This window comes from Candidatus Chloroploca mongolica, from assembly GCF_004762035.2.
GTDB classification, from domain to species: domain Bacteria; phylum Chloroflexota; class Chloroflexia; order Chloroflexales; family Chloroflexaceae; genus Chloroploca; species Chloroploca mongolica.
Genome location: NZ_SIJK02000038.1, coordinates 1 through 46,842, shown reverse-complemented (window position 1 = coordinate 46,842; position 46,842 = coordinate 1). Strand labels below are relative to the sequence as shown.

General features: G+C 58.0%; 43 protein-coding genes. 17 read left to right on the top strand and 26 right to left on the bottom strand.

Annotated elements, in window-relative coordinates; all coding sequences use genetic code 11:
- Positions 1-513: 513 nt before the first annotated feature.
- Both EYB53_RS18290 and EYB53_RS25340 read right to left on the bottom strand, forming a co-directional pair.
- Entirely contained in the window at positions 514-744 is a 231-nt protein-coding gene (locus EYB53_RS18290; RefSeq protein ID WP_135479839.1) for a hypothetical protein, read from the bottom strand.
- A gap of 96 nt (positions 745-840) precedes the next feature.
- Positions 841-972 (bottom strand): YbaY family lipoprotein, encoded by a 132-nt coding sequence (locus tag EYB53_RS25340; RefSeq protein WP_216863682.1) that lies wholly within the window; start codon positions 970-972, stop codon positions 841-843.
- Between the two features lie 349 nt (positions 973-1,321).
- Here EYB53_RS25340 and EYB53_RS18285 point away from each other — a divergent pair, with 349 nt between their 5' ends.
- Positions 1,322-4,051: a CHASE4 domain-containing protein gene (locus tag EYB53_RS18285; protein WP_135479838.1), complete on the top strand. Its 2,730-nt coding sequence runs from the start codon at positions 1,322-1,324 to the stop codon at positions 4,049-4,051.
- A gap of 21 nt (positions 4,052-4,072) precedes the next feature.
- On the opposite strand, the gene EYB53_RS18280 is transcribed toward EYB53_RS18285, so the two are convergent.
- From EYB53_RS18280 to EYB53_RS18255, 6 genes are all read right to left on the bottom strand, one after another.
- Positions 4,073-4,606: an N-acetyltransferase gene (locus EYB53_RS18280; RefSeq protein WP_135479837.1), complete on the bottom strand. Its 534-nt coding sequence runs from the start codon at positions 4,604-4,606 to the stop codon at positions 4,073-4,075.
- Between the two features lie 15 nt (positions 4,607-4,621).
- The gene (gene argH / locus EYB53_RS18275) at positions 4,622-6,001 is read right to left on the bottom strand and encodes an argininosuccinate lyase (protein ID WP_135479836.1); all 1,380 of its coding nucleotides are present in this window, start codon (positions 5,999-6,001) and stop codon (positions 4,622-4,624) included.
- A 10-nt stretch (positions 6,002-6,011) separates the two neighbouring features.
- Entirely contained in the window at positions 6,012-6,740 is a 729-nt protein-coding gene (locus EYB53_RS18270) for a hypothetical protein (protein WP_135479835.1), read from the bottom strand.
- The gene (gene argJ / locus EYB53_RS18265) at positions 6,737-7,957 is read right to left on the bottom strand and encodes a bifunctional glutamate N-acetyltransferase/amino-acid acetyltransferase ArgJ (protein WP_135479834.1); all 1,221 of its coding nucleotides are present in this window, start codon (positions 7,955-7,957) and stop codon (positions 6,737-6,739) included. The genes EYB53_RS18270 and argJ overlap by 4 nt, the downstream gene beginning before the upstream one ends.
- Positions 7,958-7,974: 17 nt before the next feature.
- Positions 7,975-8,688, bottom strand: a complete 714-nt coding sequence (locus EYB53_RS18260) for a histidine phosphatase family protein (protein WP_135479833.1) — start codon at positions 8,686-8,688, stop codon at positions 7,975-7,977.
- Between the two features lie 69 nt (positions 8,689-8,757).
- The gene (locus EYB53_RS18255) at positions 8,758-9,960 is read right to left on the bottom strand and encodes an argininosuccinate synthase (RefSeq protein ID WP_135479832.1); all 1,203 of its coding nucleotides are present in this window, start codon (positions 9,958-9,960) and stop codon (positions 8,758-8,760) included.
- 607 nt (positions 9,961-10,567) lie between these two features.
- Between EYB53_RS18255 and EYB53_RS18250 the strand changes: the two genes are divergently transcribed.
- Genes EYB53_RS18250 through EYB53_RS18240 form a run of 3 tightly spaced genes read left to right on the top strand, consistent with a single transcriptional unit; the run spans position 10,568 to position 16,177 of the window.
- A complete protein-coding gene (locus EYB53_RS18250; protein WP_135479831.1) occupies positions 10,568-12,715 on the top strand; it encodes a hypothetical protein in 2,148 nt (715 codons plus the stop codon).
- A 7-nt stretch (positions 12,716-12,722) separates the two neighbouring features.
- Positions 12,723-13,559, top strand: a complete 837-nt coding sequence (locus tag EYB53_RS18245) for a class I SAM-dependent methyltransferase (protein WP_135479830.1) — start codon at positions 12,723-12,725, stop codon at positions 13,557-13,559.
- A 20-nt stretch (positions 13,560-13,579) separates the two neighbouring features.
- Positions 13,580-16,177, top strand: coding sequence for a DUF8728 domain-containing protein (locus EYB53_RS18240; RefSeq protein ID WP_167857469.1), 2,598 nt, complete (start codon positions 13,580-13,582; stop codon positions 16,175-16,177).
- A 122-nt stretch (positions 16,178-16,299) separates the two neighbouring features.
- Here EYB53_RS18240 and EYB53_RS18235 read toward each other — a convergent pair whose 3' ends face one another.
- Positions 16,300-17,139, bottom strand: a complete 840-nt coding sequence (locus EYB53_RS18235; protein WP_256439724.1) for an Rpn family recombination-promoting nuclease/putative transposase — start codon at positions 17,137-17,139, stop codon at positions 16,300-16,302.
- A 640-nt stretch (positions 17,140-17,779) separates the two neighbouring features.
- Here EYB53_RS18235 and EYB53_RS26655 point away from each other — a divergent pair.
- The 9 genes from EYB53_RS26655 (at position 17,780) to EYB53_RS18190 (ending at position 27,479) form a co-directional block, all read left to right on the top strand.
- Positions 17,780-18,004, top strand: coding sequence for a response regulator transcription factor (locus EYB53_RS26655; RefSeq protein WP_135479827.1), 225 nt, complete (start codon positions 17,780-17,782; stop codon positions 18,002-18,004).
- 340 nt (positions 18,005-18,344) lie between these two features.
- Positions 18,345-19,802 carry a vWA domain-containing protein gene (locus tag EYB53_RS18225; RefSeq protein WP_135479826.1) on the top strand — a complete coding sequence of 486 codons (1,458 nt, stop codon included), beginning with the start codon at positions 18,345-18,347 and terminating at the stop codon, positions 19,800-19,802.
- 539 nt (positions 19,803-20,341) lie between these two features.
- Positions 20,342-21,532 (top strand): glycosyltransferase family 4 protein, encoded by a 1,191-nt coding sequence (locus EYB53_RS18220; protein ID WP_254151128.1) that lies wholly within the window; start codon positions 20,342-20,344, stop codon positions 21,530-21,532.
- A 61-nt stretch (positions 21,533-21,593) separates the two neighbouring features.
- Positions 21,594-22,373, top strand: a complete 780-nt coding sequence (locus tag EYB53_RS18215; RefSeq protein WP_135479824.1) for a 3-keto-alpha-glucoside-1,2-lyase-like domain-containing protein — start codon at positions 21,594-21,596, stop codon at positions 22,371-22,373.
- A 52-nt stretch (positions 22,374-22,425) separates the two neighbouring features.
- A complete protein-coding gene (locus EYB53_RS18210; RefSeq protein ID WP_135479823.1) occupies positions 22,426-24,744 on the top strand; it encodes a sialidase family protein in 2,319 nt (772 codons plus the stop codon).
- A gap of 159 nt (positions 24,745-24,903) precedes the next feature.
- The gene (locus EYB53_RS18205) at positions 24,904-25,665 is read left to right on the top strand and encodes a ParA family protein (protein ID WP_135479822.1); all 762 of its coding nucleotides are present in this window, start codon (positions 24,904-24,906) and stop codon (positions 25,663-25,665) included.
- Positions 25,658-26,764, top strand: a complete 1,107-nt coding sequence (locus EYB53_RS18200) for an alpha/beta fold hydrolase (protein ID WP_167857466.1) — start codon at positions 25,658-25,660, stop codon at positions 26,762-26,764. Before EYB53_RS18205 ends, EYB53_RS18200 begins: the two co-directional genes overlap by 8 nt.
- Before the next feature lie 141 nt (positions 26,765-26,905).
- Positions 26,906-27,193, top strand: a complete 288-nt coding sequence (locus EYB53_RS18195) for a type II toxin-antitoxin system Phd/YefM family antitoxin (RefSeq protein ID WP_135479820.1) — start codon at positions 26,906-26,908, stop codon at positions 27,191-27,193.
- Positions 27,180-27,479, top strand: coding sequence for a Txe/YoeB family addiction module toxin (locus EYB53_RS18190; protein WP_135479819.1), 300 nt, complete (start codon positions 27,180-27,182; stop codon positions 27,477-27,479). Before EYB53_RS18195 ends, EYB53_RS18190 begins: the two co-directional genes overlap by 14 nt.
- A 36-nt stretch (positions 27,480-27,515) precedes the next feature.
- Here the strand turns inward: EYB53_RS18190 and EYB53_RS18185 are convergent, their stop codons facing one another.
- Positions 27,516-30,278, bottom strand: coding sequence for a tetratricopeptide repeat protein (locus EYB53_RS18185; RefSeq protein ID WP_135479818.1), 2,763 nt, complete (start codon positions 30,276-30,278; stop codon positions 27,516-27,518).
- Between the two features lie 88 nt (positions 30,279-30,366).
- On the opposite strand from EYB53_RS18185, the gene EYB53_RS18180 reads away from it, so the two are divergent.
- Positions 30,367-31,032, top strand: a complete 666-nt coding sequence (locus tag EYB53_RS18180) for a GNAT family N-acetyltransferase (RefSeq protein WP_135479817.1) — start codon at positions 30,367-30,369, stop codon at positions 31,030-31,032.
- A 19-nt stretch (positions 31,033-31,051) separates the two neighbouring features.
- On the opposite strand, the gene EYB53_RS18175 is transcribed toward EYB53_RS18180, so the two are convergent.
- The 3 genes from EYB53_RS18175 to EYB53_RS18165 are packed head-to-tail and all read right to left on the bottom strand — an operon-like array spanning position 31,052 to position 33,633.
- Entirely contained in the window at positions 31,052-32,206 is a 1,155-nt protein-coding gene (locus EYB53_RS18175) for a hypothetical protein (RefSeq protein ID WP_135479816.1), read from the bottom strand.
- 58 nt (positions 32,207-32,264) lie between these two features.
- Entirely contained in the window at positions 32,265-33,074 is an 810-nt protein-coding gene (locus tag EYB53_RS18170; RefSeq protein ID WP_254151127.1) for an ABC transporter permease, read from the bottom strand.
- A complete protein-coding gene (locus tag EYB53_RS18165; protein ID WP_135479815.1) occupies positions 33,055-33,633 on the bottom strand; it encodes an ABC transporter permease in 579 nt (192 codons plus the stop codon). The genes EYB53_RS18170 and EYB53_RS18165 overlap by 20 nt, the downstream gene beginning before the upstream one ends.
- Before the next feature lie 84 nt (positions 33,634-33,717).
- On the opposite strand from EYB53_RS18165, the gene EYB53_RS18160 reads away from it, so the two are divergent.
- Positions 33,718-33,975 carry a hypothetical protein gene (locus EYB53_RS18160; RefSeq protein WP_135479814.1) on the top strand — a complete coding sequence of 86 codons (258 nt, stop codon included), beginning with the start codon at positions 33,718-33,720 and terminating at the stop codon, positions 33,973-33,975.
- Positions 33,976-34,415: 440 nt separating this feature from the next.
- On the opposite strand, the gene EYB53_RS18155 is transcribed toward EYB53_RS18160, so the two are convergent.
- From EYB53_RS18155 to EYB53_RS18110, 12 genes are all read right to left on the bottom strand, one after another.
- On the bottom strand, positions 34,416-34,781 hold the full coding sequence (locus EYB53_RS18155) for a hypothetical protein (protein ID WP_135479813.1): 366 nt from the start codon (positions 34,779-34,781) through the stop codon (positions 34,416-34,418).
- Between the two features lie 28 nt (positions 34,782-34,809).
- Positions 34,810-35,190, bottom strand: coding sequence for a hypothetical protein (locus EYB53_RS18150; protein ID WP_135479812.1), 381 nt, complete (start codon positions 35,188-35,190; stop codon positions 34,810-34,812).
- A gap of 78 nt (positions 35,191-35,268) precedes the next feature.
- Positions 35,269-35,778: an HlyD family secretion protein gene (locus EYB53_RS18145; RefSeq protein WP_135479811.1), complete on the bottom strand. Its 510-nt coding sequence runs from the start codon at positions 35,776-35,778 to the stop codon at positions 35,269-35,271.
- Entirely contained in the window at positions 35,775-36,347 is a 573-nt protein-coding gene (locus EYB53_RS18140) for a hypothetical protein (protein ID WP_135479810.1), read from the bottom strand. The genes EYB53_RS18145 and EYB53_RS18140 overlap by 4 nt, the downstream gene beginning before the upstream one ends.
- Positions 36,337-38,829, bottom strand: coding sequence for a DUF3987 domain-containing protein (locus EYB53_RS18135; RefSeq protein WP_135479809.1), 2,493 nt, complete (start codon positions 38,827-38,829; stop codon positions 36,337-36,339). The genes EYB53_RS18140 and EYB53_RS18135 overlap by 11 nt, the downstream gene beginning before the upstream one ends.
- A 13-nt stretch (positions 38,830-38,842) precedes the next feature.
- Positions 38,843-38,968 (bottom strand): hypothetical protein, encoded by a 126-nt coding sequence (locus tag EYB53_RS26085; RefSeq protein WP_256439723.1) that lies wholly within the window; start codon positions 38,966-38,968, stop codon positions 38,843-38,845.
- Complete coding sequence (locus EYB53_RS18130) at positions 38,965-39,744, bottom strand: radical SAM protein (protein ID WP_135479808.1); 780 nt, start codon at positions 39,742-39,744, stop codon at positions 38,965-38,967. The genes EYB53_RS26085 and EYB53_RS18130 overlap by 4 nt, the downstream gene beginning before the upstream one ends.
- Positions 39,744-39,920, bottom strand: coding sequence for a hypothetical protein (locus tag EYB53_RS18125; RefSeq protein ID WP_167857465.1), 177 nt, complete (start codon positions 39,918-39,920; stop codon positions 39,744-39,746). Before EYB53_RS18125 ends, EYB53_RS18130 begins: the two co-directional genes overlap by 1 nt.
- A gap of 219 nt (positions 39,921-40,139) precedes the next feature.
- On the bottom strand, positions 40,140-40,268 hold the full coding sequence (locus tag EYB53_RS26080; RefSeq protein ID WP_256439722.1) for a hypothetical protein: 129 nt from the start codon (positions 40,266-40,268) through the stop codon (positions 40,140-40,142).
- A 58-nt stretch (positions 40,269-40,326) separates the two neighbouring features.
- Complete coding sequence (locus EYB53_RS18120) at positions 40,327-41,628, bottom strand: type IV secretory system conjugative DNA transfer family protein (protein WP_135479807.1); 1,302 nt, start codon at positions 41,626-41,628, stop codon at positions 40,327-40,329.
- Positions 41,629-41,640: 12 nt separating this feature from the next.
- The gene (locus EYB53_RS18115; protein ID WP_167857464.1) at positions 41,641-42,216 is read right to left on the bottom strand and encodes a hypothetical protein; all 576 of its coding nucleotides are present in this window, start codon (positions 42,214-42,216) and stop codon (positions 41,641-41,643) included.
- A gap of 186 nt (positions 42,217-42,402) precedes the next feature.
- Positions 42,403-42,627 carry a helix-turn-helix domain-containing protein gene (locus EYB53_RS18110; RefSeq protein WP_205712682.1) on the bottom strand — a complete coding sequence of 75 codons (225 nt, stop codon included), beginning with the start codon at positions 42,625-42,627 and terminating at the stop codon, positions 42,403-42,405.
- Between the two features lie 146 nt (positions 42,628-42,773).
- Between EYB53_RS18110 and EYB53_RS18105 the strand changes: the two genes are divergently transcribed.
- Positions 42,774-44,666, top strand: a complete 1,893-nt coding sequence (locus tag EYB53_RS18105) for a recombinase family protein (protein ID WP_135479804.1) — start codon at positions 42,774-42,776, stop codon at positions 44,664-44,666.
- 13 nt (positions 44,667-44,679) lie between these two features.
- On the opposite strand, the gene EYB53_RS18100 is transcribed toward EYB53_RS18105, so the two are convergent.
- Positions 44,680-45,675, bottom strand: a complete 996-nt coding sequence (locus EYB53_RS18100) for an ABC transporter ATP-binding protein (protein WP_135479803.1) — start codon at positions 45,673-45,675, stop codon at positions 44,680-44,682.
- Positions 45,676-45,879: 204 nt separating this feature from the next.
- On the opposite strand from EYB53_RS18100, the gene EYB53_RS18095 reads away from it, so the two are divergent.
- Entirely contained in the window at positions 45,880-46,503 is a 624-nt protein-coding gene (locus tag EYB53_RS18095; protein ID WP_135479802.1) for a WD40/YVTN/BNR-like repeat-containing protein, read from the top strand.
- The last annotated feature ends 339 nt before the right edge of the window (positions 46,504-46,842 follow it).

Sequence of the window (46,842 nt, the reverse complement as noted above, 5' to 3'; positions counted from 1 at the left end):
GGCCCGGTCGGCGGGTTGGCGAAGAGGAGGGACTTGACAAACATTACCGTATCTCGCTCCGTTCGGGGTGACAGGGCAGGCTACGCACCGGCACGGTTTCTCTCCACACCACTGGCCCGTGGGCCACTTGGTACTCAGGGTGATATGTGAAGGTTACTCTCATGGAGACGCATGCGAATTCTTGTTGTCGTATGAGAGTGTTACATGTTTGGCTTCTGCACGATTGCTACGCTCTGGTAATGCCAATCGTGTATGTTATTTACAGAAGCTGAATAACTGCTGTGTCTAAGGAGGTAATATGAAGGTCAACTATGGTCAAAAAAGACCTTCAAAACAGAGGAAATGCACGCCCTAAAACGGTTGAGGCTTTGCTTAGTACGATAAACTCTTTGTTTCGAAAGACTCTATCTCAAGATGAGCTTTCGCTTATTTTACGTGAGTTGCATTCTCAGCAAATCATTCTTATCTCTGAAACTCAAGTTACGTACCCTTGAAGGCCAGCTTTGCTGGCCTTCAACTCACCAACTCATACCCTTGCCTGCGGTGGGTTACGATCAGGTTGGCTTCGGGATCGGCGCGACGTAGGGCGCGGCGCATCAGCAGTGCGCGCAGCGCTCTCAGTTCCGTTGAGCGCCCAAGCAGCGGTGTTGGCGGCACCGGCAGATTGTTGGGCACCGGCTTCAGCGCAAGTTCAGCGAGTGGGGCACGCTGCACAAGCGCCGGATCATCGAGGGCCGCCCGCATGGTCGCCGCGATGCGCTGGCTACAAGAAGGGTCACAACTGGTGGCGTTTCCATCACGTCTGCGGGTCGGTCGGGGATAATGCGGGCAATCTGCAAGTTACCACAGCGTTGGGGGCAACGCAACGCGTTCGTTGTAGGTGATGATACCGCTGACCGAACTGCTGTCCTGAGCGGCAACACGCCCGGGCAATACGACGAGCACAACAGCAACGACAACGATCCAAAGCATATGCAACGGCTTCATAAGATTCCCCAAAAACTTATACTAGGTGCCGTTTATTCTGTAGATGAATGAGGCCGTCTGTTACCTACGTTTCCCGCTCGGTTGTCACTCTGAGTACTAAATGGCCCGCAGGCCAGTGGCGCCGCGAACAACAGGGTGATCTCCCGTCAGACCTCACAGGTCTTCAAGGCATGTGAGGTCCGCCGTTGGTTGAGCTTGTCGAAGCCAATACCGAGAGCAGAAAACTTAGGTTACACACTACTGAGTTCCATCTTGCGTGTGTTTAGTAAGATCAGCGCTGTATAATGGGTACAGAAGTGCCCTGGGATGGTGTTGAGTACGAAATGTCTACCTTATGAATCTTGTGTCCCTACGCCTCCGCATTTTGCTGGCGACCTTCCTGCTGTTCGGGATGTTGCTGGGCGCGTTGCTCTGGCTGGTAGGCTTGATTATTGGGCAGGGTTTTGCTGAAGTCGAGGAACGTACGGTCGCGATGCGCGTTGATCAGGTCACCAATGCACTTAATAACGATCTCGCTGATCTGACCCGCCTTACCCGTGATTATGCGGTCTGGGACGACTCGTTTGCGTTTGTCCGTGAACCTAATCCCACCTTTATTGAAAATAATTTTGTTGATGCAACGTTTCTGAATAATAAAATTGGCTATGTTGCATTTGTGAATATTGATGGCGAGATTGTTTATGAACATGCTTTTGATTTAGAATTGGGTGAACAGGTTGATCCGCCTGCTGCGTTGCGTCGGTTTGATGGCCCCAATGCACCGTTGTTGCAGCACGACGAGTTCGCAGAGGGTCTTGCTGGCCTGCTGATCCTTGATGAGCGCCTCTGGTTGCTCGCGGCTCACCCGATTCTTACCAGTCTCGGTGAGGGGCCGCCCGCCGGGACGTTGCTGATGGCGCGGGATCTCAATCGCCTTGAGCTTGCGCGCCTGGCTGAGTTGACGCGCCTGCCTTTTACGCTTACCCACTTTGATGATCCTGCGATCCACAATGAGTTTGCCCCGTTGATGGCTGGACTTGCTGCTGGCGAGGCAGTCGCGATCTATCCACGCGATGCTCAAACGATCATTGGGGCCACCCAGTTTGATGATCTCTATGGCGGATCGGGTGTGCTGCTGACGGTCGAGTTGCCTCGCGAAGTGTACCAACTTGGTCAGCAGGCTTCACGCCAGTATATGGTGATGCTGGTCGGGGTCGGGATGCTTTTTGGCTTGCTCATCTTTGCGTTGCTCGAGCGTACGGTCTTGAGGCGCATGATTGCGTTGCGTGACCAGGTTGGAGCCGTTCAACCTGATCAGCCCGAGGCGCGGGTTGCCGTGAAGGGGCGTGATGAAATTGCCCAGCTTGCTACGTCTATCAATGCGATGCTTGAACGCTTGCGGCAGGCCCAACAGCGCATCAGCGAGAGCGCCCAGCGCTATCGCCAGTTGACCGAGTTGTCGCCGGATGCCATCATTGTCCACGATGGTCAGACGGTGCGCTATGCCAATCCAGCCGCAAGCCAACTCCTGGGCCAGCGTTCGCCTCAGCCAATCGTCGGGCAGCCGGTTGATCCTGTGCTTGGCGAGCTTGTGCCCCAGCCTGATGGCACACCCGTTTTGCGTGATCGTATGCTGCTGCGTTCTGATGGTTCCGTGATCGAGACCGAGGTGGTGGTCTTGCCATTTCGTGATGGTGATACGGTTGCGACCCAGGCGATTGTCCGCAATATTACCCAGCGCAAACAGATTGAGCATGCTCTCCGCGATGCTAGAGATGCCGCTGATGCGGCGAATCGCGCCAAGAGCCAGTTCCTTGCCACGATGAGCCACGAGTTGCGTACGCCGCTTACTGCGATTATCGGCTATGCCGAACTCTTGATCCGCTCGTTTAAAGATACGGCCCCGGCAGAAGTGATGCATGATCTGGGCCGCATCAAGAGTGCCGGCAAACAGCTTCAGGCTCTGATCGATGATGTGCTTGATCTCTCGAAGATCGAGGCTGGACGCATGCAGGTCGAGATAAAACCGTTGAATGTGTCTGAATTGATCGAGGCAGTGCTTGATACCGCAGGCCCTCTTGCCAAACAGAACCAGAATGCCCTCGGTATGGTTCTGCATCCACGGGCGGGTGCGATGATCACCGATGAAATGCGACTACGCCAGATTTTGCTCAATCTGCTCAGCAATGCCTGTAAGTTTACGCATCAGGGTACGGTTACCCTCGAGGTTACTGTCCTCGCTGGTGAGGCTGGTTCCGCCTCTGAGCGGATCAGTTTCGCGGTGCATGATACCGGTATTGGCATTAGTCCGACCCAGATGCCCATGCTCTTCCAGGATTTTATGCAGGCCGATGCTTCGACGACCCGTAAATATGGCGGGACGGGGCTTGGTCTGGCGCTGAGTCAGCGCCTTGCGTATCTGCTTGGCGGCGAGGTGACAGTGAAGAGTCAGCCCGGGGTTGGCTCGACGTTTACCCTGACCTTGCCACGGGTGCTCGATCCCGAGGTGGCTCAAATGTTGCGCACCCGCGTCTTGCAGGCGATTACCCCCTTAGGGAGTGCTCCCTCATCTGCACTTGAGGTGTCCACCGAAACACAGTTGGTGCTTTGCGTCAGCGAGGATGCTGCTCTGGTTGAACAGATCGCATCCCTCCTTGCCCATGTCGGCCTCCATGTTGAAATGGCAAGTTCACCGGCTCAGGGCGAAGAGCTTGCTCGCATTCTGTTGCCTGATCTCATCCTGCTTGATATGCGCCTGGCGATGTTTGCGCGTGCGGCATTGCTTCACCAGCTACATCAGGATGCCTCTACCAACCCTATTCCTGTCGCTATGCTCTTTCTTGATGCAACTCATCATGAGTCTTCACTTGATCCCCACGTTCATTCGAGTGGGCCTCACGATCCCGCGTCCGCGTTGGCTCCGCAAGGCGCGAGTCTTCGCCCATTGGTGACCCGAGACACAACCGATCTGGTCAAGTTTTTGCGTCAGATCCTTGCCCCCACGGGCTGGATCGTTGATGTGCCTACGTTTGATGAGCTACAAACCAGTTCGTATCCTGGGCTAGGCCCCATCGAGGGTGCGTAAAAAGCCAACAGCGCTGGCTTGTTACGCACCCTCGATGGGGATCTCACGCACCATGGCTACTTCGTCGCAGCGATCTTGCTTGAAGCAGGTGTTGCAGTCTTGCCAGATTTTGTGTGGCAGGCGTAACTTGGGCACTTCGCGAAAGCCGAGACGACTGAAAAAGCCGACTTGCAAGGTGAGTGCAAAGATCGTCGGGATGCCCAGTTCACGGGCTTCGTCAAAGAGCGGCTCGACCAGATAACGGCCCAGTCCGCGCCCCTGGAAGTCGGGATGCACGGTCAGGCTCACCACTTCCGCCAGGTCCGCCCAGGTGATATTGAGTGCCGCCGAGCCGACCACTTCGCCGTCGGCTTCGGCGACGTTGAAGGAACGTACCCGATTGTAGAGTTGATCGAGCGTTTTGGGTAACATATCGCCGCGCAAGGCGTAGTAGTTGATCATCTCATATAACCGTGGTATATCGCTGACCCGCGCCCGCCGAATGATGACGGTGGCTTTAGAACTTACGTTCAGGCTGGGCAAGGTTACCGGTGGCTGATACAACGGACTGGTCATGACTGGGCTTGCTCCTTACTCATCAAGCAGATCGCGCCAGCGGGCACACTGTTCAAGGACGCGTTCGGGTGCGGTGCCGCCCAGGCTATCTTTGCGTGCGACACTCTGGGCCATATCAAAAAGACTGTAGACGGTATGGTCAAGTTCCGGTTGCACCGCCTGATATTCAACCAGGGGCAATTCGCGCATCGGCAGGTGCAGTTCAAGCGCCCGCCGTACCAGGCGCCCTACTTTGCCGTGCGCCTCGCGGAAGGGCACGCCGCGCCGCACCAAGTCATCCGCCAGGTCAGTCGCGAGCATCGCATCATCGAGCGCTGCCCGCATCCGCTCGTGCCGGGCCTCCATCGTCGCTACGACTGCCGCCGCGACCTCAAGGCTCAGATCAAGCGTGTCCAGGCTGTCAAAGAAGGGCTCTTTGTCCTCTTGCATGTCTTTGTTGTAGGTCATCGGCAGCCCTTTGAGCACGGTGAGCAGCGTGACGAGATTGCCGATGAGCCGCCCGCTTTTGCCCCGTAGCAGTTCCATGCTATCCGGGTTCTTCTTTTGGGGCATCAGACTCGATCCGGTGCTGTAGGCGTCGGCCAGTTCGACAAAACCAAACTCGGCGCTGCTGTAGAGCACCAGATCTTCGGCGAGACGGCTGAGGTGGACGCCAGTCAGGGCAAAGGTGAAGAGCAGTTCGGCCACGTAATCACGATCCGAGACGGCATCAAGCGAGTTGCCAGCCACCGCGTCAAACTCATCAAGGGCCTCGGTCAGCCGTTCGCGCTCGATGCCCAGGCTGTTACCCGCCAGTGCGCCTGCACCGAGCGGGAGCGTGCGTGCCCGCGCTGTTGCTTCATGCACGCGCTGACGGTCGCGCTCGAACATTTCGACATACGCAAGGCACCAGTGCCCGAAGGTGATTGGTTGCGCCCGTTGCAGGTGCGTATAGCCCGGCATCAGCGTGGAGGCATGGGCTTCGGCCTGGGTCAGCAGGGCGAGTTGCAGCCCGAGCAGGCGCTGATCGATTTGCCGCCCCGCGCTGATCGCAAAGAGGCGCATATCGGTGGCTACCTGATCATTGCGCGAACGCCCAGTGTGCAGCTTGAGCGCGACAACACCCACCAGTTCGTGGAGCCGACGCTCGACGGCGGTGTGAATATCTTCGTCGCCTTCGATCGCTTCAAAGCTGCCATCGGCAAATTCACGGCGTACCAGTTCCAAGCCTTGACAAAGCGCTTCGTACTCTTCGCGATTGATCAGGCCTGCTTCGAGCAGCGCTCCAGCCCATGCGATGCTCCCGTCAATGTCGACCTCGGCCAGGCGGCGGTCAAAGCGAAACGAATCATTGAAGCGACGCATTGTCGCTGCCGTCGGCTCGGCAAACCGTCCACCCCAAAGTTTGTGTTCCATGCGTATGTCCTTAGATCTGCTCTATTTTCTGATACCTTTGAATATGCATATTCTGTGTGACCAGCAAGCGCCAGTAGGCGGACATCAGGGCACCGGCACTGGGTACGAGGTCACTGAGTTGCTGTGCGGTCAGCAGGGCGTTGACGAGGTGCGCATAGCCTTCGGGTTGCACCGGAAACGCCATACTCTGCTCGATGGCCGGGTACCCTTCGACGATCACCCAGCGTCGGTTGATTAGACAAAGTGCTTGACATAACTCATCGATCATGCACCTGGCTCCCAGCGTTGCATCGAGTTCATCGTTGCGTGCCGCCGCCGCACGGAGCCGCCCATACGCTTGAAAGACCAGGGCGGGCAAATGTGTTGCGACGCCGATCAAAAAGGCTTCGTGGTCAAGACGCATCCCCAGGGTGCGCCATTGGGCCACAAGGTCGGCGTCGCCCACGAGTGGTTGCAGTTGATCGAGCCGCCCCATCATCGTCGCCCACTGCAAACCGGGGCCACCCAGTTCGGCTTCAAGGTGACGACGCTCGGTTACGAGCATCGCCACAGTCACCTCTTGAAAAAGCAGATGGCGTTCACGGAACACCAGGCTATCCTCAACCACAAACCAGAGTTTCAACCCTGACCAGGGATCGTCTTCGCCTGGGATCGCAAGGCTTCCACCGAGCACAATTTGATCACCGTAGGTTGTATACATCCGGCGGAGTAGCTCGCGCGCCAGATCAAGGCGGGTCATGTACGATACTCGGCGTTAATGGCAACATATTCCGGACTGAAATCGCATGTCCAGACCGTTGCCTCACCCTCACCGAGGCCAAGGTTGGCCTCAATGCTCACTTCGGGCACATTGAGCAGGTCGCTGGCAGCTTTTTCGTCAAAGGGCAGCGGCAGGCCGCGTTCGAGCACACGCATGCCACCAAAGTGCAACACAACGCGTTCGGGATCAAGGTGTGCCCCGCTATAGCCCATCGCACAGAGCACCCGTCCCCAGTTGGGATCAGCCCCATAGAGCGCCGTTTTGACCAGCGGTGATTTGGCGATTGTCATTGCCGCGAGGCGTGCATCGGCGACACTGGCCGCACCGCTCACGGTGATCGTAACAAAGCGGGTTGCGCCCTCGCCATCGCGCACCACGGCCTGCGCCAGGTACTGGCAGAGCGTCGTCAGTCCGGCGAGAAACGCTGCCCCATCGGGGCTTGCGAGGTCGGTAATTGGTGCATTGCCAACCGCGCCATTCGCGAGCACCAGCAACGTATCGTTGGTACTCGTATCGCCATCAATGCTAATGCTATTGAAACTGACCTCGACGGCCTGGCGCAGCGCGGTATCAAGCGCCTCACGACTGATAGCGGCATCGGTTGTAACCACACTGAGCATGGTTGCCATATTCGGATGGATCATGCCGGCCCCCTTCGCCATCCCGCCCAGGGTAATTGTATACCCCGAAGGAAGCTCCACGCGTAGGGCGGCATGTTTCGGGCGCGTATCGGTCGTCATGATCGACCGTGCCGCCGCCGGCCCTTTGGCCGCATCAAGCTTCTGTGCAGCGGCTTGAATCCCGGTGACAACCTTGGCGATCGGCATTGGCACGCCAATCGTTCCCGTTGACATCACAAACGCCGTATCAACCGGCAAACCCAGGGCTTCTTCGGTCGTACGCGCCATGGTCAATGTTGCTACCTCGCCCTCGCTGCCGGTGCAGGCATTGGCATTGCCCGCATTGACGACGAGCGCCCGCAACCCGGTGGGGTTGCGCGTCATCAATTCCATGTCATAGCGTACGGGCGCTGCCTTGACCAGATTGGTGGTAAAGACAGCGGCGGCTGTACATGCGCGTTCGCTCACCAGCAAGGCAAGATCATCACGGTTGCGATATTTGATGCCACAGTCGTGGGTTGCTGCCCGCCAGCCCAATGGCGACGTGGGGTGACCATCTTCGATCCATGTATCCATGACCGTCCGTTATTCCTCTACTCGGTTGGTACCGGTGATGCCGGATGCCCACCAGGTGCTTGCAAATCCGTATCTTCCCAGCGCACCGATTCGGTTGCGCCGATATCGTGCAGATGGGCAATATCATTGTAGCTATTCAACCGCCAGAGCAGCCGCCCCCGCCGATGAACCTGTTCCCAGTGGGTCAGGCTCGTATTGCGGGTATGAAAATCGGTTGGTGGCAAGACATTCGAGGGCATCTGGAAGAAATGCATGAAGGCCCCATCAATCACGCCACCATGACAGACAAGCACAATCGATTTGCCTGCGTGTTCACTGGTAATTCTGGTCAAGGCCTCGGCAACCCGCAGCATAAAGCCGCCCCAACTCTCGCCGCCCGGGGCGATTGGGCGCAGCGGATACTGCTCAAAGTCAGGCGGGCCAAAGATCGCCCACGCTTCCTGGTTGGTCATACCATCAACTTCGCCGAGGCGCAATTCCTGCACCTCATCATCCAGGATAATCGGCACCCCCAGCGCTGGCTGGATTATTTCGGCTGTCTGGCGGGCTCGTGGCAGCGTGCTGGCGATCAGCACATCGGCCTGGAGTTCGCCGTGGGCCAGACGGTCACGCAGCCGCTCGGCCTGTTTGACCCCCCGCGGGGTCAGCCCTTTGTCACCCTGCATTCCGGCCAGAATTGGCTGCACATTCGCCCACGCTTCGCCGTGACGAATCAGATAGAGATTGGTCATACGCCACTTTCTTTTGCGTGTTGCGTGGTGACGGCGCAACCGCCACCACGCAACACCCAAGCATCCACCCTATTTCATCAAGGCTTGCACCTTCATCGAGAGGCCATAGAGCTTGATGAAGGCTTCGGCATCCTTCTGATTGTAGACCATATCGGGACCGAAGGTCGCCAGGTCTTCGTTGTAGAGCGAGAAGGGTGAGCGCCGTCCGACGACGATCACGTTGCCCTTATAGAGCTTCATCCGCACATCGCCGGTCATCGTGCGCTGCGTGGTCTGGACAAACGCATCGTACGCTTCACGCACCGGGGTAAACCAGCGGCCATTGTAGACCAGATCGGCATAATCGAGCGCAATGCGATCCTTGGCGCGCAGCGTCTCTTTGTCGAGCACTATGCTCTCGAGTTCGCGGTGGGCCGTATAGAGGATTGTACCACCGGGGGTCTCGTAGACGCCGTGGCTCTTCATGCCGACGAGCCGGTTTTCCACCAGATCAACCCGCCCGATCGCATGCTTGCCACCGACAACATTGAGGTAATCAACCAGATCCACAAGGCCCATCTGGGATCCATTGGCAGCCACGGGCACACCCTGGACAAAGCTGATCGTCAATTCTTCGGGCTCATCCGGGGCCGCCTGCGGGCTGACGCTCATCTGGAACATATCCTCTTCGGGCTCGTTCCACGGATCTTCGAGCACACCGCCTTCGTGACTCAGGTGCCAGAGGTTGCGGTCGCGGCTGTAGATCTTCTCGGCGGTTGCGGTCACGGGGACATTATACTCAGCCGCGTAATCGAGCGCATCCTGGCGACTGCGGATCGTCCATTCGCGCCAGGGGGCGATAATCTTCAAATGGGGATTTAGCGCAAAATAGGTCAACTCAAAGCGCACCTGGTCGTTGCCCTTGCCGGTTGCCCCGTGGGCCACGGCATCGGCCCCCTCAAGCGCGGCAACTTCGACCTGATGCTTGGCGATGATCGGGCGCGCAAACGACGTGCCGAGTAGGTACTTGCGCTCGTAGATGGCCCCAACCTGCATCGTCGGCAGAATATAGTCGCGGATAAACTCCTCACGCAAGTTGCGCACAATCAACTTGCTCGCCCCACTCGCGAGCGCCTTCTCCTCAAGGCCCTCTAGTTCATCGGCCTGGCCCAGGTCGGCGCAAAAGCAGATGACCTCACACCCATAATTCTCGCGGAGCCAGGGGACAATCACCGACGTATCGAGCCCGCCCGAATAGGCCAGAACCACCTTTTTGACTTCACCCTTTGCCATGGTACGCTCCCTTTGTTGCTTCTGTCTCCAGGACATTAAAAGAGCCAGCCCTGCGCTCTAGCAAAGCTGGCCTGATCCCCAATGGTCAACAAGCACAATTAGCCAGGGCAGAAAGCCGACTGGAAGTTGGTACGACGGTCTCGACGCAGGCGCATACTGCTCACTGGTGAGCTGTGGATGCGCAGAAACTGGTGCGAGAAGATCGATGCCATGGTGTGCTTTTGCCTCATAAACGATGTCGCCGTGCGCAGAGTATACCACACGCCCTGGGAGGCGTCAACGTAAGGCCGAAGCATGGGCAGGGCTGATGCATCTTCCGTGTATGCACCCGCCAGGGCACCCGCAAGGGGTGCCCGTACACCGGACCCGGCCCCCGCCGGGTTGCGCCGGGGCCGCGCACACCACCACGACGGCCCGGCCGGCCTGTAGGGGCACCCCTTGCGGGTGCCCTGATAGGGCGTCTTGTTATATCCGGTTTCGTATGATGCAATCGCCCTGGAAGCACGCGCCAGTCCCGGCTGTGGTGGAGCTCAAGCGTGGGTGGCGTGTGCTTCGGCCCTAATGGTATAATACGGCGCTGTATTCGTGTACGTGGTGGGAGTCGTGTGTGCCGAAGGTTGTCTCAGCTCTAAAGCTCCATCTGCTTGTGCTGGGTTGTTATCTTGTTCTGAGCCTCTTTGTGCTCTGGCCGATGCCGTTACATGCGCTGACCCATGTCATTGCAACTGGTCCTGGTCAGGTGGATGCCTACCTGGGGATCTGGAATGTCTGGTGGACGGCGGAGGCGTTGACGACGGGGCAGAATCCGTATGTGACGCCGCTGCTCTTTCATCCCCAGGGCCTCGACATCTTTTGGCAGACGCTTAGTTTGCCCCAGGGTCTGCTGGCGTTGCCGGTGACGCTCACGGCTGGCCCGTTGCCGGCCTATAATCTGTTGATCCTGCTCAGTTTTGTGCTGGGGGGCTATTTTAGTTTTCTCTTGATCCGCACGGCGCTGCGCCTGATCTTTCCTGACCCTGCACACCTGCATCTGATTGCGTATGCGGCGCTCGTTGGAGGCGCGGTCTATACCTTTGCGCCGTTTCATATGCAAAAGGTGCTTGATGCGCAACTCGAGGTGGCTTCGATCCAGTGGGTGCCCCTCTGGGCGCTGGCGACGTTGAAGCTTTTGACCAGACCTACCTGGTTCTGGGCGTTGCTCAGTGGGTTGCTGTTGCTCTGGGTTGGCCTGGGTACCTGGTATTATGGCCTCTTTGCCCTGATTTCAGCCGGTGTCTTGGCTGGTCTCTGGGCGTTGCAACCGCGTGAGCCAGGGTCGCCTTCAACGGCTGAGCTGCGCTTGCCTATCAAGGGATGGTTCCTTGATCTGCGTCTGCTCGCCTGGGGTCTGGTGCCGATTCTGCTCTGGTTTGTCTTGATGACGCCGCGTTTGCTCCATTTGATCCAGGAGGGCGATGAGTTGCTCGGTGATACGCGTACCGAGCAACACGCGCTGGCCGATCTGATCTCGTTCTGGCTCGCTAATCCCAATCATCCGCTCTGGGGCGAGGCGGTGACGGCGTTTTATACCAGCCTCCATCCCGGCGAGATCCTCTGGAATGTCGCCTTCGGGCTGGTCGGGATAGCGCTGGCGCTGGTTGGGGTCGCGGCGACATGGCGTACGCAGTGGCGCTGGTTGGTGCTCGGGGTGCTGGCGTCGGCGATGGCGCTCGGTCCGGAGATCATGCTCTTTGGCTGGCACACGGGGATTCCTGGCCCCTATGCTTTGATCGAGGATCTGCCGGGGGTGCGTTCGAGCCATCGCCCGAATCATTTTGTTGTGATCGCGATCTTGACGACGGCACTCTTTGCGGCTGCGGGTACTTATCACCTTTTGCGGCGTGCGCGTCGGCGTGGGGCACAGTGGATGACGGCTGGTCTGTTGGTTGCCGTGGTGCTGATTGATGGTTGGGCAGGTTCGCTGCCGCTTTTTCAACGCCCAATGCCCCAGGCCTATCTGACGATGCCGCCGCCTGATGGCACGGGCGGGTTGCTGCCCATTCCGGTGCATCTCAATGTCTCGAATAGCGAACATCTCTGGTCTCAGACCGCGCATCGCTGGCCGATTGTGGGCGGCTTTATCGGGCGCGAGCCGCCCTATCCGCTTGGGCGTTATGCGCCTGGCGTGCGCGAACTGCGTTTTGGTCAGGTGTACCGTGACGATATCCTGACCCCAGGTTGGCCCGAACTGGCCCGTGAAACGCTTGCCGCCTATACGATCCATTCGGTCGTCTTTCACCACGCTTCGATGGGCACAACCCTGACCTTTATGCGTGACCTGGTTGACGAAATGGGCCTCGATCCAGGTGTGCAGGATGCGGAACTGACCTTCTATCCGGTGCCCGAGCCGCTGGTGAAACGTCCCCTGGCCTATCTGGGCAGCGGTTGGGGTGATCTGGAAGAAGACCGGGGAACCCGCTGGCGCTGGATGGAACCCACTGCGCAACTCTTTCTACTCAACCCCGAAGCGACCTCGCGACCTGTACGGCTTTCGCTTGACCTCGAAGCCTTCGCCCAGGTGCGCCCGCTGACGCTCCAGGTGGGTGACGCTCCTCCGTTTACCATCGACGTCGCCCGTGAACGGAGCGTGCGGCACCTGCGGCTTATCCTGCCGCCTGGTGAGACTGTGGTATACTTAAACGCCCCGGCGGACAGTTCGCCTGACCAATCCGGGCGACAATTGAGCATTGCGGTGATGGGCATTGCGATTGAATGAGGAACGGATGGCTCAAGCGGTGAAAAAACCAGGACGTGCGGTGCGCTTGCCTGCGTGGCGAACAGTTGCCTACGAGATTGCCCTGAACGGCTGGCGCATTCTGCGTGAGACCGTCAATGATTTTAGCCTCTGGCGCTTGATTGAGTATCCGTGGGCCACCCGGGCCCTCGAAGTGCAGCCTGGTGATCTTGTGCTTGACCTTGGCTCGGGCACGTCGTCGTATCCCCACATGCTCGCGAAAGAGGGCGTTGATGTGATCGTGCTCGAACTTGATGCCGATCGGGTGCGTTGGCAACTGGCCAAGCGACGCGCCACGGCACGTCGAGGCGATGGGCGCTTCTTTCCTCTTGTGGCGAGTGCGACGGCGATGCCGATCCGCGACGAAAGTGTCCAGCGCATTGCGGCGGTCTCGTCGCTCGAGCATATTCCCGATGATGAGGCCGTTGGCCGTGAACTGGCGCGCGTGCTCGCCCCTGGTGGCCTGGCGGCGCTGACCTTGCCCTATACCAGCAAGGGTCGCACCGATTTCTTCAAGGGGATCAGGAAATTTCTTCCCGCTGGCCCGAATGCATTTGTGCAGGAGGGGAAAGCCGGCTCGTTTTTTCGCTTTTATACCGAGGCCGATCTGCATCGGGTCTATGTTGCGCCTGGCGCACTGAAGATCAGTCCGCCTGAGGGTTTCGGGCGCTCGATCCTCAATGGCCGCTATCACGAGACGCGCCTGACGCGCTATTGGCGGCGTTTTGTGCTCAAAGATCTGTTGCTGGCCTTGATTGTGCATCCCCTCGAAGAACGCTTTGATCGCAGCGATCCGCTCTATGTGATGTTTACGCTGCGCAAATAATCATGGGGCCTGTTTCGCCCATGCCTTCTGATCAGCTTTCGGTCGTTACACAGGCCACGCAGCGCGGCACAACGCAAGGCTGGCGGCGGCTCATCCGTAGCTTGCCGCTTCTCCTGATCGTGCTGGCGGCACTTGCGGTCTTGTGGCTCGGGTTGCGTCCGCCGACCTTTGCGCCGGTTGCCAGCGGCCACCTTGACCTCGGGCCGACGTTTCTTGATGGCGTCTATGGTCCTGAAGTCCACCCGGATGGCTACACCTATCGTTGGACCACCGGGGCACCGCTGTTGCAGATGCGCGGTGCTTTTTATGCCGCCCCGGCCTACCTGGCCACGATCCGCCTGCGTGCCGAGCATCCCGAGGCACCGCAGCCCTTTACCATGCTCGTCGGTGGTCGTCCGGTCGCCGAGGCCACCCCCGAAGCCCAGTTTCGCACGTATCGCATGTTGCTCGGGCCGGGTAGCGGCGACGGGGCCGAACTCTGGTTGGCCTTGCAGACGCCGACGTTTGTGGCGTCTGGTGAAAATCCGCGTCCGCTCGGGGTTGTGCTCACCGATCTGCGCCTGATGCCGGTGGCCCAGTTTGATCTGCGTGGAGCCATGGCAACGGCCCTGGGCCTGCTGCTGCTCTGGGGGGCGTTGCGGCTCGCGGGGGTACCAGCGCCAACGACGCTGGCGCTGATCACGCTGGCCGCCAGCGCCAGCGTCGCCCTCGTCGCCTTGCCCCGACCGCCGGTGGTACCATTGATTGGCCTCGGCACCATTGGCTTGATCAGTGTTTTCGTTGCAGCGGTGCTTGCACAGTCCTCCACGCTTGCAGGGAGAGAGTTTTTGTCGGATCGTGCCCTGATGCCTGTTTCCCATCACCCCCCTGCCCCCCTCGCCCACACGTTGCTCCTGAGCTTCTTCACGCTCATCGTCGTCTTGAGCGGGCGCATCTGGCCGCCGTGGCTCTCGGATGATGCCTTCATCTCGTTTCGTTATGCGCAGAATCTCGTGCAGGGGCATGGCCTGGTCTATAACCCTGGCGAACGGGTCGAAGGGTACACCAATTTTCTCTGGACAATGCTGGCGGCGCTTGGCTTGCGCCTCGGCGGGGATCTGGTGATCTGGAGCCACCTGGCTGGCGTGGTGCTTGGCGTGGTGCTGGTGCTGCTGATCTTTGCGCTGACAACACGCTTGATCGGAGCGCCGTGGGGCCTTGTTGCCGCACTGATCGTCGCTACCAGCCAGAGCGTTCTGCTCTACACGGGACGCGGCTCGGGGTTAGAGACGGGCTTCTTTGCCGTACTGATGCTTGCCGTCGCATGCGCCTATCTCTGGCCGGAACAGGTGACCTTGCGCACCGCCATAGTGACGGGCTTGATCGCTGGCCTGGCCGCCTTGACACGCCCCGAAGGCGCGATGGTCTTTGCGTTGACGGCAGCGCATCTGTTTGCCAAGGCGATCATAGATGGCCGGTTTGGTCTCTCTTCTTCGCGGCGACAGCGAGAGGCACCGGGGCAGGCGAGCGAAGGATTACCTCGGCGTGCGAGCGCAGGGGGACAACGCATCACCTATGTAGTGGCAACCGTGCTGCCGCTTGTCGGGGCGTTTGCCCTGCTCTTTGTGCCCTATCTGCTCTGGCGTTTCAGCTACTATGGCGATCTGCTGCCGAACACCTTCTATGCCAAAACCGGCGGCGGGCGCGAACAGATCTGGCGTGGCCTGGCGTATGTCGGGGCGTTCACGCTCACGCTGGGCGGCCCGTTGTTGTTGATCATCCTGGTGCCGTGGGTGACGGGGTTGCGGCACGCGCTGAAATCGTGGCGCAGTTATATGCTACTGGTGGTCGTCATCTACACCATTTATATCATCTTGGTCGGCGGCGATCACTTCCGCGGCGAGCGCTTTTTTGTCCCGCTGGTGCCATGGTTTGCGATCCTGCTTGCCGATGGCCTTGCCCAGATCATGCGCCTACAGCCGGTGGCACGTATTCACCCTTCGCCTGGGAACGAGGGCGTCCCGCCCTCGAACGCACCCCGAGCGCGGGACGCCCTCGCTCCCAGCGTGCTGACGCCCTCGAACGCACCCCGAGGGCGGGACGCCCTCGCTCCCAGGGTTGCCAGCGTGCTGACGCCCTCGAACGCACCCCGAGGGCGGGACGCCCTCGCTCCCAGGATGGTATCCAGCGTCCTGATCATCAGCCTACTGATCGCGGGGAGCCTGGCCGTCACGCGGACGATGCGGAGCGACACCGACATCATTATGCAAGGACTTGACGAAAGCGTCTGGATCTGGCGCGAACTCGGGTGGTGGCTCGCGGATCAAGACGATCCAACGGCGACGATGGCGGCAGCAGGGGCCGGAGCGGTCGCCTTTTACAGCGAGCGTACCATCATTGACATGCACGGATTGACGGATCTGCATATCGGGCGTCTGGCGATCGAAGGCATGGGGAGTGGGGTCGCAGGGCATGAAAAACGCGACCCAGACTACCTGCTCAACGTGCGGCGCGTCACCTACATCCCCGCCCTCTGGGACTACTATTTCCAACCCGACTTTGATTTGAACGAGCAGTACGAATTGCATGGCATCACAACGCGGGCGGGACGAGCCATGGGGATGTGGGTGCGGCGGTAGGGGCGAGGCAGCGCAAAGAAGGTTGCCCGCTCGGGTTGACGCAAAGGCGCAAAGGCGCAAAGGTGTGTGTGGAGGTGGGTCAACCCTTCGCGCCTTCGCGCCTTTGCGTCAAAAAAACCATCCTACCCTTGCTCCGCCACGTCGGGCGCAGGATGCGCGGAGGGCGTGGTTGCCATCAGACGTTCTAACTCGGCTTTCAACTCGGCAAAGGTTGTCGGGGTCAGCCCCGTGGCCTGCGTGATCACCTGCCACGTCGTGCCTGCCGCAAGCAACTGCTCGATTAACTCAACCTTGCCCTTGAGTTCGCCTCTGATCTCACCTTTGATCTCACCTTTTTGCAAGCCTTCTTCAATGAGTTCTTCGGCATAGGTCATGAGCTCACCTCCTAACTGCGTATGTTGCTGCACCACCGTCTCCAGCAGTTCCATGACGACCGCACGTTCCTGGGTCGCAAACAGATAGAGAAAAAAGGTCTGGTGCGTCTCGCCGCGCCCCGAGGCGAGCAACTCGGCCAGTAACGGCATCGCCGCCGCCAGCACCGCTTGCGCCTGCGCCCGCATCGCTGCCATCAGCAACAGTTGCGTGATCTGCCCCTTGAGCCCGCCCTTCACCGCGCTCGGCGGCATGCCCGACTGGTCAATCAGATAGTGGCGCACGTGCGGCGTCAACGTTGCGTCCCACCCTGGCACCTCTGGAAAGAGATCGGCCAGGTTGGTTGAATAGCTCCAGGCTCGCCGTCCCTGATAGAAGACCATCGGGATGATGGGCCGCAACTGCGTTTGCTGTGGCGCGGCTTTGAACGACTCGTCCCAGATCCGACACATATAGTTCAACAAGCGCAGGCGCATCCAAGGATCCGGCGTCGATTGATGCTCAAACAAAAGATAGAGGTGTCGTGATGATGCTGGATAATCCGATGCATGGTGGCTCCTCGCTGCGGGTTGATAAGAGGAGTATAGCATGGTTGTGCGGTAGAAGGTAAGAGCTATGCTATAGGGTGATTGCATCATACGAAAGCGGATACAACGGGGCACCCGCAAGGGGTGCCCGTACACCGGATTCGGCCCCCGGCCCGGTGTACGGGCACCCCTTGCGGGTGCCCTGGTGGGGTGCATACACGGAAGATGCAATCGCCCTGGTGGAGATGCAGGGCGATTGCGTCTTCGGTTGGTGCGAGCCGCAACGGCGGGCACTGCGTTTTTAACTACGTACGAGGCCTATACCAGAAGCATCAGATCCCCAACCGTACTACAGTTGCAATTCGGTACTATAGCCATATAGGACTATTGTCTTAGTTCAAAAAGTCGTATGGTAATTATTCGCATTTGATGTTAATCTAAACAAGGTGAAGTTTGCATTTCCGCTTGCACTTTACATGATCTTAATGTGTCTAATTTCTGAAATCTTAAGATGATTAAGATTTAGTCAAAGAAGCGCCTTAGGTGTTGTGTGAATAGTCGTGCGAAGAATCACCTCCCACATATTGAGACCCCGTATGAGATCCAATGTCGGAAACTCCGACACATGTAGGTTTAGTATCATTGATGACCTTTGCCAGCAGATTGCTTTGTTGTATGGGCTGCCATGCCCTGAAGGTTGCAAATGAGCTATGCCATGCCACGTGATGCAAAGCCTCTAACCGGTCAAGAGTGCAAAGTGATCAAACTTATTGCTCAAGGCAAGACAAATCGCGAAATTGCGTATGAAATGGGGTTGTCTTCTTCAACCGTAAAGCACTATGTACGCAGCATATGTCAGAAGTTGCGGGTTCCCAACCGTACAGCTGCCGCGATTCGGTATTACAGAGACATAGAGAATCTATCTTAGTTTCTTTGTATTTGTATTTTATATTAATTTATTGACGGTCAATTTTTTAGCTTTATTTGCATCTTATGCTAATAGCACTTCTAGATCATTTGTGAGCGGCTGGGTTGCTGTTCGCGGCTATGCCGTGAACAGCAACCTAAACGCTTTTCCAAACCCGTTAGGGTTGCAAGACCCTAAGTTGTGAATATCGCCTTGTTTTATTGCCCGATTTCTGACCCAAAGGGGGTGATTGAACGATTAAATTACTCACGATAGTATCCGTTTTGATCAAGCCTGAGGATCTTTTCGTGTCTCTGCATCTATCTGCAAGTGTACATGTCTCGAAGGGAGAGGGAAGCTTATGCCACGCCGTCTATTGCTAATCCTTGCGACCTTGCTCGTCGCCATGCTCGTTAGCCTTGCCCCTGGTGCCGCTCGGCCTGTTGCCGCCCAGGGAGATTGTTCGGTTGATTTTGCTCGACTTGATGTCATGTTTGTTATTGATCACACAGCAAGCATGAATTCGTATATTCGATCGGCCATTGATGAGTCCGAAAGGATTGCACGTGGTGTGCAAGGCCTGGTGCCCGATGTTGCTTTTGGTGTTGCATCATTCGCTGATTATCCAATTTATGCAACATCAGATGATGTCCCGTATATCTTGCATTCAAACCCGGTGACTGACATCAGTTTTCTACGTCCGAATTTGGAGCGAGTCTTCGCGGCACGAAGCGGCGGAGGTGATATTCCCGAGTCCTACGCACGGGCTATCTTTGAGGCTAGCCAAGTTGTTTGGCGTGAAGATGCGCGGCGGGTGATTGTTTTGATGGGTGACGCTATTCCTCACTCACGGGGTGATGGCTTTGGTGATGGTCTACCTGATCCTGGGCGTGACGGTGTGCCGGGCACTGCTGATGATTTAACATTTACTGGAGCATTGGCAACTGCACGCGATGCGGGTGTGCGGATTGCAGGTTTGTATTTTCGTAGCGATAGCGAAGTTGCCCGTCATTTCAATTATGCAGGCTCACAAACTGGTGGAAGTGCCCGTTTGTTCCCAAGTGGTGGTAGCATTACGGATGAACTAGTCGGGATCGTCGCTTCTGTTGTCTGTAGGAGTGTCGAAGTTTCCCAAACTCCCGCTTTTGTGACGGCTGCCGTTTTGCCACAGCCAAGCATCAGTGCGGCACGTGGTCAGATCGTGACGGTTGATGTGGTCATGACTAATCGTGGCAAGGGTCATGCGATCAATGCAGTGCTTACTCTGCCCTTCAATCCGGCAGTTGGGCAGTTGCTCGATGCAAAATTCTCGCGTCCAACTGGATGGGTTAGCGCCGTGGGGACGGATAATCTCACGTTACAGACTGGTGAATTGCGCAGTGGTAACGATGTGATCACGGGCACGCTACGCTTCCTGGTAAACCAGGGGAGTGCTGATGGTGCCGCGTTGCTGGGTCGTGCTAGCATGACCTGGAAAGATCGATCTGAAGGTGGACGTGCTAATGCTAATTTGCCAGTCGTGGTGAGTAGTGGCAGTAGCGTTCATGGTACCTACCCGATGATTGCGAACCCGGCCAGTGGCCCTGCGGGTAGCACCCACACCTTTACCAGTGCTGTCTTTAGCCCTCGTGAACCAGTTACGCTCTGGTATAATCTACCTGATGGAAGTGTTCGCTCACTAACTACGGTCACTGCAGACAAGGATGGTGCCATCAGCATCAATCTAACCACAACTGGTTTCGCGGCTGGAAATTACTCGATGGTCGCATACGGTAATTTCTCTACCATTACCGCTGCTGTGCCTTTTAGCGTTCGCTGAGAGTAAGATCCGACGAAGCCTGCTCTTTTGAGGACTTTACCGCCAGTCCCTGGAAAAGACAGGGGCTGGCGGTTTCATTTAGACCAGACCTCACAGGTCTAGCAGACCTGTGAGGTCTCGCCCGTGTCGCGCATACCGGATTATGTACTGGAAGACCATTACGGCGACGGCAGAAGCTGCATCAGTCCTGCTAGGCGGCGGGCTATGTGTTGACCCTACGGCGCAGTGGGGCGTGCGGCATGGGCTTCTGGCATGCCCGCTCGGGTTGCCGCAAAGGCGCAAAGTTGTGTCTGGAGATGCATCAACCCTCTGCGCCTCGGCGCCTTTGCGTCAAAAAACCGCCTTCTTTGCCAGGTATTGGCCCCCGCCCGCCGCTAACAGGTAGCTATCAGGTTCCTGGGGGGAACTTTTTACGCACACGAGCGTTATATTATGGTAGCATCGTACTATCATCCTGCCTTCTGCGTCAGGTCGCTATGCTGCGCCACTGGGACATCATGCGAGTTTTGTATTGTATCCCGCGCTATGAGAGCGCTGCGATGGGTAATCGCATTCATACTGAAATTATCGCCGAGTGGCGTCGCTTCGGGGTTGAGACCGAGGTTGTTGCGCTGGCGGCGGGCCTTGCGCGACGGACAACGACCGTCGAAGAGGGTATTACCGTACACCGCTTGCCCGTCAGTGCTGGCCTTCCGCTGAAACTGGCGAACCGTCTGGTTGCCGGTCTTCTCCCTTACCCGTATCTGGCTGGCGCAGGGTGGCACTATCGTCAGTTACTGGCCGAGCGCCACTACCACCTCGTGCATATCGAGACCGCCTTTCCCCTTGGCCTGGTTGCCGCGCTTGTGCCTCCCCGTCAGTCTCCACCATTAGCAGTTACCTTGCCCGGGGCCGATATTATGGCCGAGCCTGAATTCGATTACGGGTATGGGCGTTTTCGGGCTGTGCGTGCTGCGCTACCCTGGATCTTCGAGCGCGCTGCTGTCATCAGGGCTGATTCGCCGCAACTCAAAAAGCTCGCGATCAAGCTCGGGGCCAACCCCGAAAAGGTGACCTCGATTCCGTATAACATCACTGCCGACAGCTTTCCGCCGACTGATGATCTCGTCGGTTTGCGCAAGCAGAGTCGGGCGATGGTCGTCGAACGCCATCACCTCGATCCTGACCGGCCCATCATTGTCAGCATGAACCGGTTGCATCCCTTCAAGGGCATTGCGTACCTGGTTGATGCCATGCCGCTCGTGCAACGTCAGGGTCTTCGTCCGCAATTGCTTATCGTGGGACCAAACCGTACGACCCCGCAGTTTGGTGATTATGGGGCCTATTTGCGTCAACGTGCGCTTGCGCATGGCGTAACCAGTGATGTCCATCTGGTTGGTGGCGTGCCGCACCACGAAGCGATGAGTTACATGGCGGCGGCTGAGCTAACTGTGGTACCATCAGTTGCTGAGTCATTTAGCCGGGTGGTGGTCGAAGCGGCGGCAGTTGGGACGCCGGCGGTGGTCACCCGTACGACTGGGGTCAGTGACTATGTGGCGGCGTATGGTACCGGGCGCGCCGTTGAGCCTCGTTCCGGTGCGGCGATTGCCGAGGCCATCACGGCTTTGCTGCAGGATGCTGCGGCCTGGCAAACGTGCAGTCGTCATGCCGTTGTGCTTGCAACGGCCTTTCGTTCATCCGAGATTGCCACCGATCTGCTTGCGCTCTATCGTCGGGCGATCTTCCGTTGAACGAGCGGCGTGCTCTGCTCGCTGCTATTGGAGAAGTTCTGTTATTAAGGAGAGTCTATCTATGAAGCGATACCGAATGCCAACCATCATCACGGCGATCGTCGCCGTTCTGGTGGCAAGTGCTCTGGCGGTCGCGCTCTGGCAGGTGCCTCAGGGCATCGCGCAAGAGCAGCAACCCTTGTTGACCTATCCTCCCCAGGAGCCAACGCCGACCGTCGGGCCGAATCCGACCACGGTACCGGCGCTGGCAAGTGTCACCTTGACCGAAGCGGACTTTGATACCCCCGAGGCTCTCGATGCCTGGGAAGTGGTTGATCTCGAATTTGTGCTTTCGGATAACCAGGCCAACTGGCAGATCACCGAGGGCCGATTGATGCAGAATCGGGCCGGGCCTGCTTTCAGCCCGTCGATCCATCACACCGCAGCGTTGATCGGTGATGAGACGTGGCGCGACTATACCGTTCAGGTCAGCTTCTATGACCAACTCAATGGCACGGCAGGCTTGATTGCCCGTTATCAGGGCGATGATCCGCTGACGGCAACCTACTATCGCTATCGCATTATCAAGAACAGTTTCCGCGATACCCCTCGGCAGGTGCTTGAGCGGGTTGAGCGAGGCGTGGCCGTTCCCCTGGCCGAAGTCACGGACATTGGGTTTGATGAGCGCATGTGGCATGTCTTGAGCATGCAGGTTGATGGCAATACGATCCAGATTCGGATGAATGATGAAGTCATGCTCGAAGCGGTTGATGCCAATCCTTTGCCCGCTGGCAAAGCCGGGATCGCTACCCGCGCCGTGGGCACGATCTTGTTTGATGACTTCACGGTTGTGACCCCCTGATGCATAGCATAGCGTACTGGCTGACGTTGTTCAAGCCTGGAGGATGAGATTAATGTTGCGTAAAACAATGATAACCCTGGCGAGTATGGCGATGATGGCTGCCATCGTCGCCGTCACAGCCTTCCCCTCGATGCTTCAAGCGCAGACGCCCCCGCCGCTGCGGGTGCTCAGCGAAGGCATCGTCCCCGGATCGGGTCAGGTCAAGTACCCTGATGTTGCGGCTGGCAATGGTCTGGCGCATATGAGTGGCAATGCCGACCGTCGTTCAGCGTATGCCTGGACCAAGACGGCCAATGCTGGTAATTTTGCCGGGCGTGATGAGTTGGGTCCTGCGACAGACAACCCGGACTATTCGGGTACCGCGATCGCGACGGCGCCTGATGGATCCGTCTATGTGGCCTGGATCAACCAGCCCGAGCGGGTGATCTATGCCCGCCGCCGCAGCCCCGAAGGGGTCTGGGGGCCAACGAGTGTCGTGACTCGCGGTGAACCTTTTGCTGTACGACCAACGATTGGCGTTACTGGCAATGGACGGGTCTTTGTGGCCTGGCGTAACCCTGATCAACCGGTTAGCTACAGCTCTTCACTCAACGGTGGGGCAAGCTGGAGTAGCCCACTCTATGTTACAACCCTCCCGTCGTTTGGTTCAGGGGCCCAGCTTGCGGGTGGCCCTGGTGATAACATGGCGGTCACGTTTACGGCCGATGATGGCGGCAGGTTGCACATCTTTGTGGGCCTGTGGAATGGGACCTCGTTTACGATTGAACGGGTCACGCAGCCCAACAATGATGGCTGGGCCGACTCTTCGGTGACCTTTGCGCCCAATGGCAAAGTCTATGTTGCCTGGCGTGGCATTGCGACTGGTGGGGGCGAGGCAGGGTACTTTTTTGCTGAACGCAAAGCTGCTGGAGACTGGCCCCGTTCGCGCCTCGCTGGTGGCGCAGTCGTTGGTCGTGCTGCGATTGCCAGCGACGAGCAGAGCAATATTCACCATAACTGGATCCTGGAGGCAGGTTCGCGTTCATTGTTTTATGCCTTTTTGCCGGTGGGTCAGGCCCCCGTTGGCCCGATCCAATCAAGTTCCAGCGGCGCTTTCTTTAATGCAACCAATGCCGCCAGTATCGCCAATTCGGCCTTTAGCCATATGGTGCTCGAGGACTTTGGTGGGGGTGGGCTCTCGTCACGCTATGCCCTCTTTGAAGCGGCAGTGAATATCTTTGGTGGCACACCCGTCCTTGAAGATGGTGAGCCATTGATCGGGCGTACGCTTGATCGGGCGGTGAAGTTGACCTTCACCAATGTGCAGGGTGCGCCAACCCACTTCCGCTATGCCTGGAATCGTGTGCCAACCGAGGCTGATACGCTGATCCCGTATGCTGAGACCGTGCGCATTCTGATCCCTGCCGACATCCTTGATAGCACCAGGTGTGAGCCGGTGACCCTCTATACCCAATTGTTCGACACGGTGAATGGCCTCGTGCAAGAACAGGTACGCAGTGATACGATCCAGATTGATGGCCTGGTGGGTGTCGAGGTCAATTCGTTCAGCGTCTTCTCTGTTGAGGCACAAGCCGCACTGGCGAATGAGCCGGAACTTGCCGGGGTGAGCGGGTCGCCAATTACTGACCCCAACTATACGCGTCTTCCGCTCGTCTACCTGCAGGTGACACCGCAGAATGACTGTTCGGGATTGACCAGTTTTGTTGTGGCGAGTTCGGCGGAAGCCGCTGGCGTCGAGTACCAACTTGCGCCGCAGGGCTTTGCTGGCATTGTGATGTTGCCTGATGTGCTCAATCTGCGCCCCGGGCCGGTGCCCTTCAATGTGCGGGTGAAGGATGGCGCAGGTAACTTGCGGGGCTTCGATTTCTCGATCATCTTTGATGAGACCCGCCCTCGTGTCAATCTGCCCCGGCTCAACAGCGATCCCGAGCGTTACGTGATCACCTCGACCTTTGCGATCACCTCACCAATGCTTCAGAAGGTCGCGTTGTCCAACATTGATGAGTTGGTAACCGACGATATCTATCGTGCCCCTGGCGCGCCAACCCGTCAGTTCTGGGCCCTTTGGATGGCGAATTCACGCACACGGGTCAATGATCCGCTCAGCACTGCGTTGCCGTGGGTCTTTGTGCCGGCACCGGCAAGCCGATCCGATGGGAGCCCGACGAATCGGGTGACTGAGGTGACCAACTGGAGTCTGGCGAGTGGGCTGACGAGTGCGCAGTTGCAGCGAGGCCAGTACTACATCTACATCCGTTTCATTGATGCTGCTGGCAATATCTCGGATGACGTGCTGGAAATCCCTGTGTTTATTGAAGGGACAGGGGCGTTGCCCAGACTCATGAACTATATCCCGCTTGCGAATCGTTGACGCTCGCGTCAGGGTTCATTCAGGCCCTGCTCTCTTTCCTCAGGTTGCGCACCTCCGGCCAGTTTTACTGGCCGGAGGTGCGCAACCTGTTTCGCCCTGTTACCAGAAATGGTACAATCGGGGCAAGACGCGAGAAACATTGAACAAGAGGAAGCTCCCATGGGTCATGTGCTCGCATTGGCGATGCAAAAGGGTGGGGTTGGCAAGACGACGACGACCTTGAGCCTCGGCTTTGTGCTGGCTGAACGTGGACGACGGGTGTTGCTGATTGATCTTGACCCGCAGGCAAATCTGACGCAGGGGCTTGGGGTTGATCCGTCAGCCCTGGAGTATAGTGTCTACGAGGTGTTGTTGAACCCTGAGCGTGGTTCGGTGTTCGCAACCGTCACGACATCGTCTGGGGTGGATCTGATCCCTTCGTCGCTGGATCTGGCCGGGGCCGAGCTTGAATTGGCCGGCAAGGTCGGGCGTGAGCTGTTGCTGCGCAAGGCGCTGCGGGAAACCCGGACGCAGTATGATTATATTCTGCTTGATCCACCGCCAAGTCTGGGCCTCTTTTCCCTCAATGCGCTGGCCGCCGCTGATGCGGTGCTGGTGCCAATGCAGATGCATGCCTATGCGCTCAAGGCGATGCCTCAGCTTGAACAGACGATTGAACTGGTGCGCGAGATTCAGCCGTCGCTTGTGATTGGTGGCATTGTCTGCACGCTGGCTGATCGCCGGACGAATTTGAGTCTTCAGATTGAACAGCAGGTGCGTGAACAGTATGGTGATCTGGTCTTTACGACGGTGATCCCGATCAATGTGAAGCTTGCCGAAGCACCAACGGTTGGTATGCCCATTGGCAGTTATGCCCCCCACAGTGCCGGGGCACTTGCGTATGCCGCCCTTGCTGATGAGTTGGAGGCTCGCTATGGCTGATGATCCGCCCATTATTCGGCGTGGTAAGGGTCTGCGCCTTTCAACTGAGTCCCCTGAAGCTGCCTCTGACGCTGCTCGCCCTGAGGATGCGCCAGCGGTTCAACCTGTGGAAGAAGCGCCTGCGACCGAAGCTGCGCCACAGATTCGCCGCGGAACCGGGTTTCGTCTCTCGACCCAGGCTTCGCCGGAAGAGCAAGCTGCGCTGGATCCAGAAGAGGTTGATGAGGTCATGCGTGAACGTGATGCGCTGGCCCGTTCTGGGGCGGTGCGTTGGCGGATTCAAACGTCGCGGGGGCCGCTCAGTTATCTGCATGCCGGCAGTGGGGCCCCTTTGTTACTTATCCACGGTTGGGGTGCCTCGGCCCGTCTCTGGGCTGGCACGCTCGCTGATCTTAGTCAGCAGCGCAGTGGCTATGCCCTGGATCTGCCAGGCTTCGGACAATCGCCCGCCCGGCCGGCCGCCCCGACGCTCAAGACGTTGGCCGAAGATGTGATCGCCTTTGCTGATACGGTCGGGCTCACGACGTTTGAGTTGGCAGGCCATTCGCTCGGGGCGGCGGTGGCGGCCTGTGTCGCCGGCAGGTACCCGGAACGGGTGAGCCGTCTTGCGCTGGTGGCGCTTGGGGTCCGCACGTTTGCCCCCGAGTTGACGACGCTCGATTGGTCACGGTCACCGGTTGATCTCTCGCTTGGCCTGGCCCGGCCTTTCTTTGAATGGTGGGAGCCGGTGAATCGGCTGTTGATGCAGAGCCCACCCCTGGCGCTGACGCTCAGCGCGTTGCTGTTGCATCATGATCCGGCTGATCCCGAGCTATGGCGCGAGTATCTGGCGGATCATGCGGCGGTTGATGCGCGGGCGTATGTGACGGCGCTGACGGCGGTGGCAGCCCCGCAGGTGCGTGAGGCGTTGCAGCATATCATCGTGCCGACGCTCTTTGTGGCGGGGCGTGAAGATCGGGTGGTGAGCCTGTCCGAAGCGACGTCGGCGCACCAACTGATTGCGCATAGCAGCCTGACCGTGCTGGATCAGTGTGGTCACCTGCCGATGATCGAACGCCCCGAGGAGCTTGCCCAGGTGCTGCGTCGTTTTTTTCGGTGAGTTCACAGTCGGATAAAGCTGGGTGAATTTTCTTGCCGATGAGGAAATTGACAAACAATATCGCTGTGCTTTGCGTGTCAGAAAGCCTTGACACAGCACGAGAGTGTATGTACAGTATATCTGTACATATAAGGAGGCAGGATGAGCATCCAAACGAGTTATACGCAAGCACGCGCCCAACTTGCCACACTCCTCGACGAAGTTACGAATAATCGGGAAGTCGTCATTATTCAGCGTCGTGGTGCTGAGGATGTTGCACTTATCGCTGCAGATGAACTTGCCGGTCTGCTAGAGACCGTTCATTTACTTCGTTCGCCGGCAAACGCGGAACGTTTACTGAACACCCTTGCTCGCGTGCGTCAAGGTTCTGGAGTAGCCAAAACTCTTGATGAACTCCGCGTTGAGGTCAATCTCGATGCCGAAGAATAAGCCTTCACGCAGTTCGCAACAGCAGCGAGAAGCTATCTTTCAACCAGAGTTCATCGAAGACCTACACTATTGGGTCGAAACAGATCGCAAGATCGCATTGCGTATCTTCACCATCATCGAAGCGATTCTTCGCGATCCGTTTGATGGAATTGGGAAGCCTGAACCCCTAAAATATCTCGGCTCAGGTGTCTGGTCGCGACGGATTACCCAGGAACATCGACTAGTCTATGTGGTACGTGATGCTCGAATTGATTTTGTTCAAGCACGGTATCATTATCAATGTTGAGAACTCGTCTGAAAAGTGACGGCATGCTCTGCTGAGCTAACGATGGGTATGGGCGACACGCTCCAGCAATTGCTCGCTTAGCGTGATTTCATCGCCAATCTGCAATTGGCGGAAGGTTGCCAGGGATTGTTCGATGTGGGGCCGCGCCGCGTTGAGGTCGCCATGTTCGAGCAAGGCTTCGCCGAGTGAGCGTTGTGCATAGGCGACCATGTAGGGGTCATCGTTGCGTTCGGCGCGTTGCATCGATGCATTGAAGCGCGCGATGGCTTCGGCTGTCTCCCCTTTGCTCAGGGCTACTTCGCCCAGCGTAAAGAGGGCATAGGGTTCGGCAAAACGATCGCCGAGCGTGAGCACCGCTTCGGCGTAGGTGGTTGCGTTGGTGAAGTCGCCGAGCCCATACGACGCCTCGGCGAGATTAGCGGCGGTCACGGCGGCATAATAGGGGTCGTGAACCGACATAAAAAACTCGTAGGCGGGAACCCCGACGGTGATGGCGGCCTGAAATTCGCGGGTCTGCACGTAGATTGCGGCGAGATTCGCGCACATCTTTTCGCGGCTGACGCGGTCGCCAATGCGTTCAAAGAGTTCAATCGCCCGTGTTGCGTGCGTAACAGCCGCTTCAAGCTTGGCGCGTCGCCCGTGGACGGCGGCGATTTGGCGGGCAACCTGGGCGAGCAGCGTCTCATCGCTCACGAGTTCGGCCAGATCCTGGGCGCGGAGATAGGCGGACAGCGCCTCTTCGTAGCCCCCGGTCTCTTCAGAGACGAGCCCGCGCAAGATTTCGAGTTCAAACTCGGCGCGATGGATCTCTTGCCAACAGGCGTTGAGATCGCGGCGGCGGTGCATCACGATGCCACGGCGGTGATGCAACAGCACCTGTTGCCCAACAAGGCGAGTGATCACCGTCAGCCCTTCGCCATAACTCTCGATCGCCTGATCGGGATAGCCGAGGGCGAGTTGGAGTTCGCCACGCAAGCGCCAGAGCCGCGCCCCGCTCTCGCTCTCTTCGGCCCAGTCATTTGCCTCAAGCTCTTGCAGGCCCTCGAGGTGTTGCCCCGCCAGTTGGCGCAACTCGGCTCGGATGATCAGCAGCGCCTTGCGTTCGGGTTTGCCGAGGCGTTGCGGGTTGATACCATAAAAGATCGGACGGGCAAGATCGGCTTCGCCGCGTCCAAGGGCAAGTTGGCGCTGTGGGAACCAGACCTGGACAGCCCGATTATCGTCGCCACTCTGCGCGAAATGGTACGCCGCAGCGGTGTACCCGCCGCGCTCAAGGCGTACTTGCGCCGCCTCGGCGTGCAATCTAGCCCTGAGTTCGGGCGAGAGTTCGTCGCGAATCAGTGGCGCGAGGGCCGGCATCAACATCACGCCACCCTCATCGTCAGCGGTGATCAGATGGAGGCGCTCGAGATGTTCGAGCACCGCTACAGTGAACACATCGGCAGGGGCGGGGTAGGGGTAGACCGACAACTGTTGCAAAACACGGCGCTCATCAGCCGTCAGGCGTCGCCAGAGGCGTTGCAATGCGGGTAGGATCGAACGGGCAGAAGAAGCGGGGGCCGCGATCAGGGCTTCCTGGTCGCCATCGTTGTGCAGGGTCAGCATCAACTTGAGCAACTGCGGATTGCCTCGGGTATAGCTATGCAGTTGTTCCGCCTCACCTGGTGCCAGCGTATACCCAGCGGCGTGGCACAGTTCGCCGACATCTTGCACCGTCAGACCATCGATTTCGAGGTGCAGATCGCCGGGAATGAGGGGGCGCTGGCTGATCAAGACCAGGGTTGCACTGGTGCGCAAGCCTTCCATCAGATCGATCAATTGCGTATAGGCGGGTGGCATCAGCGCGAGATTCGTCACCGCCAGATGTTCCAGGTCATCGAAGCAGAGCAGTGGTGCCTGCGCGTCGAGATGGGCCAGATCCTCGCGCAGCAGCCCGGCGGCCAGATCGAGATCACCTGGTTCGCCGCCCACGCTTGCCAGATAGTGCCACAAGCCTGAAGACCCCTGTTCGTGCAAAAAAGAACCCAGGGCAAAGAGGAGGCTGCGTACACCGTCATTGAAGCCGGGGCGCAGGGTATACCAGAAGATCGGACGTTGTGCCAGTTGCTCACAGGCCTGCGCCACCAGACTCGTCTTGCCCACACCACCCGGCCCGCTCAACACAATCGTTTGACGGACTTGCATCGCCTTTTGCAGGGTAGCGAGTTTTTGGTCGTACCCATAGAGCGTCTCGGGTGAACGGGGGCGTTCGCGGCGGAGGGATGGTTGCAGTGTGTCAAGGAGCAGCGTCGCCAGTTGTTTGACGGCAGCATCGAACTCACGATAGTGCTGCGACTTTGAACCGAGCAACAGATCGGGATCTTCCCAGATATCCGACATGCGGTTGGGCTTGATGAAATCGTGGAAGCAGCGTAACTCGAGGACCACATAGGCATAACGTGGATCGGTAGGCTCGCGGCGCACCTCGGCGATCGCGGCCAGCATCGTGTCACGGGTTGTGGGCAACGGTGCCTGCCAGAGTCGTCGGATAGCCGTGGTGCGAATGACGGTACGCAGGGCTTCGCCGTATGAAACCATCGTCGCTGGTTCCGGCAGATCGCGAATGGCACGACTGAGCACATAGGCGCTGGCCAGAGGAGACTCCTGGCTGAGGCGTTGTGGATCGTTCAAATGCCGCAAGGCATATTTGACGTGGCGTTCAAAGGGGGTCAGGGTCGAACTCTCGATCGGCGCAACATCAACCATACGCTTTTGCTCCATCACCTCCAGGATAGGATCGGCAACCGCAACCTGGGACATCCATTGCCATTTCTGGGAACCTGGTTGCAAGAGGTTTCGCTATAGTAAACACATTCTAACCCGAAAGATTGCACGATTGAGGAGCAAAATGATGAGCATCTTTAAATATTCGCCCCACAAGCGTGATCAGTTTCTGGCCGGCAGCCTCACAAAGCCAGCACAGCCAGCGCCGAGTGGCAGCGAGCGGATCAGTTCCCTGCCCTTGCGCCGCTGGATGAACACGTTGAAGATGCGCAGCACGCAGCAGATGGTAATCCGTCAGGCGACCCCTGCTGATCAGTTCCAGCTTGCGGCCTTTTTGGGTACGCTGTCAGCGCAGACGTGCCGGTTGCGTTACCTGAACCCGACAACGTTTGACCACGCGAGTGCGCTGAACGAAGCGCGGCGGATGTTTGAGCGGGCCGAGCGAGGGTTTGTCTTGCTGGCCTGCGATCCTGATGATGACGCTGTGGTGGTTGGGCTCGTGGAGGTGGTGCGCGATTGCCATGCGGTTGAGGTGGCCGAGCTTGCGCTGGTGATCCGCGATGATCGGCAGGGCCAGGGTCTGGGCGCGCAACTTGTGCAACGCGCCAAAGCATATGTGCGGCAGATGCGCATTCGCACCTTGCGCGCACATATGCTGGCCGAAAATATTGCGATGCGGCGGCTCTTCGAGCAGTTTGGTCGTAGCGAACTGGTGGCTTATGACGATGGCGTGCTTGAGTTGGCGATTGAGTTGCCCCCAACTTTTGCCCAGTTGCAGTCGGCAGCGTAGCTCGGTTTGAGTTGCACGCCTATGGTGTGACTTTGCGCACCTGGGTTGGGATCGCCGGGTCGCCAAAGGCATAGACAGTGCCGATCGCCTCGCCTTCATACAGCCGTACCATCAGACCGCGCCCCATGATCTGATACTCGGCCTTGCGCATCTGTGGCTCGGGCTCGATGGCCCAGCCAAGTGCTTGTGCCACCTCGGGATGTGTACTCCAGACCTTCGCAAAACCGCGTACTGGCGCATAGAACCCTGGTGGCGGCGTGGGCGCTGGCCGCTCTGGGTCGCGTCCGGCTTCCCAGTCGTCAAAGAAGGGACCCAGAAAGCGCGGGTGCGGTTCTCCATAAAGATAGACCATGATCGTACGGGGCAACACCCCGCCGGGGATGATGATGGAAGGCGGTTGGAACCAGATCATCTCGCCGCGCTCGAAGTGCTGGATCGATCCGGGCATCCCTGAGGGCGCATAGAGTTGGGGGCAGCCGAGCACTTCAGGGGCGGGTAAGCGTTGATGCGCGAGCCGCATCGCGGCGCTCATATTTTCGAGACACTGCGGGGAGGCCCACGGGCTTGACGGGATCAATTCTTTGAGCACGGCATTGCCGAGCAGCCCCAACAGCACACTAGATGAGCCGGGGGGCAGATCGGGATGCAGTTCCATGCGGCGGCGCTCGAAATATTGAACCTGATAGACGCGGCCTTCGAGCTCTTCTTCAAAGACCGGCGTGAGCGGATAGCCAAAGCGCTCGAGGCCACCGTTGCGCTCCCAGTAGCGCAAAAAAGCATCACAGGCATGGTAACCAGTCTCGGCAAAAAAGCGACAGGTGCCGGTACGTGGCATCTCATTGCCCATTTGCCAGGGACGCCACTGCATCTCGAGCACGCGGGCACCGAGGCGTCCGGTGGTGAGGGTTCCGTCAGCCTGGATTTCGAGGCGGTCGCGCTCGAACCACTGTACAGTAATCGTGCGATCCTCGACCCGCTCGACCCGCTGTTCGGTAATGGGAAAGCCAAAGACCGCCAGGCCGCCATTGCGTTCCCAATAGGCACGAATTGGCCCACTGATGCAAAAGCCCGTCTCGGCAAAACAGCGCTGCGCGGTCTGGGCCGAGGCAGGTGTGGCGAGACTGGCGAAGCTAAAGGTAACGAACAAGATCGTTGCCAAGAGGAAGCGTTGCATATGAAAGTTTCCTTTCTAGAGGCTGAGGCGCGTGCGAACAACTTTGTTCCCCTACGCCTCAAGCCGATGCGCCCCCATACTGGCGCAGTCCAATGCGCCAGACGAGGCGGGAGAGCACGAGCAGACCGATGGTGAGCAGGGCGGCAAGGCCCAGGGTCGCCCCGGATAACCGCCCGGTCAGCGCCTCGGCGGGGACGGTGACAGCGAAGGCGATGGGCACCAGGAACGTGAGCAGCCCGCGCAGCCAGCCGGGGTAAATGCCGACGGGCCAGCGTCCGGCGGCATAGATGCCTTCAAAGAGATTGAGCATCTCATCAACGCGGACGACCCAGAAGGCGACGCTGGTGAGCATGATCCAGAAACTGTAGATCATCAGGGCACCAAAGATGATCGCGACGACAAAACCTGCCACTTGCAGCGGGCCAATGGCGTCACCGAGCAAAACAAGGGCCGTGCCCAGGAGGATCGCGCCAAGGATCACATCAACGAGGCGCCAGAGACGGATCTCGCGCACACTCACCATAATCTGCGCATCTTCGGGTTTGGTCAGCGCAAAATCGAGCGTGCCCTCACGAATATCTTCCATCAGGCGCAGCATATTGGGCTGAATGATGGCGCCGATCAAGCCACCCATCATAATATGGACGCCCATCACGACAAGCAACTCAGTTTGCGACCAGCCGGCGAGATCGGTGGTATGGCTAAAGACGAGGGCGAGGCTAACGAGGCCAACGGCGAGCGCGACGCCAGATTGCAAGAGCTGAATCCAGAAATTGACCCGATACTGAAGCTCATTCATCGCCCCGATGCGAAAGAAGTGGTACATCAACCGAAACATACCCATCGCATTACCCTCCCACAGCGCCATAGCGGCGTACCCCGGCGCGCCAGACAAGCTGCACCAGCCCAAGGCCAATGAGAATCCAGAGCACCTGGATCGCCAGGCCGGTCAGGAGTTCGGTGGTACTGAGCGTCCCGACGAGCGCCTCGATGGGAAAGCCAAACGTCCATTGGAACGGCATAAACATGGCGAGATCGCGGGCCCAGGGTGGCAAGAGACTCATCGGTACGAGGCGCCCCGAGAGCAGCAGTTCAACCGCGAAATAGAGCTCATAGAGCGCACTGACGCGGGTTGTCCAGAACGTGATCATGCCGAGCAGCCAGAGGAACATCGAGCGAATGAGATAGGCCCCCCAGATCGCAACAGCAAAGACCCCGATCTCCAGTGGGGTTGGGTTCAGCGTGGGTTGAAAGATAAAGGCCAGGATCGCCGCAATCGGCAACCAGAGCACAATCACCACAAGCTTCCAGCCGCCAAAATAGGCAAGATCCTGATGGAGTGGATGGATCGGGCGGAGCAGCGAGGCAGAGAGATCACCGCGCTTGATGCGCCACTCCCAGCCGTACGGGGTGAAGACGATATTCATAGTCTTAACACAAAAGCACAACCCGCGTACCTCATTCTGTCGAAGTTGATCGCCGCGTAACCTGCTGAGAGAGGAACCAACCCTATGAACTTCACCGTATCACCGAACAGCGAAGACAGCCGCCGCTACTACGCGGCGTTGTGTCTGCTTACCAGGGCCGCCACAACCACACCTCCGCCCGATCTTTGCTGGGAAGACTTCGCTACCCTTGCCAGCCGGGTACCCGGCTTCGTACGCTTCACGGAACATGGCGAACTGGTAACAACCAACCGCGCCACGGCGAACGCCCTAGCCGATCACCTCTTCGCCCTCGGACTACACGCCACGATCACCGCCCGCTAACCTGCTGAACGAGGAACGTACGCAGTCTGGTACGTTCCTCTTCTTCCCAAACACCCTAAAAGATAAAATAGAACATATGTATTGTTGTATGGTGTTTGTTCCTCTCGTTCGGGAAGTGTAGCAGATATATACAAGGTTGCTACACTTGCTACACGCTACACTTGCTACACTTTGCTACGCACCCTTGCGCTTTCCTTGCGCTTTCCTTGCCAGGTTCACCGCCCGATCTGCGTTGTGGCTTCGCCGCGGCTTCACTGAGGGCGGCCGCCGTCTCGAGGTGAAATACCGCAATTTGCGTGAAATTCCGCACCGTGCGGAATTTTGCCAGGGCGAACGCCTACAACGTGGTTCGAACCTTCACACCTCACTGCACACAAAAAAGCACACGAAGCCGAAAAACCCGGCTTCGTGTGCGCCATTCTAAGACGCTGAAAACGTCTTCAACCCATATGGGTACCCTCTCGTTCGCGTTCCTCCGCAACCAACCGCCGCAACAGCGCAAGGTATGCTACGTCGTCACCCGTGTAGTGACGTTCCGCCCGTTGTAGGATATGGTGAAGGGCGTCACGCGGCGTGTCTGGCATAACGTCAACCAACCGGCGGGTTACTTCGTCACGCCCATAGCGTTCTACCAATGGGTTCGTGAGGTAGTAAAAGCCGCGTCTGGTAAGATCGGCGGTTGTGCGCTTGTCTAGTTCAGCCGGGTAGGGTTCCAGATCACGGGCAACCGCCATAAGTATGATCAATTCCTCCGCCGTCAAGGTTGCCCGTACTTCTTGCGCTATCGCCGCTGCTTGTTCGATCATACGCTGTTCCGCTGCGTCCATTGCCTTCTTAACCCTCCGCTTGTTCAGCCGCATGTCGTTCCTCGATAATGGTAAGCCGTGCGTCCAAGTCCGACAATTCTAGCCAGGTGGTTACCCGATCAAGCACACCCTCCGCTGCTTTCAGACGCACCGAGGGCGGAACGCTGGGATCACCCAAGATCGCCGCGATCACCTCGGACGCAGTACGGGCGATAGATAGCTGCTTGTCTAAGGCGTCTGCGATCAACAACTTTCGTGCGTCTGCAAGCTGTTGCTTGAAGTCTGGTTCCATATGCCAGATCCGGGCGGTTTGATAGTTCACGCCCACTTGTGCCGCTGCGTCACGTACGGACAACCCGGACATGATCGCGGCGATCAATTGGGCTTGTTTCTGCTTGTTTCGTGCCATGGTGTTTCTCCTTGGCTAGCTTTTGTTGACGGCTTCACCCTGCTACGAACATGGGCAACAGGGTGAAGCCGTTGGGCGCTAGTCTTCGTTCCAACCCTCTGACAACCGTTCGATCTGGTTCCGGTGGTGCGCTATGTTTGCGGCTGTGAGGGCGTAGCGTTCCGCTTCTGCTTTCGCACGTTGGGCAAGTTCCGCCGCCGTGCGGTTCTCTCGCCCGACAGGCCAAAGACTAGCCGCTACTTGGAGGTGTGGGATCGCCGCGTTCAGTTCACGGGCGATCTGTGCGTCACGCTCCGCTACGGCTTCCAACCTGGCAAGGTTCGCCCGTGCGTCTGCAAGGTTCTGCTTTGCCCGTGCGTACTGTTGCGCTACCCGAAGGCGATCACTTTCCAATGATCGCCGCTGTCTGTCGAAGCGTTCCGCAAGGGCGTTCCGTGCGCTTGCCATGGCAAGCCGGGTAAGTTCGTCCGACACACCGTCGATCTGTACCGTGGCATACCGCGTCCGTTCCGCGTCTGTCTTCACCGCGTCAATAGCGGCGTCCAAGGCGTTCAGTTGGTTTTGTAGATAGACTAGTTCCGCCGTCATACGTTCACCTCGTTCTGTTTCTTCCACCGTAACCAGTTCTGGTATGGGTACCTCGATAGCGAGGCATTCCACCGGAACAATGCATACTCCGCCGCGTCCGTCTTCCCGTCTGCGGTGAAGCTTGGACGCGGAACAATGATCGATACCTCCGCCGCTGGGTGTGCATTCCAGAAGGCTTCACGCTTCACGCTTCCCAGGAACGACAGACGCAACACAAACAGCGCACACCCAGCAACGTTCAGTTGTGGTAGGACGCGGCGTAGGATCGGTTCTGCAAGATCGTAAGGCGGGTTCCCTATGATCGCGTCAACCTTGGGTAGTTCGCACAGCAGGGCGTCTGTTGCGGCGTACCAGGTATCGTACGCCGCTGGGTGTGGTTCGTTCCGTAGTTCGATACCCGTGATATGGGCGTTCGGGAACCAGGATCGGGCGGCTGTTCCAAACACACCCGAACCCGCGCCCACGTCTAGGATCGTCTTCGGGTTCGCACCCGTAGCCGCCAAGTTCGCTAACACCGCGTCTGCAAGGGCGTAGGGCGTTGGGTAGTAGTCGTATAGGTTACGCGGCATGTTGTTTCTCCCGTTGTAACAGGCTATAGCGGTTCGTCCGGCCCGCTGGTTGTACGTCAACTTCACCCAGGTTTACCAGGGTTGACAGACAGGCTAGCGCTTCTTGTGAACTGACATGGGCGAACTGGGCAACTTCACGGGCGGTATGATCGCCGCCGCGTCCGAGTACCCGTAGGATCTTGTCTTCGACAGACGCGGAACGGGTTTGTACTTCCTGGGTAGCCAGGGCGTCAACCAGGTTGTGCAGTTCACGCCGCCATTGTTCCGCGATCTGTTGCGCCCGTGCCCAATGGCGTTCCTCGATAACACCGTCGTTCTCTAAGCTGGCCAGCAACGCCGCAACCCGGAACGCCCGTTCCGCGTTCCGTGTGTAGGAACCGTCAAGATCCTGCTGTTCGGACTGTGCGGCTAGTTCCGTGAGGGCGTCATGGTACGCATAGAAGCGATCACGTACCGCGTTCCCGAACTGGCATACCTGCGGATCACGCGGCGTTACCTCGATATCGTAGGTTGCCTTCTGGCGTTTATCGTCCGTTGGACGCGGGTTCACCGTTGCCCGTGGCGTTCCTAACCGTTCGTGCCAGTTCCGCAAGGTTGTTACCAGTTCTGCCGGCGGAACGCGGGTGCCGACGGGAAAGCGTTCCCGGTTCGGTAGCGCGTCCGAGGGCGGCGTTACCAGAATGAAGCGGGCAAGGAAGCCGTCGCCCCACAAGGCCGAACCCTTGCGGGCGAAGGGCGCAAGATCAGCAGGTGTCAACGCCGCGAACAGTGACAGGTATGGGCGATCAACCCGTTCTAGCCCTCGGCTGATCGTCTCATATTCAAAGTAGTCTGGTGTGTCGTCTAACCGACGAAGGATACCGCGAAAGTCAGCCATAATTCCGCCGTCTTTCAGCATAGCGGCGATCTTTTGCCCAAACTCGTCATATTGCCAGCCGCGTTGTCCGGCGAACGCTAGCTTTAACAAGACGGTTCGCTGCTGTTCTTCGGGTAGCACCTCCCAGCTATCCGGTACCCTCCCGGCTAACCCTCGGAGGAACGCCGCTGGTGTGCTTTCGCTGGGAAGCAACAGGAACGACAACCCAGCCCGTTCTAACAGATCACCCGCGATCTTCACGGCGGAAGTTTTCGCGTACAAACTGGTACGGCTACACAGGGCGATATACAGGTTTGTGAACCGGCGGCTACCCAAGTCGAAGGCAACCCGGCGGGCGGCGATAGTTGACAGCAACCAGAGGGCGCTAGCCGTGTGGAAGCCGTCGTATGAACGTGGGGACCAAACTCTGCTATAATTGAGATACGCGTCAAGCCAGGGTGAAGCGTTTGCCGCCGCTTCGTCCGTCACGTTTGCCCACGTTGGAAGTTCACGGAACGAACCAGAGGAAGCCGGTACCCACAGCGCCACACGGGTACCGGCTTCGTCGTATCTTCCGTTCGTACGGTTCGCCGTGGCGTCTGGTTCGTCGTATGCCACGGTGATCTTCAGGAAGTCAGCCGCGATCAACGCGATCTCTCGGAAGTCGTTTTGTACGTCAAGGTTCCGCGTGTATGCAACCGCGTCTTTCCACGAACCGCCGCGATCTTCGCCGAAGACGTACCACCCGGTTTTATGCTTCGTGACGATCAACCCGGTATGCCCAAGGATACGGATATCGCCGTTGGGTTCTTCGTCTGTATCTGCGTTCAGTTCAGCCGTGAACCAGGCTACACAGTCGAACCGGCTATGAATAGCGTCTAGCGTCTGCTGTGTGATCTTCCCGTGGCTACCCTGCTGAACAGGTGCCGCGATCTTCGCCGTGGCCGCCGTGGGCTTCGCCGTGGCCCTGGCTGTCTTCACCTCGTTCGGCTTCGCTGGTTCTGCAATGGCAAGCAACGCCGCAACTACGCGATCAACGTCAACCAGGGCGGGCGGTTCGCTGGGTATGCCGTTCCCTTCGTAGCCCATGGGTGAAGGTAACACCGTTTGGCACCGTTCCCAGCGTAGTTCAACGTGATCGAACAACCCGGCGAAGTTCGCCGCTGGGTGAAGTGTCATAACACCCGGTTCGTCCTTCTTCGCCGCTAGGCGGATCTGTTCGGGTAGTTCACCTTCACACCGTACGTGAACGTGGAAGCCCTTACCCGAACGAGACGAACCCGCCCACGGGTAGGTTATGGGCAACCCCAGGGCACCGAGCAGGGTGTCAAGCACCTTCACGGGTACCGGTTGCTTCACGTCGTTCACCTTCGCGGCGTCAACGTCGATCGTTCGCCAGCTGGCGATCCCGTTGACAATACCAACCGTACCAATGGGCGGGTACTCTTCACCTCGATACCACCCACCAGGGCTATCCCATTTGGTAAGGGTTCGAACGGCTTCCCGTGGCATACGCACGGCTTCAAGCTTCTTCCACTTGTGGGCAGGTTCCTTCTTGCCTTCGGGAATAGCCGTTACGTTCGCGCCCAAGTCGTGTAGTTTTAACGCCGCTTGCAATGGCGTCATATCGTTCACCTCGTTAGCGGGCTAGGGTGCGTTCACCAACCCGATCACCCAGCGGTACCGGAATGATCGGAACGTCTTTCAGAACCAACCGCACGATCTCTGCAAACACCGTGCGCTGTTGTGTGGTATACGTCTTCATGCTGCTTTCCCTTGTGTGTGAAATTGATCGATAGCCTGTGGGTTGTGGTACCCAGCCGGGAGGTACCGTTGAAGATCCTGCTTAATGTAGTGACGCACACCCAGCCGGGTACACGTCTCGATAACCTGAAGGGTGTAGCGTTCCCAGTCGATATCGATACCGATATAGTTTGCTTTCCCGATCTTGAAGAGATCAACATAGCTGTGCGTTCGTTCGATAATGGCTATGCTGGTTGCTTCGTCAAGCGTAGGTTCCAAGCTTACCCAGGTGAAGATACCGGAACGGTGAAACGTGCGGAGGGCGTCAAGCCGATCTTCAGGTAGGGCGGCGTTCCGTTCCCACTTGCGTGATATCGTGTCGTCGAGACACGTCAAGCTACTTGCAAAGGCGTCTCGTTCAGGGCGAAAGAGATCAAGATCCCGTAGCGCCCGCGTTCCGCCCTTCGTCAACGTACAAAAACCAAAGCCGTGATCACGCAGAATGATCAGCGCTTCGCGGGTTACGCTGGTGTCACCGAGGTGATACGGATCGGTACTGAACGAGAGTAGGACTTGATCGGCTACACCTCGTTTCTGCAAGCGCTGTGCGTCTTTGCGGAGGGCGTCAAGGTAGCCAGGGCGTACCACCGCGCCCGCGTTGAAGACTTCCCGTGTGATCAACCCAGGAATACGCGGAACGTAACAATACGCACAGGCATGCCCACAACCGCTATACGGGTTTGTCGCCAGTGGTGCGTATTCACCCGCTTTCCCTTTGGGTGTATAGATCGCTTGCATTACTTCCCTCCCTCTGCGTCCAAGTGGGCACGGATCGCTTCAAGTGATACTTCTAACAGCGTCCGTGCGGTGCGTGTCACCGTCGTTCCGTGGCGTTCCGCGATCACTGCAAGGGTAGCCAGATCAGCCGGATCTAGGCGGAACGTTCGCGGTTGAAGTTTCGTACTTTCCTTCATTTCTTCCCGTCTCTTTCGTCGTGTACCGTGTGTACGGCGTGTACTCTGGGTGAGTATACCCGGTGTAGAACAAAAGATCAAGGGCAAATTGTGTGTCAATTATGATATACAAAACAGACACTTTTGTACGTGCAAAATATTGCACTATTGCAATGCTAGTATGCATACAAAACGGATACAAAACGTAGTACACCTTTGTACTGCGTACTAGCATTTGCATTACGCGTTATTGCCCGTGACGTTGGGCAACCCTGCTAACAGCCGTGGCATGTCTGCGTCAAGTTCGGTTAGTAGCCGTTCCGCGTCTGCGTCAAGTTCAGACAGCAACGCCGCCACGGGATCACCCATAGCGGCGTTGCTGTTCACTGGCGCGACGAAGGGCGTAGCCGGTTGTTCGTAGTACCCGCTACGTCGTTCGGGTACCCTTACCTTCTTGCCAAGCTGTGAACGCAATTTCTTTCGACCCCTTCAATTCAGCGTACGCTTCCCGGAACGTCACACCCGCCGCGCCACGTTCGCGGTACCTGGCTTCAAGTTCAGCGGTATCGGCTTTCTTGCGTGCCCTCGTTCCGCCCAACCGTGGCGGTACTACCTGGGTTACATTGACGGTGATATCGCCGCCGCGTTCCTCGATCTGTACCTCGTTCCCGTCTGTGGATACTGTTCCCAGAGGAACAGTATCCACACCGTTCCCTGAAGCGTTCCCAGGGCTTGCAGACGCGCTAGGAACGCTGTTCAGTAGGGTGGTTAGGAGATCGTCTTGTTCCGCCGCTACGGGCTTCCTGTGCGGTTCAGCCGGAACGCGGCGAACGCGGATCGTCCGAGGGTTCCGGGTTATGAACTGTTCCGGATCGGGCAAGTTCGGGATCGTCTGCGTGTCGTCTTTCCCGAACCTGGCAACCCGGCGGCCGTCTGGTTCCCGTACCACGTCAACCCGTTGTAGGTTTGCCAGTAATGCCGACTTGCCTTCAAGGCCCAACGTTCCAACCTGGCTATCCTGGGTTCCCAGGGTTGCCCGTACGTTCAACTTGCGCCCGCGTCGTAGCACGTCTTCGATCACGGGTAGGGCGTCCGGTACCTCTCGGAGCATATGGGCTTCGTCAACCACCAGGTGAAGCGGAGGGAACGAGCGCACACCGCCCGCCCGTGCGGTTCGCCGTCGTGTGATCTCGTTCCGTACCTCGTTCAGACTAGCGGCTATCGACGATAGATCGTCACCGTAACCGGCTACTTCACACCCAGCCCACATACCCGGCGCCGCGTCCGGATCACACACGATCACCCGACTTGTTTCGGCCCAACGGGTAGCCATGCTGTGAAGTAGGGTTGTCTTTCCTCCGCCCGTGTGTCCGACAACTAGGCGGTGTGGTGTGCTGTCTAGCCGTTCGTGAAGGTTGACAGCGGGTGTGTCCGTTCCGTGCGTTGTGGGCGTTCCTGTGCGTTCCTGGGTGCGTTCCGGTTGTTCCCGTGGGCGTTCGTGCCCACGGGAAGACGCTGGTAACAACCCGCGTACGGTTGCGCTGTCTGGTAACAGCGCCCGTACCTCGTTCCGGATCTCTGGGATCGTCAACGCACACCCAGCAACCGCCGCGCCAGCCGGAACCAACCAGAGCGGGCTACCTGGGAACGTTACCACGGCGGTACCGGCTAACCCGCCAAACAGCCCAATGGATACCGCCCGGATCACCTCGTCAAGGGTTGCCAGCATAACGATCACCTCTTACTGCTGATCAATGATCACCGTTGCCCGCTGGGTACCGCCACGAACCAGGGCAAGCAGTGAGAAGATCACGACGGTAACCGCAACCACGAGTAACGCTTGCACACCAACCGACACGAACGCAGTAAGGGCTACGCTATAGAGGAACGCGATCAGGCTGTTGTCAGTCCATTGGGAAGCCAGGGCGGAAGCTTTGGGCCAGTCGGTTATGTAGTCAAAAACAATGCTTATGATCAGAACCAGGTTCAGCAACGGGTGTGATACCGCTGGGAACGCCAGTTCGAACAAGCTGGGTAGCAAGGTGAACGAGGTGAAGACGATCCCAGCCAGGGCCGCGCCAACTGATAAGTTCGTCCAACCTTCAACCTGGTACGCCATATCGTAGATCGCGTCTTCAGACGCAAAGCGGATCGCCGTCGTGAAGTCCCAGGTACTCAGCAAGTCGAACGTCACCCAGAGCGGGAACAAGGCCAGGGCGATCAACCCGAAGATCAACGCCATAAACAACGCAGCTGCGGGTTCAGCGTTCACCGAGGAACGGCGGGCGGCGATCACGTAGCCGCGTACGTCCAACATTCTCGAGAGACATGACGAACGAGGTGTGTTTTCTCCCATAACAGGTACCTTCTTTCGGTTGCAAAGTGTAGCAAGTGTAGCGTGTAGCAAGTGTAGCAACCCTATATATCTTTGCTACACTTACGGGTACAATAGGTGTGGCGGCGTTCCGAGCGCCGTTCACCCAACCCTGGCAATAGTGCGCTGTCAACGTGACGCTATTGTCAGGGTTCGCCATTGCCCCGGCCCGTCTGGTTCCGATAAAAAGCGGTTCAGTTCGCTTTCCGAGACGTATAACGTTCGTTCGCCAAAGCGAACCGCCCGCAACTTCCCGTCTGCGATCAACTTGCGGATCGTCCGTGGCGCGAACTTGACGCCACGAAGCCGCAACTGTTCGCTTACTTCTTCCACCGTATAGAACTTTTGATCCAACCCTCTCACCTCCCTTCAGACGACTAACGTTAGCGGTATTATAGCATATTACTTTGCAATGATAAGCTATCATTGTGCGTTAGTGGCATATCTGGTATACTTGCGGTATGGGCTTTTGTGTTCGAACTATCTGAGAGGGAACGGCTATGCAACGCGCTGTTATCTACGTCCGAGTATCTACGGAAGATCAAGAGAACAACCACAGCTTACCTAGTCAAGCCGCTGGTTGTCGCACGTACGCCGCGAACAACGGCTTGACGGTTGTGGGTGAAGTCGAAGACGTGTTATCAGGTTCCCGGCTAGATCGTCCGGGCTTAACCCGCGTCCGTGAACTGGTGAACGCGGGTGCGGTTGACGCTGTGATCGTCTTCGCCCTCGATAGGCTAACCCGTAGCGTTGCCCATATGCTTTTGATCCGTGACGAACTGAAGGCGAAGGGCGTTAGCCTTCACGCGGTTAGCCGTGGCCAGAGTGCAGACACACCCGAAGGGCGGCTATTCGATACGATAGAAAGTTCTTTTGCTGAGTTCGAACGGTTGAAGATCTCGGAACGGCTTACCCGTGGCAAGCGGGCGAAGGTTGAAGCTGGCCAGATCTTAGGGCAAGGGCCGATAGCTTCCTACGGGTACCAGTTCGAAGGAACGAAGCGAAACAAGCAGCTTGTCATTCTTGAAGAAGAAGCGAGCTGGGTTCGCCAGATCTTCACCTGGTACGCAGAGGAACGGGTAGTACCTCGGATCATAGCGGAACGACTGAACGCCGCTGGTGTGCCCAAGGCAAGCGCAACCCGTGCCCGTTCTGATAAGCACCTGGCAAGCCGGAACCTGAAGGGCGAACGGAACGAACGTAGCCACCTGTGGAACCGAGGGAACGTCAACGCGATCTTGCGGAACGCGGTATATAAGGGTGAATATACCAGCCGCTATGGTGTGGTACCCGTTCCGGCGGTTGTCTCTGAAGGGCTGTGGAACCTTGCAGACGCACGGCTGAACGTTGGACGCCAGAACAGCAAGCGCAACACCAAAGCACCCTACCTGCTACGCGGGCGGATCACCTGTGGTTGTGGGTATGCTATGCAAGGGAAGCACCGAGGGTTCTATAACAAAGATCTCTGCGTTGACAAGCGCTTTTATACCTGTACCCATAAAGATCGTCACCCAGGCGTCAAGTCGTTCGTCTTCGCGTCCGAGATCGAACCTATGGTATGGCAATGGTTGCTTGACGAAGTGATATGCGAAGACGCAGTACGGGCGGGTGTGGAAGCCCAACGGGTTAGCACGGAAGATCGGCGGGCGGCGTTGCTTGCAGAGCGGGCAAGCTACCTTACCCAGGTTGACGCCGCAACCACCCATATCACGAAGATCGTCAAGCTGTTCACTGCTGATATCCTAACCATTGACGAAGTAGCGCAACAGAAGGCTGGGATCGAACAGGCGAAGCGTTCAGCCGAAACAGAACTACGCCGCGTTGACGCTGAACTCGCGTCACACGGGTTCCTCGATAGCCAGGTTGACGAACTGCTTACCACGGTTCGCCACGTCCGGCGGGCGATCGACGAAGGAACGATCACCCAGGATACCCAGGAACGCATTCTTGAAATGTTGGACGTTCAGGTTACTGTCTGGTTCGAAGCGGGTGAAGACGGGAACGCGGGCGGCAAGCGCTTCAAGTTCCTGGCTAAACTCACGCAACAGTCTGTAGAACGTACTTTGTGTCAGAACGATATTCATGTTGCGCACCAACGTCCACACAATATAGTAGGCCGCAAAGGCTCCTGGCGTAAAACCGCCCACCTCGCCGCCCTGCGCTGTTGCGATTGTACTCCAGACCACCAGATAAATCACCGGCTCGGCGATCATGCCAATCATATAAAAATAATTGGCGGTGCGGTATTGAAACTGGGTGATAATCGCCGTACGCGCCATTGTCCAGTAATAATCGAGCATGGTTTTCCTTGCTGCGCTAACACGATCATGCGTATGCTGGCGAAAACGGCCAGCAAAGCTGGCCGTTTTCGCCAGCATACGCATGATGCTTAGGGTTCGCAGGCGCTTAGCCTGGAAGGGCAGGTTGGTCTGCCTCGGTGGCAAAGACCTGGGCGATCACGTCGTCAATCGGTGGTTCTTCGATAGTCAGGTCGGTCAATGCATAATTGGCGAGCAGGCGCGCAGTGATGCGACTCGCCTCTGCTCTGGGGACGCGGAGCACGACTTTACTCCCCTCGGCACTGACGACTTCGCCATACGCGCCAAGATCGGCTGGTTCAGCCAGGGTAAGGCCAAGTTGGCGATAGGCGGCAAAACGGTCAACGAGCCCGCTCAAGGCCCCATCGTAGAGCACCTTGCCGTGGTGGATGACGATCACCCGTCGGCAGAGCGCCTCGACATCAGCCATATAGTGACTAGTTAACATAACTGTTGCACCATGGCGTCGATTATAATCAGCGACAAAACGACGGATACGGCGTTGCATCGTAACATCGAGGCCAAGCGTTGGCTCATCGAGAAAGAGCACCTGGGGCCGATGGAGCAACGCCCCAATGATCTCCATTTTCATGCGTTCACCGAGCGAGAGATTGCGCACCGGCTTACGCACGAGGTCGCCGACCTCCATCATCTCGATGAACTCATCGCGGGTTGTCTGGAACTGATCTGTCGGGATGCGATAGATGGCGCGTTGCAACTCAAACGAGTCGAGGGCTGGCAGATCCCATTGGAGCTGGTTGCGATTGCCCATGACGAGCGTGATCTGCTTGAGATAAGCTGCCTCGCGGCGCGAGGGCACATGGCCGAGCACGCTCACCTCGCCGCCACTAGGAAAGAGCAAGCCCGAGAGCATCTTGAGCGTTGTGGTTTTCCCGGCACCGTTCGGCCCAAGAAAGCCAACAATCTCGCCGGGGGCAAGGCTGAAACTGACATTTTCAACCGCGTGTACCTCGCGCACTTTGCGCTGGACAAGGCTACGCAGGGCAGCGAGCAAGCCTGCCTGCCGTTCGGGGACGTGGTACACTTTAGTGAGGCCATTGACCTGAATGGCAGCTGTGGGCATATGGTATCTTCCTGCTACAGATGGCACGTGACGGATGCTGGCGGGTATTCTCTTTTTCTGGAAGAAGCGCATCCTTATTGAATGCTAATGGTAGCATCATTTGGTAGGTGTGCCATAGGGCTGAAGGCTGATTCTGGATGGGGTTTGCGCCTTTGCGCCTTTGCGCCCTTGCATCAAAAAAACCGCACTGAGAAGGAGAAGCATATGGCGAAAGCTGGTCTGGTGTATGTCGGAACAACGGATGGCCTGGTGATCTACAGTGATCCGGGCGGGATAGGTCGGTGGCGGCGTGTAGGGCATGTGCTTGACGGGCAGGCTATTGATGCCATGCTTGCGGTCGATGCCCTGGTGGTGATGGTGGTAACGCACGATGGCAAGGCCTTGCGGACGCTGGATGGGGGCGAACACTGGGCCGAAGCGCCGGCTGAGGATGCGGCATCTTTGCTTGCGCTGGTCAACTCGGATGAGCCAGTAGTCGCAACGGCTCATGGGCCGGCGCGCTGGCGTGATGCCCGTTTCGCAGCGACTGATGCCCGGGCCCTCGCGCTGCTGTCAGGCAAGCAAGAGGTTTTGCTGGCGGCAACTGCAGGTGGAACCATACTCGTACGCAGCGAGGATGGGGGATCCTCGTGGGAGTCGGCTGAAGTTGCGTGCCCCCTTGCGGGCGGGGTCTGCACGATTGTACCGGCGAGTTATCACATGGATGTGGCGTGGGCGGGCACTGACGGCGGCCAGTTGCTCTGCTCGGATGATCGTGGGCGCCACTGGCGTGAGGTAACTCAAGAGAATGCGGGGGTGTTGAGCCTTGCGGTGGTGCGTTTGATATGAGGTGCGACGGCGCGAAGGGGGTTTTGACGCAAAGGCGCGACGGCGCAAAGGGTTTTTTGGGGTGTCTCGATCTGGGTGGCAAGGGTTTGCCGATCGGTTTGGGGGCGTGCGTATCCGTTATGATGACCGGAGGGCTGGAGGCGTGCGTATCGGTCATGATGACCGGAGGGCCGAAGCACCGTCACGATAGCCGTGCTTGCACGGCTGTCGTGACGGTGCTTCGGCCTTACGCGACGCGGGGCAGGTGGCGCCATCGTGCGGTGCAGCAGCACCAGGGCAGGTCAGGTCGGGGTGTAGGGGCGCAGCAGCCCCTGGCCCGCTCGGGGGGAAGAGGCACCT

Coding starts and splice junctions, on each gene's coding strand:
- EYB53_RS18125 (WP_167857465.1), bottom strand. CDS start 39,920: ATGAAGGAAAGTACGAAACTTCAACCGCGAACGTTCCGCCTAGATCCG.
- EYB53_RS18215 (WP_135479824.1), top strand. CDS start 21,594: ATGAAGCGATACCGAATGCCAACCATCATCACGGCGATCGTCGCCGTT.
- EYB53_RS26655 (WP_135479827.1), top strand. CDS start 17,780: ATGAGCTATGCCATGCCACGTGATGCAAAGCCTCTAACCGGTCAAGAG.
- EYB53_RS18135 (WP_135479809.1), bottom strand. CDS start 38,829: ATGACGCCATTGCAAGCGGCGTTAAAACTACACGACTTGGGCGCGAAC.
- EYB53_RS18200 (WP_167857466.1), top strand. CDS start 25,658: ATGGCTGATGATCCGCCCATTATTCGGCGTGGTAAGGGTCTGCGCCTT.
- EYB53_RS18120 (WP_135479807.1), bottom strand. CDS start 41,628: ATGCTGGCAACCCTTGACGAGGTGATCCGGGCGGTATCCATTGGGCTG.
- EYB53_RS18170 (WP_254151127.1), bottom strand. CDS start 33,074: ATGGCGCTGTGGGAGGGTAATGCGATGGGTATGTTTCGGTTGATGTAC.
- argH (WP_135479836.1), bottom strand. CDS start 6,001: ATGGAACACAAACTTTGGGGTGGACGGTTTGCCGAGCCGACGGCAGCG.
- EYB53_RS18270 (WP_135479835.1), bottom strand. CDS start 6,740: ATGACCCGCCTTGATCTGGCGCGCGAGCTACTCCGCCGGATGTATACA.
- EYB53_RS18100 (WP_135479803.1), bottom strand. CDS start 45,675: ATGCCCACAGCTGCCATTCAGGTCAATGGCCTCACTAAAGTGTACCAC.
- EYB53_RS18165 (WP_135479815.1), bottom strand. CDS start 33,633: ATGAATATCGTCTTCACCCCGTACGGCTGGGAGTGGCGCATCAAGCGC.
- EYB53_RS26085 (WP_256439723.1), bottom strand. CDS start 38,968: ATGAAGACGTATACCACACAACAGCGCACGGTGTTTGCAGAGATCGTG.
- EYB53_RS18255 (WP_135479832.1), bottom strand. CDS start 9,960: ATGGCAAAGGGTGAAGTCAAAAAGGTGGTTCTGGCCTATTCGGGCGGG.
- EYB53_RS18145 (WP_135479811.1), bottom strand. CDS start 35,778: ATGACGGCGGAACTAGTCTATCTACAAAACCAACTGAACGCCTTGGAC.
- EYB53_RS18185 (WP_135479818.1), bottom strand. CDS start 30,278: ATGTCCCAGGTTGCGGTTGCCGATCCTATCCTGGAGGTGATGGAGCAA.
- EYB53_RS18095 (WP_135479802.1), top strand. CDS start 45,880: ATGGCGAAAGCTGGTCTGGTGTATGTCGGAACAACGGATGGCCTGGTG.
- EYB53_RS18105 (WP_135479804.1), top strand. CDS start 42,774: ATGCAACGCGCTGTTATCTACGTCCGAGTATCTACGGAAGATCAAGAG.
- EYB53_RS18260 (WP_135479833.1), bottom strand. CDS start 8,688: ATGACCAATCTCTATCTGATTCGTCACGGCGAAGCGTGGGCGAATGTG.
- EYB53_RS18220 (WP_254151128.1), top strand. CDS start 20,342: ATGGGTAATCGCATTCATACTGAAATTATCGCCGAGTGGCGTCGCTTC.
- EYB53_RS18130 (WP_135479808.1), bottom strand. CDS start 39,744: ATGCAAGCGATCTATACACCCAAAGGGAAAGCGGGTGAATACGCACCA.
- EYB53_RS18285 (WP_135479838.1), top strand. CDS start 1,322: ATGAATCTTGTGTCCCTACGCCTCCGCATTTTGCTGGCGACCTTCCTG.
- EYB53_RS18140 (WP_135479810.1), bottom strand. CDS start 36,347: ATGCCGCGTAACCTATACGACTACTACCCAACGCCCTACGCCCTTGCA.
- argJ (WP_135479834.1), bottom strand. CDS start 7,957: ATGGATACATGGATCGAAGATGGTCACCCCACGTCGCCATTGGGCTGG.
- EYB53_RS18175 (WP_135479816.1), bottom strand. CDS start 32,206: ATGCAACGCTTCCTCTTGGCAACGATCTTGTTCGTTACCTTTAGCTTC.
- EYB53_RS18115 (WP_167857464.1), bottom strand. CDS start 42,216: ATGTTGGACGTACGCGGCTACGTGATCGCCGCCCGCCGTTCCTCGGTG.
- EYB53_RS18180 (WP_135479817.1), top strand. CDS start 30,367: ATGATGAGCATCTTTAAATATTCGCCCCACAAGCGTGATCAGTTTCTG.
- EYB53_RS18235 (WP_256439724.1), bottom strand. CDS start 17,139: ATGCTATACTCCTCTTATCAACCCGCAGCGAGGAGCCACCATGCATCG.
- EYB53_RS18240 (WP_167857469.1), top strand. CDS start 13,580: ATGCCTTCTGATCAGCTTTCGGTCGTTACACAGGCCACGCAGCGCGGC.
- EYB53_RS18195 (WP_135479820.1), top strand. CDS start 26,906: ATGAGCATCCAAACGAGTTATACGCAAGCACGCGCCCAACTTGCCACA.
- EYB53_RS18155 (WP_135479813.1), bottom strand. CDS start 34,781: ATGATCGAACAAGCAGCGGCGATAGCGCAAGAAGTACGGGCAACCTTG.
- EYB53_RS18205 (WP_135479822.1), top strand. CDS start 24,904: ATGGGTCATGTGCTCGCATTGGCGATGCAAAAGGGTGGGGTTGGCAAG.
- EYB53_RS18245 (WP_135479830.1), top strand. CDS start 12,723: ATGGCTCAAGCGGTGAAAAAACCAGGACGTGCGGTGCGCTTGCCTGCG.
- EYB53_RS18225 (WP_135479826.1), top strand. CDS start 18,345: ATGCCACGCCGTCTATTGCTAATCCTTGCGACCTTGCTCGTCGCCATG.
- EYB53_RS18160 (WP_135479814.1), top strand. CDS start 33,718: ATGAACTTCACCGTATCACCGAACAGCGAAGACAGCCGCCGCTACTAC.
- EYB53_RS18150 (WP_135479812.1), bottom strand. CDS start 35,190: ATGGCACGAAACAAGCAGAAACAAGCCCAATTGATCGCCGCGATCATG.
- EYB53_RS18190 (WP_135479819.1), top strand. CDS start 27,180: ATGCCGAAGAATAAGCCTTCACGCAGTTCGCAACAGCAGCGAGAAGCT.
- EYB53_RS18280 (WP_135479837.1), bottom strand. CDS start 4,606: ATGACCAGTCCGTTGTATCAGCCACCGGTAACCTTGCCCAGCCTGAAC.
- EYB53_RS26080 (WP_256439722.1), bottom strand. CDS start 40,268: ATGGGTGATCCCGTGGCGGCGTTGCTGTCTGAACTTGACGCAGACGCG.
- EYB53_RS18210 (WP_135479823.1), top strand. CDS start 22,426: ATGTTGCGTAAAACAATGATAACCCTGGCGAGTATGGCGATGATGGCT.
- EYB53_RS25340 (WP_216863682.1), bottom strand. CDS start 972: ATGCTTTGGATCGTTGTCGTTGCTGTTGTGCTCGTCGTATTGCCCGGG.
- EYB53_RS18290 (WP_135479839.1), bottom strand. CDS start 744: ATGCGGGCGGCCCTCGATGATCCGGCGCTTGTGCAGCGTGCCCCACTC.